We start from the raw sequence: 43,068 nt of genomic DNA, 5'->3' as shown, positions 1-43,068 counted from the left end.
AATATTTGATTCACTAAAGTACTGAGATATGCGATGCCTTTTTCATGCCTGTTGGTGACTCTAAAAATGTGTTTAGTCATGAGAATTTCTTTTGGGAAAAAGTTATGCGGAGCGCAAGCGAGGCAGGACTGCCACGAATGAGGATTGGAGAAAGATACAAAACGATTGTATCATTTAAAAAGGACGATTATGACAATTATCGGAAGAGTGACAAGGGATGCCGAGGTGCGCAACCTGTCAAACAACAAAAATGTAGTAAGTTTTTCAATAGCCGTGAACCACGACTACAAAGACAAAAACGGGACTAAAGTGACCCAAACGGAATTTTTTGACTGTGCCTATTGGTTTTCTACAGGTGTGGCGCAGTACCTGACCAAGGGCAGCCTTGTAGAACTTGCAGGGCGTGTGTCTGCCCGTGCGTGGATGGGCAACGATGGCGAGCCTAAAGCAGGGCTGAACTTCAACACCACCGACATTAAACTGCACGGGGGAGCGAAAAACGAAACGCAGCAGGCGCAACAAAAACCACAACAACAGGCGCAGCAGCAGCCCGTAAACCAAACAGCGAGCGCAGCCCCTGTGCAAAATGCTGAGCCACTGCAGCCTGCCAATGCAGCAGCAGCACCCGTGTACGAAGCCGAAGTACTCCCTAATGGCGAAGTGCCTAACGATGACCTGCCATTTTAATTACTAACCTTAAAATCTGAAATCATGGCACATAATATAAATTTCAACGAGCAGACAGGGCAGCCCGCCTTTATGAGTGTAAAACAACCCGCATGGCACGGGCTTGGGCAGATTGTAGAGAACTACCCGACAAGCCGTGAAGCCATAGCGGTTGCAGGCTTGGATTATGAAGTAACCAAAGCCCCGATTTTTGCAAGGGGCGCAGGGCTATTCGATACCTATCCTGTACCCGACCAATACGCCACGATGCGCACCGATACCAAAGCCGTTTTTGGCGTGGTGGGCAATGACTACCAAATTGTACAGAATGCCGATGCGTTCGCCTTTTTCGATGCCATTGTAGATGGTGGCGAGGGCATACTGTACGAAACCGCAGGCGCACTCGGCAATGGGGAACGCATTTTTATAACCGCCAAGCTGCCCGGCTATATTCGTGTGGGCAACGGCGATGACGTAACACAAAAGTATATTTTCCTGACCACCTCCCACGATGGCAGTGGGTCAATTACCGCAGCCTTTACGCCTGTGCGCATCGTCTGCCAAAACACGCTTAATGCAGCGTTGCGCAATGCGACCAATGTCGTACGCATACGCCACACCGCAGGGGCTAAAGAACGTTTGGAGCAGGCACATAAGGTGATGGGCGTTGCCGATAACCTGTCCCTACAATTGGAGGGCATTTTCAACGAGTGGGCTAATGTGCGTATTGAAGATAAACAGGTAAAGCAATTGATACAGTTGGCACTTTGCCCGAACAAAGAAACCTACAACCTTTTAAAGAAAGGGGCTACCGAAGAACTTTCAACGATGTACAAAAATGCCTGTGATGCGGCATTCGAGTACGCTATGGCTGACGATACCCAAAGCCTTGTAACAACCAAAGGCACTTTGTTTGGCGCATACAATGCCGTTACGGGCTACTACCAAAATGTACGCAGCTTTAAAACGGGCGAGGACAAACTGAAAAGCATCTGTTTGGGCGGCACAGCACAGGCACGGGGGCAAAAAGCCTTTGACCTGTGTGGAGATTTCTCTAAAAACGGGGCGGTTGCCCTGCAATTCAACTGATAGTTAACCGCTGCACCGCTTAGCGGTGCAGCATAAAATTTATTGTGATGAGCATATTAGCACAAACCACAGAACGCAAGGCGGTAACCACGCTTAAAAAAGTACTGCCCATTTTTGAAAGACTTGACCACGTGGCAATGACCGCAGCCGATGCCTTTGACACCGCAACCGCCCTGAACCTGATTAGGCGTGTGATAGAAAGCAACCCCGAACCCAAACGTAAACCAAAAAAATAAACGCCATGCCCGTTACAAATTTTTTCGCCCATATCGCAGCCATCCCGTTCGAGGGCTGCCTGAACATTACCGTCAAAAAAGACGGGGAGCAACTGACCACCTCCGTACTGCTGCAAAATGAGGGCTGTGGGGATGCCGCCAAAAACCATATACCGCCCCTTATTTTAAGGGGCAGCGCAAAGGAATTGTGTGAGGGCTTTTTTGATGCTGTCAGTACACCCGTTGCCGAAACCTCGAAACTGCTCGTGAATATGGAAGCCTACCTTAAAGGGCAGGAAGCTGCCAAGAAAAACGCAGCAATGGAAAAGAAGAAAACCGAAAAAACGGATAAAGCCGATAAATCGGACAAGCCCACCACGCCCGAGGAACTCAAAGAAATGAAATATATCGGCATTATGGCGGAAGTGGATAAACTCGAAGCAGCAGGCAAACACAGGGAAGCATGGCTAAAAGTGCCAAAAACTACTGAGTTCCCCGACAAAGCCGAGGAAATGCAAAAACGCAGATCAAGCCTGTCGGCTCAGTTCAGCCCCGACCTGTTTGGCGCAGAGCAGCCTGCCACAGCTATAACAAATGTTGAACCTAAAACGGAAGAAGATGCTACAGACCACACTACTGCGGAGGGTATTCCTGATGAAAGACAAGGGGAATGAGGTTGAACTGACCGACCCCGACCCGAAATGGAGCGTGGAAGCCGTGATGAATTTCTATGCGAACACGTACCCGACACTAACGACCGCCAAAACAGTCGGCCCTGAAATTACAAACGATACCGTACAGTACCGTTTTGAAACCACTATGGGGACTAAAGGATAATAAAACTAAAGTTATGGACTATGCAACAAATAATAGCGGGGCAGTTACGGCTGCCCCAAAACAAAAGGCAAAAGCTGCTGCACAAAAACACAGCCGAGTTCCTGACAGGCTTGCAGCGCAGGAAAGACACCGCAGAGGTGCTTGCCGACCGCCCGACTTCAGCCCCTGTGGGGCTGCTGCCTATGGTTTTCTGAAAACCCGTTTTTTGCCACACCACACAGGACAGGGAATTACAGACAGCAGAGAAAAAGAGCACTTTTACTATAGTTACGGGCTGCTGTGCAAACATTACAGTATCAACCCTGTAGATACCACAGGGTTTGCCTATCCCTACGGCAGGGAGGTTGCCCTACACGAAGCAGCACGGCTGCTCAACGAAAAGTATTCCCAACATATCGGTTTGGAACTGTTGGAGGATAACGGCAATTTTGTAGTTGAAGCAACAGAAACCTGTTATACGGGAAGAACCCTCTTTTATATTCCCGTGTTGCCCCTGCATTATATGATGCAGGACAAGAAGCACCGTAAAGGCGCACGGCTCTTGCTTTGCGTGTTCAGCTACCTGTTCCATACTGTAAATATTCCATATTACACCGAGGACAGTTTTTTGTATTGGCACTATGAAATGGTATCAGAATGGGTACAAAATGACCCCGATGATTGGGAACAAAAAGACTATTATGACTATGTAAGCCAGTTAAGGGCTGCACAGCATTACGGGGAAACCATGCTGCGCAGGATTTGGAACACTCTGCATTTTGACCATTTTGGGGAATGGCTCACAGCCTTTAAGCCCATTGATGATTTGGATAAGGAATGCCATCGCATTGCCCAAAAGTTTTACCAACTATGGCAGTACTACCCTGAAACTTCTATCTACGAACACGCAGATAAAAACTGCCTGCCCGACTATGAAAACGACGATTTTGATGATGATGAATGTATCACAATGGAAAAATATGTCGGTTTTGTGGCTTCCACCGATGGGTGGCTGTATGAAAATGTGCAACAATCCGTTAACGGCTTTTTTAGCGAAAGCCTTTCAAAGCAAGAACCTGTACTAAAACGCTTCTTTGATGGGCAGCCACAGGATAACGATACCCTTGATTTTGAATGCCGATTGTTCCCACTTCTGAATGAATTGTGTTACCTCCTAAACAACTACGACTATGACACCAAACGTCCCACTATACCAGCCTAAAGCCGCCCTTGTGGTTTTTACCGCAAGTGGTTTTACTGCCCCCTATATTGAATATTACGATATGGACGAAAGCGGATGCCCTATAAACCCGCACCCGTTAACGGTACGGGAAGCGCAAAGCCTTGCCAAAGCCCTTGACACCCGTGAGCAGGCGGGAAAGGCGTTCCTGCGCCCCGAGGGTGTACTGCCTGATAATGTGCTGCACCTTGACCCCTCCGCTAACGGCAGCGTGGTTTGGTACACCAAGCCCCAAAGGCAAACTCTGTACTTTGCCGAAAACCTGGGTTTGGATAACGGCACGGTTGCCCTGCCTGCGCTCGTTTGGAAAGCCACTAAAAAGGAACTGCAACTATTTGCGCTTAACGGCAAAACCAAACCCAAAGCCGAAACCCCATTATTCCACGCCCCGTTTTTTAACCTCTACCAAAAAGGTACGGTTTGTATGGGCAATGTCGATGTTGCCATAAAATCCGCTGCCACCTTGGAGGAATTTATTACGGCATGGCAGGGGTATTTTTTCGGGAGTTATTTTTCCCACCATATCAACGAACACAACCCCATTGGCGTAAACCTGTTTAACCTCTACAAAGAACTGATGGCTGACCCTGAAAAACCATTCCCTACCTATACCCTCAGAACCACACCGCTAACCCTTAATAACCTACTGTAATGGAAACTAAGATAAAAGCACATTTTACCGCACCTGAACTGTTGAACCCTACCAACCCCATAACCGTGTGCCTTATCGGGGCAGGCGGTACAGGCTCACAGGTGCTGACAGGCTTGGCACGGATGTCGCACAGCCTGCAACGATTGGGACACGCAGGCTTTCAGGTCAGCCTGTGGGATGATGATGTGATTACCGATGCCAATCGTGGCAGGCAATTATTTGCGGAATGTGAAGTCGGCTTATCCAAAGTAGCCGCCCTCATAACCCGTACCAACCGATTTTTTGGAACAGCTTGGAAAGCCGTTGAAAAACCCTTTACCGTTGATACCGCAACAGGCAGGAATGCGATTTATATTTCGTGTGTGGACACCGCAGCAGCACGTTTCGGCATAGCTGATGTTTTAAATGATTTGGATTTGAGTACGCACCGTTCCGATATTCCCCGCTACTGGATGGACTTCGGCAACAGTAGGGACACGGGACAGGTTATTCTGTCCACCATTGGCAATATCAAACAGCCTGTATCGGAAAAGTTCCTGCCTGTGGGCAGCCTGCCACAGGTTACAAGTGAATTTTCGGAACTGCTTAAAGCAGGCGACACCGAAGACCTGCCAAGCTGCTCACTTGCCGAAGCCCTTGAAAAGCAGGATTTGTTCATCAACTCCGTTTTGTCACAGATGGGATGCAGCCTGTTATGGCAGCTACTCAGGCAGGGGCTGACCCTTGAGAGGGGTTTCTTTCTGAATTTGGGGAATTTTCGCAGCCAACCGTTAGCGGTTGGCTGATTATATTGGATGGCGGCGCAAAAAGGCAATCCCTCCCTGTGGTCGGGAACGCCTTTTTGCGGTTTGGAAGCGGATGCGCCCACATGGCAACAGCATCGGGATAAACCCTGCTGCACTTGCCGTGCGGGCGCTTTGTTTTTCGGGAGGGTTGTCATAACCCTCCCTGGTTATCAAAACACTTTATACTCTAAAATAAATAATCATTGGCTTCCTTGTGGTAAACCCAGGGCTATCTTGGCTAATAGTTATGTTTCAGAACTTATTATATCACCAAATCTATCAATCTCTGGCGAAGTTGAAACCGTTTTAGCCCTTCCTTTAACCATTGTTTCGGAAACGAAGATAAACTGACCTTTTTTGTGTACAAAGTAGTTTGATTTTAGAAGTTTGAAATGTCCTTTGCGGAAATGTGGCATTTTTGAAAGTGGTGAACTCTCCTTCTCTTTAATCTTTTCAGATGTACTTAAAGTAAAGTTCTTTGCTGACAAATCTTCACTTCGTTCTAACAAATCCTTTGGAACTCCATCGACAACACAATCAGGAAAACAATTCATATAAGCAATTGTATTAATTGCAAGTCGGAACATTTTGGATTGAATTAGAGAAATTTCGTCTTCCTTCTTGTTAACATCGGAATAAAATTTATCCGACATCAGCCCACCATTGTCAGCCAATGAAAAATAGAGTTGTACGCTATTATCATCCTCTAAACTTAAAGAAAAAGCGTATCCTTCAGATTCATACGGCAAATGCAAGGCAAATTGGTATACTTGTCGGTTACTTTGAATTTTTGAATATATATGGAAGATATCTTTACTTGTTCCTTTTTCATTTAGAAATTTTTTAATATTCTCTAAGTCAGACAATGGCGTTGACTCAAGAAAACTCCGTAATTGCCGATCCAAAAAGAAAATGTGCAATAATTCCCCTCTTGAGTCCTGTCTCCACAACTCTAATCCTGAAACTATTAATTGTCTGGAGCCCTCATTATCAAATGACCTTAAAGGGGCATTTAATATATTGTTTCGAAGTATGGCGAATATTTGGTCATCAGTATATTCAGGAGTCAGCTTCTTCTGGATCCCATAGAAATTTTGCCAAAAATATTTTAACGGTTTGCTGTAATAGACTTTTCTAGCCATATCAGTTTCTTTTTAATTAATTTGTAGAGCAACTCAAAGTTTGAATTCTATAGGGAATGCAGTAGGCTATATGTAATTAGTTGTCCGGACAGATCTGAACCACTTTAAAAATCTCCATTTTTTTAATTAATGCTTTTAAAGGTAATTACTTTTAACCTTCACTCACATTGTGACCCACTTTAATTTGTTGATGTTCCCCACGTTAATTCTCATTATGTATTCATCTTCACCAATAAAGCTCCATGTTCTCTCGGAAAATCCACATCCTCCTTTGTCCCTCGCTTTAACTAAAACTTTACCAAGTGGATAAAACGTACGTATGTACTCACCCTTCTTATAGTATTGCTCTACAAGCTCAAGTTCTTCTTTTGTATCACAAATTAATAGGTAATCCTGGCCGTTCCCAAATCTTCTTGCACATTCCAATCGCCCGGTGAAACTCGCTATTTTATTCTTCCTTCCTATTCTTTCGCATGAGCGGAATAGTATGGGTCTTTCTGTTGGCATATAATTCTTAAGGACAATATCCCAGACATCAAAAAAAGCTTTTCTCTTTTCATCGGGTCCGGTACAAAGCCAATTGCTGATAAATCCTCGCGTAGCTTCAGTAATTTTTGCATCAATAGTAAGAATATCAATCAGGTTTTCAGCAATATCCTTTTTCTTGCTTTCCGATAATCTGTAGTTAAAACGGTCATTCATAAAAAAAGCAGTATTGCATCTCCGGCACTTACGCATTCGGTAGTTTGTTTGTCCGCGGGGCGATGCTGGTTAACGGCAATGAACATACAAAATATTTCTTTACGTCTTGTACGGAAAAACTGAAAAAATTTAATATAGGTAACTTTACCTGTTTTTTCAATAATAAAGGAATTTTAATACATTTACCATAACAACCACCAACATAAGCAATAATTATTGCAGCATTAATAAGGACTTATATGGAAAATAATGTCTTATTCGTAACGACATACTGGACCCTCAACCAGAACAGAAAACTTTATTCCACTATCGTCTACCTCAAGAAAGACGACTGGAATGATTGGTTTGAATTTTACACCCTCTACAACGCTAACCTGTACATCAACGGGCAGGAATTTTCACTCGGTTATGTGAAGATTGGACATAGGACAGAAAGTAAAACGGTACTGCCGGAAACATTCACGGAACTTGATGATTCCTATTTCTCACTGGGGCAGGATTTGTCATATTATGAAAAGTTAAATAGCATCGGCGAGACAACACGGGACGAAATTCTTGCCGGACTAAATGATATTTGCTTAAAGGTAGACCTGTACGAAGAGGTTAAGGATCTTGAAGTGACAAGAACCTCCCTGCTTAGGGACATTAGCCGTGTTTCTGTTGAAGGGCAATTCCGAAGGCTGGTGCAGGGAGATGCCACACTTACTTCATTTGAGTTTGAATATATTTATCCGAAAATTAAGGAAAAACCACAGGCCAGGATTCAATTCGATGTTCAGCCCAATTCGAATCCCCCTACAAATATCCACGTTGTTATTGGAAGGAATGGGGTTGGTAAAACCTTTCTGTTCAATAACATGATTTCGACGCTGCTCAATGCAAACCGCAGGAATTCAAGGTACGGGTACTTTAATTTTAATTCTCCTGATAATGAAAATTCGTTTGCAAATATAGTTTCGGTATCATTTAGTGCCTTCGATGAATTCCTGCCTGTAAAAGAAGACAAGGAAGGTCGAAAAATTAAATATACCTCAATCGGTTTACGAAAAATTGAGGATGACAAAGTCTACATCAAAAGTCCCAATGAGCTGAAAGATGAATTTGTGGCCGCAGTAGAGAAATGCAGAAAAGGAAGCAAGAACCAATTGTGGCTAAAGGCACTTGAAATTTTGGAGACCGACCCGATTTTTAAGGCAGCACAAGTGACAAAGATTGCAAAGATTGCGGAAAACAAAGCTTTTGTCAATGAATCGAAAACCGTATTCTCTAACCTAAGCTCCGGCCACAAGATTATACTTTTGTCCATTACTAACCTTGTGATCCACATTGAAGAAAAAAGCCTTGTCATCATCGATGAACCCGAGACCTATTTGCACCCGCCACTGCTTTCAGCCTTTGTCAGGGCACTTTCTAACCTGCTAACCAAACGGAACGCGGTGGCAATCATCGGTACACATTCGCCTGTAGTACTTCAGGAAGTACCCAGGTCCTGCGTAATCAAACTGGTGCGGCGTGGCAGCAATATCTTAACCAACAGGCTTACCATCGAATCTTTTGGCGAAAATGTCGGTATACTTACACGGGAGGTTTTTGGCCTGGAAATAACAGAAGCCGGCTTTCATGATATCCTGCAGGAACTATCAGAAGAGAAACTCAATTACAAGGATGCCCTTTTGGAGTTGAACAACCAACTCGGGCTAGAGGGCAGGGCAATATTGCGTAACCTTTTTAATTAGCAAGGATGAAATTTATCGTAAAACCGGAAATTACCGTCGAAGCTGTACTCACAGCCTGTATTTCCAATCTGTCCGATGTTGCCTTAAAAGACGAGTATACAGCCAAAGTCAGGATTCTAAAAAGCCACGAAAACATATTGGAAAGGAAAATTCGATCGCTCGAGTTGCATACAATACCTCAGAATGTTCAAATAAGCGCAATTGCAAACGAAACTGCCCTAAAAAAGCTATACACTGATAAACTGTCCAAAAAAGGCCAGCTCGCTAGAGAAATCTATGATGATATAATGATACTGGCGCCAAATGAAAAATGCCCGTACTGCAATCACCGGCCGGCAGATACTCTGGATCATTTTCTGCCTAAAGCTAATTTCCCAATCTATTCCATAACCCCAATAAACCTCTTGCCAGCGTGTACACAATGCAACAAAGGTAAGTTAGGTTCAATACCGACCAGGGCATCGGAACACACGTTGCACCCGTATTTTGATAATATTGAAGATATCCAATGGCTGGAATGCATAATCGTACAGGTGAAAAAGATAAAATTTGAATTCAGGGTAAAGCACCTGCCACGTACCGATGTAATGCTCCGTCGCAGAATGGAACACCATTTTGCATCCTATGGGCTTAATGAGCTATACAAGTCACAGGCCAGTTCGGAATACATGAACATCGAATCCCATTTGAAACGTATTTTTAACAACAAGGGAAAAGAAGAATTACGTGAATTTTTATTTGAGGCATATTTGTCAAGGGCTGAAGTAGACATCAATTCCTGGCAAACAGCCCTCTATAAAGCCCTGCATGATAACGAAGATTTTATCGAAGGAAAATTTCTTTAAAAATTGCGTTCAGTCGAAATGTCATTCAGTAGAGAAGACCCTGAACATATTTTTTTAACTATTCTCATATGACACTTACCCTAATATCGTTTAGCATAACATCCTGAATAAGAAATAAAATTCTGCTATATTTGGGTACTAACACTATTTTAAAGCGCATGGCAGCAGACGGTAAATTTTTGGAGAAACTCGTTAACATTGTTGAAGAGGTTTACAGGTCCAGCCCCGGCACCGAAATCCTGCGCAATTATAAGATTACCAATGTTGATGGGGCGAAAAGGGAATTTGACCTGATTATCACTTCGCAAATCAACGGCTATACCATTACCATAGCCATCGAATGCAAACAGTACAGCAAAAAGGTCAGCGTGGACAAGATTGAGGCTTTCTACGGCAAATGCCAGGGCATTCCCCAAATCGATAAAAAGATATTTGTAGCGGAAAACGGTTTTCAGCAGGGTGCTCTCGATACCGCAAAAAGATGTGGCATAGAATTGTACACATTTGCTGAAATCGGGCAGCGGCTTAGGGAAACCTTGCAGGTCAACAGGGTGAAACCTGTCTTTAAGCGATTTGAGATACTATCAGTAGGTTGCGAGTGCGACGGTGAACTGCCAGAGATTCCCCTGGAGGATGTAACCGTTTTCCATTCGGTTAACGGTAGGGACACTTATAATTATTATGAATTGCTAATAGAGACAGCGCGGCCTGAAGCGGCAATACTTAATTACACAGCACTGTTTAATCATTTTAAAGACCACCAGACAAGTCAGAAGGTAAATTTTAAAGCGCTGCTTACCGGAATCTATTTTATCTATAATGATACAAGGATATACGTGCGGCAGATTGAATGCAATGCTGTAATCGATATCGAGTTGTCCGACATGCATCTTATCGAAAATACATACATGGCGGTAAATCAGGACGAGCCTAAAGCAACCACACTTTCCTTTGACCTGGATAATAAAGTCACAGGCAGTATCGTCATGGATAAGGATGAGAAGCTGCATTTTTTTGATACTACAGGCAACGAAATTAATAAACTGGAGGTTATGCTGGAATACGATACAGCATCAGGGCAGTTTAAAAAGCCAGCTAGACCATAAATTAAGACCAAGGATATGTTTAAATTTTATTCAATAGATAAGGTAGGATTAGTAAATCAGTTAATCGGGACAACAGCAAGCCTGCGTCTGTCTGCGGCCTATACCTTTAACGACCCTTATGAGCTGAAATTTAACCTTGCCATTGATCCATTTGCCAAAGGACAGGAAAGCGAGTATTTTAAGGTTAATCCAAACCATTCTGCTGCAGATTTCAGCTATTGGCAGGAGCACGTTTCGCAAAACAGCCACTACGTGTGGTTTGCTGAGCAGCAGCAGCGCCAAGCGCTGGCCCAATCATTTTTACTGAGTTGCTTTAGCGAAAGCAATTACAATAACCTGATGTGGTCGCATTACACAAATAATTATCAGGGAATCTGTGTTGAATACCATCCCGATATTTTTGATAAGCTCAGGGAAAGCAAAGGGTTCTTAGGTTTCGGTAAAGTGCAGTACTCTGAACAGCCTCCGCTGGTGGACAGCCTTGAGGATCCGGGCAGCAAACTGATGAAAATGGTGTTCAACAAACAGTTGGAATGGCAGTATGAAAAGGAACACCGCCTTGTGTTCCAAAGCAGGGAAGAGCAGTATTTTATACCGGTAGCTCAAAAGTATATTAAGGCAGTTTATATCGGTTCCAGGGCAACAAAGGAAACAGTGGACGCTGTGCTTGAAAGTTGCAGGGATACAGGAATAAAAATATTTTATGCCATCACTATGGGTGATTCCTATAAGGTCGGATTCGAAGAGCACAAGGAGAAGACCATTTACATGCGCAGCTTCTTTTAAATAATTTTATTCCTCTAGCCGATGAACCAAAATATAAAATACGGCTATCACGAGCCTACGGGAAAAGTAGTGCATATCTTCGCTGCTCGGAACGGGCTCTCCTGCCAGTGCCGTTGCTTCGAATGCAATGAAAAGCTTGAGGCTGTCCAGGGAACAAAGAAAGAGTGGCATTTTCGTCACAACAGTACTTCAAGCTGTAAGGGTGGGCCAGAAACGGCGTTGCACCAACTTGCGAAACAGATAATTGTGGAGAATGCAGAAATTAAACTTCCGCAGACTATTTTGACCTACACGAATGCCTTTATGGAGCAAAGGCTCGGTCAATTCACACCTGATGTAACCGTCTCAAGCCGGCAGGGAAAGGTATATTTTGAAATTTGTGTAACCCATACAATAGATAATCCAAAGGAGCAATTTTACAGGAACTCTGAAATGAAAAGCATTGAGATTGATCTGAGGCAAACAGCCCGGGATATTACTCCTGAAAAGTTAAAACGACAGCTTTTGGACTCTGCTCAATACAAACGTTATATCTATTGGTATCCCGAAGACGAACAAAACGCAGTGTCACATAAGCTTGAAAGTGATAATAACCTGCTGAGATGGATCTGCCTTATAGCAGCAGCTGCCGGTTTTCGTTATTATTTTCTAAGGCGAAGAAATTGGTAGATGTAATTTACACACCGCTTAACGGTTATTGATGCCGCTCGTTTTCCATTGTGCAAAATCGGCATAGAGTTTTTGCAGGCCTTCTGCTTCTATAAATAAAATCATTTCCGCCTTGCATTTGGTTTTAAATCCTCTAAATCGCGTCAGTTCTGAAAGTGGGATTGCGGCGAGCTCGCCGACAGTCGATATACCGACATACTCAAAAAAGTTCAGCATTCTCCTGCTGAATGCAAACGTACATTCTGTAAGGGGCATGCTGAGCTTTGACGAAATATCTACCATACAAACCGTTACAAGTGAAATGATTTTCCGTGTAATGGCCCTGCTATCACCTAATATTGAATGTATTACATTCTTAAATGGAAAACAGGCACTTGAGTATCTTAAAACAGCCCAAACGCTGCCAGAAATGATCTTTACCGATATTAATATGTATCTGATGGACGGAAAAGAATTTATAAGCAGGCTTATCGAGGATGAACGGACTAAGAAGATACCTACGTATGCTTATACAACGCCCTTTATGTTCAGCCATTTAGAGCCTGATATAAAAAACCTTTTCTCCGGTCAGATTTTTAAAATGGTAAATTTCAGTGATTTTGAATTTAACCTCAGAAAAATAATAAAAAGGAATCATATATAATCGTAATTATCATAGGGCAGTAAAATCTCTTTTACAAGGACATATCAATTTTCAAAAAACTTTTAAGTTGTAAAATCTTAAAAGATTCTATGGGTAATTTTGTAAATGATTTTAAATTTTTAAAGATAACTTTGTGAAGCAAGTGGTACATCCCCAATGCCTCTTGCAAAAATACTGTATGCAATTCCCTGCTCTAAGCAGGGAATTGCATACAGTATTTTTCCTTTGAATCGTTATTTATTATTTAACGATGTAATTAACAAAGCCTTCATCAGTATTTCTTTAGGTATTTTTTTTGAGAAAGACTCTTCCTGAGAAATGTTAAGCATAATAATTGATCTTTTATTTCCACTTCGCATAAATGCATGCTAACGTAAAGTTTTACTTTTTTTAATCTAACAGGTAATAGAATTTAAAATGGAATATTCCAAAGTGTTTAAATTATAAAGGTTTAGGCAAAATACCGCAACAAATATGATCTCCTGCACCGTTAATTTTGGGCAAGTGTATAAGACTAATTACATTTCGAAGCAAAGGGAATTGTTCCTTTTGTTTCTTTTGGAAAGTTTTCAGAAGTTTGGTAAAAGCCCCTGCAATTGCAGGGGCTTAGTTTTTAACGCTCATTATTTTCTGAATTCTTATTAAAAGATTTCATGAACTGATAAAATTCTTTAAGACGCCACCAGGCAGGACAATCGTCCTGTTTTCCTTTATGGTTCTCAATGAGAACAAAGGCATGAGCGAGGAAGCGCTCTGCATCTGTGATTTTTGCATAAGGTTTCCAGTTGACTTCCTTTGGGGGCGGGTTACCCGTAAAATATCGCTTTATTTCTTCTACTGTCATAATCTCAAAAATGAAAGCCCTTCCGGGGAAGGGCTATAGAATAACATAATGGAATTGATGAAATTGAACGTGGCTCAAAATTAAAAAGTGAAAATATTCATGTCAAGAGTCTTAACATTTTTTTTAATACCGGGTTTCTAAGCACTATACTGAGTGGCTTCTATACCTATTTTAATTCTTCGGTAGCAAGTGATATTATAAAAATATTACTTTTGTAACCTATAACAATACATAAACTACTGCATCTTTACCGCCCTCTTAACAGAGGGCTTTTTTGCGCAGCATTATATTCATTAGTGATAAATCAAAAAAAATCGGCTAATGCATCTATAATTGGTAAGGCTTTTGTTATCACCAAAATAGTATATAACAAAAAGCGAAAAATTTTATAAATAAGCATAAAAGTCCAAATTTTAATTTTGCAATAGGCATAGTGAAAATCAGTTCCCCCCACTGATTTTTTTTAAAAAAATGATCCCTGTTATATGCAGGGATTTTTCTATTACATTTGTACCGCTACAATTGTGATTGGTTGGTATATTGTAGCTTGGTTATTTGGCCCTCATTGGTGGTTCTTTGAGGGCAATTTTTTGCAATAAAAAACCCTTCCGGAGAAGGGTTTGGAATAAAACAATAGGATTGATAATTTGAGCACCTGACAAAATTATAAACAGGTACTTTTTACGTCAAGAGTGTTAACATTGTTTTAACCCACTTGTATGATAGATAGTTGTCAGTAAGCGTAGAATTACCCCTCACTCTAAATTAACGAGATTTACAAAGGATATTCGATTTGTAAGTTTGTAGAAACTACTCTAAAGACTTTTCTTATATTTGCAGCATATTTTTTCATTTGAAATAAATAGTAAAATTGGTTAATGCCTCCTTGTTATTTCAGGGGGGCTTTTTTCTTTTTTACAGCACTTTCATAAAAAGTAAATAAATTTTTAGAATATAACTTACGCACTAAAGATAGTTTCGAGAAAGATGGTTAAAACGCAATACCCTCAAACTGTTCTCATTTTCTTTATTGTAGTTAAGTAAGCAGATTTTTTCTTTTATATTTGTAATGCTACAATCGTGATTGGCTGTCTAATTGTAGCGTTGATTAATATAGCCCTCATTGGTGGTTCTTTGAGGGCATTTTTATAAAGGCTATCAAATTGTAATATTGCTCCCGATGGCTTTGTTTAGACTTCAGATGCTGATTAATATATGAGTTTAAGCTTGGGTGAGATCTTCACAACATTGTAAAATGTACAAATGCAACAAATCCGAAAATATTTTGACCGTACGTTTAAGCTGACTGAACAAGATTGGCAGATTTTTTCTTCTAAACTTACAAAACAGGATTTTCCAAAAAATCATATTCTCTTAAAAGCAGGGCAAATCGAAAATAACCTTTCATTTATTGAAACAGGAATTGTACGTTTCTATATTCCTAAAGAAGAAAACGATCTTACATTTGCTTTTTCCTTTAGCAATAGCTTTGTAAGTGGATATAATTCATTTTTAATCAGAAAACCATCAGTATATTACATAGAAACTTTAGGCAAAACAACACTTTGGCAACTAAGTTATGAGGATTTACAAGAGATTTACGAAAAAACAGAAATCGGCAACCTCATTGGACGTAAGACGAGTGAAGAACTGTTTTTGAAAAAATCACAAAGAGAGCTCTCTCTACTCAATGAAACGGCAGAGCAGAGATACCTTAATTTGTTTATCGAACAACCTGAATTAATAAAAGAAATACCCCTGAAATATATTGCTTCTTATATTGGTATTACCCCACAGGCGCTGAGCAGAATACGCAAACGAATTTCTTAACTTGGGTTCATTGCTTTACCTGAAACAACAAACGAACTTTGCTGAAAAAAAAGATGAAACCTTTAATAGTTTTACTTATTTCATTTATTGCCTCATTATTATTGACAAAAATATTTCTTGGCACTTATGATTTGGCCTTATCAGGTAGAGTTGGAATGTCCGCAATGCTGGTGTTTTGCGCTATAGGGCATTTTGCTTTTACAAAGGGTATGTCTTTGATGATACCTGAATTTATTCCATTCAAAATAGAGGTTATTTACCTGACAGGACTTGCAGAAATTATTTTTGCTATTGGGCTTTTATTGCCCGGTTATAGGGTTTTTACCGCTTGGTTGCTTATAATTTTTCTGATATTAGTACTTCCCGCCAACATTTATGCTTCGATGAAACAAGTGGATTATCAAAAAGCAACATTTGATGGAAGTGGCTTAACTTATCTATGGTTTAGAATACCTCTACAAATACTTTTCATTGTTTGGACATATCTGTCGGCAATCTGGAAATAAAAAACCCTTCCGGAGAATGGCTTAATATAACAATTTGATGAAATGATAGATCATTAAAAACAGATAATTTTCATGTCGAGATGCTTAACAAAATTTTAAAGCACAATACTAAAGTGATTTATTAATTTGCCTGAAGTGTAAATCTCTTTACCTAAAACATAAAATCTTTGGTTTTTTCACTGTTATATTTGAAATATTTTATTTTAGATAATAAATATATTGGTTATTTAAACCTCGTCTTTAGGCGGGGTTTTGTTTTTACCTATAAAATCATACAACAGTTTAATTATAATACTGTAAGTAGTCTTTATTTTTGAGTATTACCTTTCCTAAAGCAGGTGCTACATCCCCATTGCCTGTTGCATAAATATCCCTAATGCGGGGTTTTTGTTTATCTTTGCACAGCTACAATCATGATTTGGTTGTTTAATTGTAGCGTTGAATACTATAGCCCTCATTGGTGGTGCTTTGAGGGCATTTTTATAATCTTCGCCTGGGAATTCTGTGAATGACCAAAATTGATTTAAAGGAGTTGTATTAAGAAACACTAACTTTTTTTACCACTGCAATTAAAGCATTCAATTCGTCCAGTTCTTCTTTTAAACGGGAAACCTCGCAAAAGGTAATTGCTCTCTGGTTTTTAGCAACAAAATGTTTGAACGCCTTTTGGTACTCACGGCGTTTTGAATCCTGTAACTGCGCCAGCAGTAAAAGTTTTTGGGTAAAATCCATAGCGCAAAATAATTGATAAACTGCGCTTTAAAGGCCTAACGTAGCTTATAGTTGATAAAAAACTATAGAGTAAAGTGGTAGGGCAAAGGTACTCAAATAAAATTTAGTCTGTTAACTTTTTCAGTAAACGGTAGACTAAAATCGGTAAAGTGATAGTGTGTTATATTCCTGACCAATAAAAAACCCTTCCGGAGAAGGGCTTAGAATAATGGTCTTATGATCTGTCTATTGCATGGCAAATTTATATGCACCTAATTTTGATGTCAAGTGTTTTAACATTTCTTTAATTTTACTGACAAGCAAATAATGTTAATTAGATATAGTATATATAATAATATCAAGTTGTTAGCTATGATAATTTAATAATTTCACTTTTTTGTGGTAATCAAGTTACTTAGTTTCTTTTTTTCTTAATTCGGCATAATGATACATCTTAGATAAAAAATCATTTAAACTTTCCGTCTTTAATTCAGACAACGAAAACTCAATAATCCCAAAATAGGCGGTAATTCTAAGAGACTTTTTAAATGATGTAAATAAAAAGAAAGCCGAAATTATGGTAATTAACATACTAAACCAAAAAACGCCTAGTAAAGCACTATTTGAGTTTGACTCAATTTCTGTATAAAAATAAAGCGTTACTAAGGCGAATATACAAGTAAGAACTTTATAGTAATCCATCTTCTTTTTGATTACCTCATGGGAAATTATATTTTTAAGTAAAATCTCTTTATTGCTTTCCTGGGTTATCTGGAAAATTCTATGCGTCGTAAGGGTTATAGAATTATCATTTGAAATCATGATAATTTTCTCATCTTCTGTTGATTCCATGCTGCCTCCCGAAATTAAAGACTTGTGAACACATCAATTATGTCGTTGTAGCTGCTGGAATTATCAAATGAGGCGAGAACTCTACCGGTATGGGTACGATCTTTTAATTCGATAGTTTCTTCAGAATGATTATATGTCAACGCATATTTATTCTGACCTACAAAAAACCAAATCATATTTGCCGGGGTGCCATTGTACTCCCTGACGGATATCTCGCCAGTGCTCCTCCATATAACGGCACCTAACAGGGCCAGAGAAACACCTTCAACATTTCCCGCATGATGGTTAGCTCTGCCCAAAACGCCATTTAAATACGTTTGTAAAGTTTCAATTGAATTGATTGATATTGCCATAATTTTATTTTTAGTGCGCTAAAAATAAATAAGATGATTGGGCGATTTGTACGTAAAAACACCTGTTTTTTTGAAATTATTTACCAACAAACACCGCAGCACCTAAGCAGACTACGCCGATGATAATTAGCAACCATCCGATATAAGTTAAAATGTTTTCAATAAATGGGGTAACTACAGCCCTCCTGTAATTCTTAAATTCCTGTATTCCTGACTGGTTTCTTCTGTAAAAACGATTTCTGCCAACGAGTAATCGCAATGTTATACCCGTGGCTGAGGCAAGGACTCCTATGATGATAAATGCGATGTTATTACGTCCCATGAATTTAAAATTTAAGGGAAGTTACCAGAAATTATTGTGAAAGGACATAGCACAAATGCGACAAAAATATGCAATTTTGTGCCATACGAATTGAAAATTACTAGTTACACTTTCTTAGTTGTAGTGTCAACAATTATCCCTCCTTCAGAAAGTATGAATGTTTGCTGTTCAAAAATCTTTTCCATTAAAAACCATACCCTGTCAACGTTTGAAAACATTTTTTTCTGATTGTTATTTTTAATTGTCAATGAGCCTGTATAAACGATACTTTTAATTTTGTGTGATTGACTTGGAAATGTAGCAATGCATTCTCATAATGATATTACTTGCTTACTGTTACGGAAGGTTCCTTATTTCCTGGATAATCTCTGAGAAAGTAAGTAAAACCGAAATCCTATGTAATTCTAATTTACAAAATGCTATATTAGCAAAAACAAAAAGTATGACATATAAAGAAAAGTTAGACGAGTTAGACAGGGTAATCAATCAAAAACTCACAATTTACAATGAAATACAAGAAGATCTTGAAAGTGAGAGTGTATTCAAGAAATATAATATTGTGGACTATGAAAATGCAATGGATGCACATACATTGGCTGTAAATAATCGTGGGAATGTATCTAAAGAAATGATAAGACTCGGATTATCATTAAACGACGACTACGTAGGATAATATGATTTGCAGATGGAATTGTGAACTTAGAAAAATAAATCCAGTAACAAGTTATGATTCTCTTTCTTAATTAATTGAGGCTTTTTTATTACATTAGTAAGAAACTAAAATTAATAGATATGGACGATTTCGATTTTGAACAATATGAAAGAGAAGCTGCCGAACGAGATGCAAGAATGAAAAAGAGAGAAGAAGACGCGGTTGCTGATATCACTAAATATTTTGACAGAATACACGATTATCTTTCTAACTATAACAATTTGCTAATAGGTGCATTTTTTGCACTTGCCCAATTTCAAGAAAATATCTCTCGATGGACTATATTATTTCCGGTAGCTAATCTATGGTTTTTAATAATCATAAATTATAGACAAATGAAGAATGCAAGATTTATGGCTAATATTACTACTACACCCATTGACGAAATTGATAAATATGGAAAATCAATTTCGAGGACTAACGCTCTATCTCTTTACGCAATAATCTCTACTTTTGGTGTAACTGTTGCATTTCTTTGTTATTTAGCCATTTACTAAACCGCCGGATAAAAGATTAACAGTCAAAGAAATTTGGTTTAATTAAAGTATACTTACCAAAAATAATTTAATGATTGATTAGCATGAACTACTTGAATATCCAGAACTAATCATTCTCGAAATATGTTTATTATACCTAATTGTAAAATCTCTCTATTTCATCTAAAGACAAATCTTCAAGTACTCCCATTGAGGAGTGCTTTACCAATGCCCAAACCGAGAATAATTCATTGCCTTTGTCGTCAAAATACTTTTTAACGTAAAGATCTTCAATCTGAAGAGAATTTTTCCCTAATCTGTGATGTAAAACCGAGCCTATTAAATTGTTTTTTTTTGCTTTTTCTAAGTAGCATTGTGCTTCTGTCATGGAATTAAAATTTAATTAAGTTGTCTGAGAAATTTTTAGATTTCTTATTCGTTAAATCGGATCAATTAAATTTAACATTTTGTAATAATTAATATTTACAAAATTTCTTTAAAACAACATTTTATTTCAGTTGTGTTAATAATAATTTTAAGTTCAGTATCTAGTGCTTATGAAGATAGACATAGTTTTAGTATCTCATTTAAAACATTTCAACGATTTTATTTTCTCCTGTATACACATTGAATGTAACCAACACTCATTTCTTTAATGTTTTCATCTAAATGTGCTTGTCTCTGTCTTTGATTAAAAATTTTATATTCATCTAAAACTTTTTCAGTCCACTTAGTCTCAAACTCTCTTTCAAACTTTGGTCTAATATCCTGAACCGTATTAGAAAAAAGCATTCTATCAAAATATTTTTCATCAAACAAGTTATTCAAATCATCCTCTGTAAAGAAATGTTTAAAGTAATTATGTACATTCTTATTTTGGGAGTTACTGTATGAATGTGATTTCGAGTGAACTCTGACATATATCAAAGAACCTTTTTGTGTCCTTGAAGTTATCTGAGAAATAATATATTTCGAATCCTCTATCGAAAAAAAATGTAAAAAGTCAGATGCAATTACTAACGAAAAGATTTCTTGAGGAATTTCTTTTTCTGGAATTGTTATATTTAACAAATGTAACTTTTCAAAAGCATCTCCAGTGTATGATTCTATTCTTTTTTTTAAGAAATTTAATTGAAACTCTTCATTGTCTATTGCAAATATCTCTTTTCCAGTCTTTGAAAACTCTACTAAAAAATTACTTTGTCCGCACCCTAATTCAAGTATAGGTCCGTCAATAAACTCTTCCTCAAAATTTCTAAGCAAATTTTGACTTTTGTGAATCATTACTTCGTTTGAAATTATCTCATTATAGAGTTTCCAATATATTTCTAAAGTTTTGTCCATTACTAGTGTTTAAATATCAAATATATTAAACAATTTATTTGTTATAACACGTAAAACCACCTATTTAATACAGAAACGCTTTAACACATACCAAAAAAAGATACTTTCGCATCTTTTATTCTTCTAGTTTGAAATTAAAATCCAATATTTTTTTAGGATGCACTTTAAGCCCTCTAGCTAGATCAAGTAATGTAGTGACAGCGGCATTACGTTTTCCATTTTCGATATCACTTAACGTAGCCTTAGTTAACTTTTCACTATTAGCGGCTACCTGATCCTGAGTAAGATTAAGCTGTTCACGTAATGTTCTTACATGAATGCCAAAACTAATTAATCTTTTATCTGGTACTTTGCTCACTAATATAGATTATTTATAACAAAAAGCGTAATTTTTTTTATAATAAACGTTACAAGAACTTATAACAATTTGATTTTTTTTAGTATTTTCGTAATTGCAATAGCTTCTTCTTTTGAAAGCTGTTTTATTATTATATTTTTGCGATACTTCAAAAAGTATGAAGCATTCGCTTGGAATCCCGAACGGAAAACTGGTAATTTTTTAGCAACGGGAAGATAAGTGCAAATGCTCACGCCATATATGGCGTGGGCTCACTTATTGTTGCTAGGTATACCAGTGCCTCCGTTCGATAAGTTGAGTTTAAACCCACGCCTCCTTTTTAGGAGTTTTTTCTTCACTCTCAGCTTGTATTCTTAGCGCACTTCTTTTTTTTATTTGGTTTCGCAAACGATAGAGTTTAACCTTAAATCCGTTTTGCGTATGGTTTAGTTTTTTCATAGTTAAGTAGGCCCGGCCAGTACTGGTATTCCCTTTTCGAGTTAGTTTAGGGGAAAGGCCGGGTTGCTTTTTTTTCTTATCGGTACACATAAAAATAACCCTCAGACGTCGGCAAACTAACCTGAGGGCTTTTAGACTAACAAACTCAAATTGTCTCATTAATCTTAACCAATGTTATGAAAATTTTTTCAGCAAACAAAGGGCTAAGGGTGCTTTTCTATTCTCTTATTTTAGCTTCCCTGCCAATCAGTGCCTTAGCCCGGGCACATGCTTCACCCACTGGTAAAGCATATTTTCAGCAAATCCTGTCAGGAACGATCTCTGATGCTACAGGCCCCTTACCGGGAGCTATTGTTCTGGTCAAAGGGACCACGCGATCGGTTGCCGCAGATTCTCAAGGTAAGTACACCATTGCCGCAGTTACCGGTGATGTGCTGTTGTTTTCCTTTACAGGATATAAGAATCTGGAGGTTATCGTAACTGCCCAAAGTGTAATTGATGTTTCCCTGGAGGAAGACTCTACCCAGCTTAAGGAACTTACTATAAACGCGGGATACTACAGCGTAAAGCAGAAAGAAGCTACAGGCAGTATCGCCAGGATTACTTCCAAAGATATCGAAACCCAGCCCGTGACCAATATGCTTGCTGCCATGCAGGGCCGGATGGCAGGGGTTTCCATTACACAGTCCACAGGGGTTCCCGGTGGTGGCTTCTCCATTAAGATACGGGGAACCAACAGCCTGCGCCAGGACGGGAATGATCCGTTGTACATCATCGATGGGATGCCGTTCAATGCCGCAGCCTATGGCGCATCGAATACGGGCCTGATACTGCCGGGGTCAGGAACAAATCCGCTCAATAGCCTGAACCCTTCCGATATCGAAAGCATTGAAGTTTTGAAAGATGCAGATGCGACAGCAATTTACGGCTCAAGGGGTGCGAACGGAGTTGTGCTTATTACGACCAAAAAAGGGAAAGGCGGCAAAACGGCGTTCAGTATCGAGAGCTATACCGGTTTTGGTACCATAACTAAAAAGTCCCGCCTTATGAAGACACCCCAGTATATCGCCATGCGCAAACAGGCTTTTTACAATGACGGGGTGACCGAATATCCCGCCTATGCCTATGACATCAACGGCACCTGGGACCAAAACAGGTATACCGACTGGCAAAAGGAGCTTATCGGCGGCCCCTCGGTGATAAACAGTTTGCAGTCTACCATAAGCGGAGGCAATGAGCAGACCCAGTTTCTGATTAGCAATACAATTTACGGGGAAACGACCGTATTTCCCGGAGACTTTGATTTCAGGAAAGTTGCAATGAACTTTAACCTCAACCATACCTCTAGGGACAAGCGTTTCCGGTTATCTTTTTCCGGAAATTATATAACGGATCGCAATAACCTGCCAGCGACAGATCTGACGAAAGCCGCCTTAACGCTGTCTCCCAACGCTCCGGAGCTCTATGATAGCAGCGGTGGGCTCAATTGGGAGAATTCGACGTGGAGTAATCCTGTGGCGGTACTCAACGAGCCGTATGAAAATAAGAACAATACCCTGATAGGCAACACTGCTTTGCAGTACCTGTTAGCGGATGGGCTGGAGCTTAAAACAGCTTTAGGATTCACGCAGAACCGTTTTAAGGAATCCAGGGCCACGCCCTCAACCATCTATGATCCTGCCTTTGGATTGGGCACCGAATATTCCTCACTGTCCTTAAGCAGTGTGGATGCTAGATCATGGAATTTTGAGCCGCAGCTCAACTACAAAAAACAACTGGGACAGAGTACAGTTCAGGCATTGGCCGGGATGACTTTTTTGGAACGAAAAAGCACGCAGGAGGGGCTGATCGCCCAGGGCTATTCAAGTAACAGCCTTATTTATAATCCTGCTATGGCCTCGATGGTCTTTGCCCTGCCCACAAATGATGTGGAATACCGCTACAATGCCGTATTCGCCCGCCTTAATTATGATTATGCAGGGCGTTATATCCTTAACCTTACAGGCCGCCGTGACGGGTCAAGCAGGTTTGGTCCAGGTAAGAAATTTGCCAACTTCGGCGCTGTGGGCGCAGCATGGATTTTTTCTAAGGAAAACTGGTTTGACAGACTGCCTGCTCTTAGCTTCGGTAAGCTAAGGGCCAGCTATGGCACTACGGGCAACGATCAGATCGGGGATTACCAATTTCTGAACCTCTATGGCTATTCGGGTAATAGTTACAACGGTATCCCCGGATTGCAGCCCGTGAGGCTATTCAATCCTGATTTTAGCTGGGAGACCAATAAAAAACTGGAAGCTGCCATCGAAATCGGACTTTTCCAGGACAGAGTATTCGTTAGCTCAGCATGGTACCGCAACAGGTCATCGGATCAGCTCGTAGGCATTCCCCTGCCTGGGACGACAGGTTTTTCCTCGATACAGTCGAACCTTGATGCTGTTGTCCAAAATAGCGGCTGGGAATTTGAACTCAGGCTACAGCCTGTACAAAAGAAACATTTTGGATGGAATGCAAACCTAAATGTATCCCTTCCCAAAACAAAACTGCTTTCCTTCCCGGGGCTTGAAAGCTCTACCTACAGAAATCAGTATATAATAGGTGAGCCATTAGACATTATACAAGCCTACAATTACGAAGGCGTTGACACAGAAACGGGGTTGTACCGGTTTACGGACTTTGACGGGGATGGCACCATTACCGCCAACGGTGACAGAAAGGCGGTGGTAAGGCGCAATCCAAAATATTTTGCCGGCTTGCAGAACAGTTTACGTTTTAAAAACTGGAACCTTGACTTTTTGCTGCAATTTGTAGATCAGATGGGTACAAAGAGCGCCCACATAGGCTATCTGCCGGGTTCTGTTTCAAATCTCCCTGTTCAAAACGGCTCGGTATGGACACAACCAGGCGATGTAGCATCGGTTCAAAAATATGCAACAGGTTTGGACAATGCAGCTACCACCGCATTTTACAGGTTTCTGGCGAGCAATGGCTCTTATACGGATGCTTCCTATCTCAGGTTAAAGAATGTTTCGCTGTCCTATATGCTGCCGGCATCCTTCTCTGAATCGGTTGCCAGCAAGGTATACGTGCAGGCCCAGAACCTCTTTACGATCACCTCCTATAAAAATGCGGATCCCGAAACACAATTCTCAGGTTACCTGCCTCCGTTGCGCATCGTATCATTTGGAATGAAACTAACTTTCTAAACCCTCTGTAAATGAAAAAATATTTAAGATATACTATTGTGAAAACTGTGTTGGCTTGTGGCATTTTTACTTGCGCCATAGCATGTGAGCCTTTTGTTGATGTTGATCCTCCACAATCGCAGCTCCCCGGAATTACGGTATTTGAAAACGCTGATACGGCGAAAGCTGCCCTTGCCAATTGTTATGCCACCCTGAACAGTACAGTGCTGCTCACAGGGAGTATACAGGGACTCTCAGTAACCCTCGGTAACTATGCCGATGAGCTCATCCCATCCGGTACAAATGCTGGTGAACAGGCACTTTATCAAAATGATCTTACTGCCGTAAACGCAGGTGTCGCGTCATTTTGGAATAACGCTTACAACCTGATCTATAGCCTGAACGCCATAACCGAAGGCGTTGAAATTTCTACGGGAATACTACCGGCAGAGAAGCAAAACCTAATCGGGCAGGCAATTCTTATACGATCGGTTGTGTATTTCTATCTGGTAAATCTTTTTGGGGATATACCTTATACAGCTACTACCGATTACACCATTAATGCAAAGTTATCCAAACGAACTGTTGCAGAAGTGTTGCAACAGCTCGAAAACGACTTCACCGCTGCATACCACTATTTGCCCGATGAATATAGTGTGACGGACAGGACAATACCCAACAAAAGCGTTGCGGCAGCATTCCTGGCAAGGCTGTACCTGTATATGGGCAAATGGGACGATGCCCGGTTACGGGCCGGCGAGATAATAGGTAACAGCGCTAACTACAACTTGGAATCCGATCTTGATAAGGTTTTCCTCAAAGAAAGTAGTTCAACGCTTTGGCAGCTCAGCCCTTTTAGTGAAGGGCAACCGACAGCCGATGCGCAGAGCTTTATATTCACCTCAGGACCACCACCTGCCAGGGCATTAGATCCTGAACTTGTACATGCTTTTGAAGAGGGTGATTTGCGCAGGAAGCACTGGATAGGTGAGGTTACAGATGGAGCATCAACATGGTATCATGCGTATAAGTACAAACAGGTTGTCCCTCAGGATGTATCTGCAGAGTATACCATCGCTTTGCGATTGGAAGAATTGTATCTGATACGTGCTGAAGCCCGTACCATGTTGGGTGACATCGCCGGAGCACAGCAGGATCTAAACATGATACGCCAAAGGGCTGGTTTGAATGATACAGAGGCAATGACAACCGAGGGTTTATTGTCAGCTATAGGTTATGAGAGTCGTTTTGAGTTTTTTACAGAGCAGGGACACAGGTGGTTTGATTTAAAGCGTACAGGTCTGGCTAATGGCGTGCTGGCAACAGTAAAGCCGGGGTGGAATGAAACAGATATCCTCTGGCCCCTACCACAAAACGAATTGCTGCTTAATCCATCCCTCTTACCTCAAAACCCAGGTTATTAATATGTCTTACAATACTAAACATATGATTTTGGCGGTTTGGCTATGCTTTGTGTTTTCTTTTGTCAGGGCACAGGATAAGCTGGATTTGACCGAAAATGACTATGACAAATGGCATTCCCTGGCATTTGAAACACCTTCCGCAGATGGGAAATGGGTAGTCTATTCCCTGAAGTATCGCGATAGAAGGGATACATTATTTCTGGCAGGCACTGAAAACGGCAAATTGCTGCAAATACCCGGGGGGCATTCTGCTAAATTTACCGGTGACAGCAAATGGTTTATGTATATCGTCAACGACACCCTTAAGGTTAAAGGGTTGAAACTACAAGCGGATTACACTATAGCAGGCATTGAAAATTATATCCTAAAGGGCAATAAAATGATAGGAAGTCATACGAAGACACTCACCATAAGTGCTATCGGTAGCCTCCCTGATAAGATAACAGTGCAGGATGTGAAAGAGTTTGCGGTAAACGATAAAGGAGATCGTATTGTTCTTATCCGGGAAACCGCAGACAAATCGACCGTTGAGCTACATGAACCAATGCCAGGTGCCAATGCTCAGGTTTTACTGGAGGATGCAGCCCTTAGCTTTGGGCATATTACCTGGAATAAGGGCGGGACCGCATTTTTAGTATCCGGGAATTCAAAAGAATCAAGTTCTTCGGAAACCAAGCTTTATTTTTACAGCCTGACCAATAAAACCGGCGTAAAAAAAATGCCGACAGCCCCGCTGCAAGATAAGGGTAGCATAGTCGCAGAGGGTATGGATATCTCCGATGATGGTACAAAAGTATTTTTTGATCTGGAGACCTTTGATTCACTGAAAGTGGATGTACCCGGGCTCACAGTATTTAAGGATAGTGACCAGACAATACCGCCGTTAAAGGCAAAAAAGAAGTTTTGGCATCTTTGGGATTTAGAAAGTGATACGGTGAGGGCCGTTGAAAATCTGGAGTATCCCACAGCAATGCCAAATGCGGATTATACGCATGCACTGGTTTATACCCACAGGGATTACTATCCTCTTCATGACTACGCCGGTTACTACATGGACCTGGCCATCCTTGATTTTAGCACAGGGGTTCGCAAGAAAATTGTTGACAGGCAGCTTTATGGTTATCAGCAGGTAGTCCTATCAGCCTATGGAAAAATCGTTGCCTATTTTAAAGACAGTCAATGGTGGTTATATACTATTAAAAATGGAAAACACAGAAGTATAAAAACTACATTAACAGAACCATTTTTAGATGCAGAAAATGATTATCCCAATCCCGTGCCCTATGGAATTGGCGGCTGGACTGGTAATGACCAATATGTACTGCTATATGATAAATACGATATATGGCTTATAAACACTGAAAGTGGTGCTAAAAAACGTATAACCGCGGGGCGGGAAAAGAACACGGTATATCGCCTGTATGGAGACCGTGTTTTTCCAACAATCCACTCAGGCTTTGGTTTTACATCCAAAGAATACGATTTGGAGAGGGGCTTTTTTATCATTGGCCTGAAAAATGAGGATTATGGATATCAGATAAGCAGGTATTCGAAAAAATCCGGCTGGAGAATCATTACCGAAGGTAATGGTTCAGTATCATCTTTAAAAAAAGCGGAAAAATCTAATGATATATTCTTTATCGAAAGCGCATTTGATTCACCGCCTAAACTAATGCATGTGAAGGGTTCGGGGTTAAAATATACAGTCCTGCAAAGCAACCCCCATCATTACAAATACAAATGGGGAAAGGCAAAACTTATATCCTATGATGCCTGTGGTAAGAACGGGCTAAAGGCAGCATTATTTTTTCCGGCAGGATACGATCCTGAGAAAAGTTATCCGATGATTGTCAACATCTACCAGGATAAATCAAAAGAGCTTCACAGGTATGTAGCCCCATCATTGAGAATCTATGATGGGTTTAATACGGCAAATTTTACTACTAATGGGTATTTTGTGCTGATGCCCGATATACATTTTATTATGGATCAACCAGGGAAATCGGCTCTTGAATGTGTCATCGCTGCGGCTAAAGCGGCTATTGAAAATGCAAATATAAACACCGGACGGATTGCGCTTATAGGCCATTCATTTGGAGGGTTTGAGACTTCATACATAATCAGCCAGACAGATTTTTTCCGCACGGGCGTATCCGGTGCAGGCATTTCTGACCTGATGAATTTTTATCTGGATATTGACCCGTATCAAAAATCGAATATGGAGCGCTTTGACAATGGGCAATACCGTAACAGCCAGCTTTTCAATACCGCGCGGTTTTCAGCGGAATCGCCCTTATATAATGTTAATTCTGTCAATACTCCCTTATTGCTATGGGCAGGGACCAATGACCGGCTGGTGCCTTTTTCCAATAGTATCAGGCTGCATAGTGCTTTATGGAGGTTAGGGAAAAAGAGCACGCTGCTCTTATATGACGCCGAAGGACATGTCATTGAGTCTAAAGATAATCAGTCGGATCTCTATCATAAGATTCTTGACTGGTTTGCCTATTACCTTAAAGATGGTGTAAAGCCCGCATGGATGGAATAAAATTAGGTGTCCCTTCAGGGACACCTAACATAACTAATCCCTCATGTTGTAACGAGTGGTAGTACAAGTGGTCCCTACTTTTTGAAAGGCATCATACCATAGTCCGTTGGTATGCTGAATTTGGCAAATAGGAGCAGTTTCGGTTTGACACAAAACCTGAGTGCTGCAGGGAGCCTGTCCCGGAAGGCTTGCATAGCCTATCACATCAGGCTTTGCAACGTCATTGTTCACATTTGCCGCAAATGCTCCGGCAACAGCAAGTACTACTGCCGCAAGTGGCAGTATCGGTTTAAAAAATTTAGTTTTCATAATTTAAATAATTTTATAGTCTTTATCTACTCTGTTACAGGTTTTCGATTTCCCCTGATACGGCCGTATATTTTAATGGTTCTCCGAACCAAGATTTAAAATGTCTTTACGAAGCCTGTAAGTCACGATGTGCTTGTCAGTAAGGGCAATAACAAGATCACCTTTTACAGCAAAAGATCTGGTTTTCTGGCCTTCGAAATTATAGAGGTAGAAGCTGTAGAGGTAATTGCCGGTAATGAAATTATAAACATCAATTATTACTGCCTCATTCAATATTTTCTCAGGATCGTTCTTACTTAGCCTTTTACTCTTAATGTAAAGAAGCTTGCCGTCTGTAGCGGCTCCTGCATTAATTGTCGTGGGCATTTCGGCCAGTAAGCTTTTATTTTTGCTTATATCTTTTGCAATTTTTATTCTTGCAGTCGTTACAGTATCAATTGTGCTCCTCAGGGCAATTAGTGCTGCATTACGGTCTGCCACGATATATTGGTTTCTATAATAATAGGGATATAGTATTCTTTTCTGTTCATCATTGTAGAGTAATATACCATCAGTGTCAAAAATGCCATCGATTTGCTTTTTTAAAAGACCGGGGTTTCTTAAAACGGTCGGTTTGCTGCCGAGCTGCACTATAGCTAATTCATCTTCGGTTTTTTCATTTATAGTTTTTATAGCAAATGTGTCATAGCCAATAGGCTCTAAAATTGAAAAATCAGGCATTTTAAAAGCAAGCTCTCGCGCAGTCCAGGTCCCAATATGCCCTCTGAAAATTACTGATGAGCCCCTGTCACTCAGGAAATAGTTAGAATCCCTGACCCTCAATTGGAGATAGAGGTATTTATTCTCGTGAAGCTCTTTTAATTGTAGCCGCAAAATCGTTTCGTTTTTTAGCAGCGTATCAATTTCCAAAGCGTGTAAAGAAGCTGTGCTGTTTCCTAAATAAATTCTGCCATTGGTTATCCCCGCCAGGTAGTAGGAGTTATATTTTAGAGGGCGGGAATTTATAAAAGCCAATGGATGGGGAGGGAAACGCCGCTGGAATGCATTGTTGCGCTGTACTAATTTTTCTGCGGAAAAGTATAACAGCATCATCACACTAATACTAAAAACGACAGTAAGGCTTATTGATACTGACAAGCGTTTGGCTGTAGCTGCCGCCTGAGTATAAAAAAACAGGCCTGAAACATTACCGCTATTGCCATTGTATTGTATCAACATTATAGCTGTCAAAGCCAGGATAACAAAGCCTATATTAAAAATAAAGTGTTCTGTCCATCCCATCTTTTCCAGGATTCCACCACAGGAACAAGGAACGTAGTAACTCCAGTTCAGTATGATTATGATATATACAGTAAACATTATCATAAGTGAAAAGGAGAGCAACAGCCCCAAAAGTTTTAACCTGGGGATAACTAAAAATATGGCTATCAGGATTTCGATGCCGGGAACTAAAATAGCCAGTATCTGTGCATAGGCAGCTATAATAGGCGACTGCCCTAATTGTATTTTAAATGTTTCAAAATCAATCAGCTTACTGACAGCTGCATAAACAAACAATAGAATATAAAGAAAACAGATGGTTTCAACTGCGATTTTCTTAAATGAAGGTGATAATGTCATATCCGTAGTAGTAAGGTTTTTGATAAGTTGGATTAGCAACGCCAAATTATCGTTAAAACCTTGATTTTTAGATAGCATAAACAGGCTAAAATTACTCAATAACAGTCATTAAGCAATAAATATCAAATTGTACTTATGTTTTGAATCAAAGTTACATACAATATCAGTTGGTGATTATTCTCTCATGACAAGTTGGTCATACCTGCCTGTAGGCTTTGAATTATAGGTAAAAAAGAATTTATGCAAATGCAACCTGTGGAAGGCAAACCGAGAGTAGCCTTTATATATCACGTTGCATACTGCAGCTTTTACCGAACGCATTATCGATCTGCAAATACGAATAGTCATCAATGTGAGTTTTAAGTTACTTTCGCTCCATGATTAATCATATGGCTAGTGTAGCACAAATACGTGCGATAAGTGGATGCATCTTTCGACACAATTAACCCTACAAATTGAGTATTTGTAACCCATAGTTGAAGAGCGGACCTACTAAACCTATCATGGCCTACCAAGGAGGTGTGATCAAAATTGCATCGCATTATGTCGGTCTGGTTACTCAGGACGGCGATATCCCAAGAAAAACCATCCGCAGCAATTAAGTGCAGAGATACAAAGGCAGATCGAATCTTTTGGTATTTGTTCTTTAAGGGCATACTGATCGGTGAAAAGTTACCGGAGTTTCTCCCTGAAAGTACATTATCGTATTGAGTTCACGGTGGCCGTCATAACAAACAGGTCGGATAGTTTTAGAGCGGGAGGCTAATGGAGCACACCTGTCCTTGGAGGATTTTATAACGCCTGTATCAATAAGTATTGAGGCATTGTAGCTTTTAATTAAAACAGGTAAAAACACCTGTTTTATTGTTAAAATTTATTATGATATTTGAGTATGAAATTCATTATTGTTAACGGGTCGAAATATGACAAGTAACTAGCTGAATACGATCATAATAAGGCTTGGTGTAATATTCGGGATTTGCAAAGCAAGAGGTATAGTTACTACGTAAATAAAAAGCAGGGATAACGAATTATATAAAAACCTCCAGTACTTTGAATCCCTGAATACGATGTGCATTTGGTCTTAGTATACACTACGGTTTTTAAAAGTCAGGTACTTTTTTTTGTCTTGTCAAGTCTATAACAAAGTTAAAATAATGAAATTATATTTTGTATGACAAAAATTTACTGTTGTGATAGTTTACAATTATCTGATATTAAATACAATTAGAAACAATAATACATTTTTTAATTAATTAACATAAATTCTGTGTTTCAGTATTTATTATGTAAAATTTTAATAACTTTAACTTTAATTATTTAAAAACCAATAATATGAAAAAAACCTTACTATCAATCATTTTTACCGCAGGAGTATCTTGTTTTGTTGCAGCCCAGTCGGGTAATGTGGGCGTTGGAACAAATACCCCTGAAGCTTCTGCTCAGCTTGATATTACCTCAACGGATAAGGGGCTTCTAATCCCCCGCCTGTCACAGGCGCAACGCGATGCCATTGCGGCTCCTGCGACGGGACTGCTTGTCTTTCAAACCGACAACACCGCTGGTTTTTATTATTACAATGGGACTGCCTGGGCAAAAGTAGCACCGGACGGAATAACAGGCTCGGGGAACGCCAACAGAATTACAAAATGGTCAGGTACCAGTGCTATTACCAATTCACTTCTGCAAGATAACGGAACCTCTGTTTCGGTGAATTATCCGGTTCAGGCTAGCTCACAGCTTTTCGTCTACCGTCAGCAACTTACTGCTAACGGTGATGGCCAGTCGAGCATATACGGCTACCGTGATCGAAATAGTCAAAATCAGGGTACTTCATACGGACAACCCACCTCAAATACAGCTGTAACGGGTATGTCTTTTTGGGGTGATGATTATTCTTTTGGTGTAGGAGGCTGGAATTACAATGACTTTGTGAGGACAGGGGGAGTAATAGGTTCTGAGATTTATGGTTCTTACTGGGGATCATTAGGCTATAAAGCAAGTAATTCAACTTTTTATGGTATTTATGCCACGACAGCATTATCTACCGGAACAGGATATCTTGACAACAACAGCCAGGCAGGTATAGGCCTTGGTGCCTACGGTGGCTTTATGGGAGGCTGGACGCGCGGCGAGGTTTTAGGCTTTACAAGCGCAGGAGACGTATATGCGTCCTACAATGTGGGTAATGAATACACCTCGGGTTACCAGGCTGATATTGTCAGCAGCGAAAGCGGCAGGGAGATCGCCTATAACACAACCTCCACAAAACTGAAAATATCGGATGATGGATATGCTGCCCTAACTAATGGGAGTGCAAAGGTCGCTTTCTCACAGGAACTTATTTCCATGATGGATAAAAATGAAAAGCCTGTTGTAAATGTTACGGCTATAGGCTTACCGGTATCGCTTTATATACAATCAGTAGACCGTTCCGGCTTTACCGTTGCGACTGTTGACGGATCTGCCGCTAACGTTGAGTTTTCATGGGTCGTATCTGCAAAACGTGTTGACGCTGCAAAAGTGGCGCTGCCTGAGATGTTAAAAGATGAGCGCTTTGACGAGAAGCTAAAAGCAACAATGTACAATGAAAATAACAAAGAGCGAAATGCCGATCCGCTTTGGTGGGATGGCAAGGGCTTGCGTACAGATCTTCCTCCTGCAACGGCAAGAAAAGAAGTAAAGCAAAACTAATACATGGCGGGGAAACTTATTTTTTCTGTCTTTTTCCTGTTATTTTTTTTTTCCGCAGTATGGTGCCAGGACAATGAAACTGAAAGAAGCCTGCTTAAAAAAGATATTTACTATCTGGCTTCAGACACCCTGGAAGGACGGGCACCCGGCACAAAAGGGAGTAAACTTGCCGCGGACTGGATCATCGGCAGACTGAAAAAGTCAGGTCTTAAGCCTTTTGTCAAATCAGGATACGGGGACCGTTTTTCGTATACCGAAAATGGGAAAAAAGTCAGAACCATGAATATTATAGCGTGTACCAATCCTGAAAAAGAATGCAGGCTTGTTCTCACCGCCCACTATGACCACCTGCCTATGGAAAGCTTGCATTCCAGGGAAGTTTTTAAAAATGTAATTCATAACGGAGCTGACGATAATGCCAGTGGCGTAGCCTTATCGCTTCTCTTGGCAGATTATTTTGTAAAAAGTGATGCATACCGGGAATATAACATTGTTTTTATTTTCTTCTCCGGACATGAATCAGGGCTTTATGGATCTGATTCTTTTGCAGACAGGCATTTTAGTAAGATAAAAAGCGCAAAGGCGTTGGTGAATTTTGACATGGTAGGAAGGATGAGTATAGCGGAGCCTCAATTGTTTATGAGGATTAATGAAGGAACAGGATGGAACATCGAGTTCCCCGGGCAAAATGAAAGTTTTAAAGTTCAGCTACAGTATAACGACTTTCAACTGGATCATACCATTTTCGCTCATAGGGAACTTAATGCTGCCACTTTATCCACCGGCATGCATGATGATTATCATAAGGGTACTGACGATGCAGAAAAGATAAATTTTGAAGGTATAGTGGCACTCTACAATTACCTGAAAATTTACCTAAGTAAAATTCTCGTTAAAAATTAAAACTTCTTTTTAAAAAGATAATATAATAATTGAACTGAATGAAAACAAAATTATATAAAACATTAATTATAACGCTGTTTATTATAACGGGTTATAAAAGCCATGCGCAGTTATATGTTTCAGGGGGAGGTTCAGATAATCTTTTTATATCCAATAGCGGTTTGTTGTATGTTAATGGCAATGTGACAAACAATGGAACCGTTAAGAACCAGGGTAGCATAGAGCTTACCGGAAACATTAGCAACGACGGTACGACAGCTTATGATGGCGGAACCCTTACTTTTAAAGGTTCGTCCCAGCAGAGCATAAGTGGTACAAGTTTGCTTAAGACCAATAATATGGTTATCAACAACAGTGCAGGTATACAACTAAACAATAGTATATCGGCAGATGGCATCGTTACATTTACAAACGGTATAGTAGGGGCATCTTCTGCTTCAAATTTTTTAGAGTTTACGCAAAATTCGTCTTACCTCACCCCCTCAGCTGTTTCCCATGTCAGTGGGTATGTTAAAAGGCTTGGTACGGGTAGCTTCCGGTTCCCTTTGGGAGACGGTATCAGGTTCCAGCCTGTAAAAATTGACTTAACAGCTAACAACAGCGGTGTTTTGGGTAGCTATAGCCCAACCGATGGAGGATCAGGCACATTTGTTAATACGGGTACAGAAACGATATATCTTTCGGAATATAATACCAACGAACACTGGGTACTGGAGCCTGTGACAACTGCAGAAGGTACAGTGACAGTTTTTTGGGACGACTATAAGAGCCTTTCTTTTACCGATCTTGACAGGGTAAAAATAGCGCATAAGGAAAGCACAGCATGGGCAAACGAAGGTGGTACAGGCACAGGCGACACCCTAAACGGTGAAGTGACATCCAATAGCCTGCAAACATTTGGTGTTTTTACTTTGGGACTAAAAGAAACCCTTTCTGTTAGTATTACCTCAGTGGATGTACTGTGTAATGGAGGGGCTAACGGTTCAGCGACGGCTAACGTTAGCGGTGGCACCGCACCACACACTTATTTGTGGTCTAATGGAGCCACCACTGCCACTACGACGGGACTTGCAGCCGGAACTTATACCGTTACCGTAACCGATGCTAATGGTGCTTCTGTTCAGGAACAGGTAATAATTACCCAGCCCGCTTCACCTCTTACTGCAACAGCCGGGGCACAAACCAATGTTTCCTGTAATAGCGGAGCCAATGGCGCAGCGACAGTAGCAGTTTCTGGAGGAACACCGGGTTACACGTATTCCTGGGCACCATCAGGAGGTACGGGGGCAACAGCAACAGGCCTTAGTGCAGGTGTTTATACCGTGACGGTAACCGATGCCAACGGCTGTATCGCTACGCAGTCCTTCACCATAACACAGCCAGCACTGCTTACTGCAACGGCAGGAGCACAAACTAATGTGTCCTGTAACAGCGGTTCTAATGGCTCAGCTACAGTGAACGTCACAGGAGGAACGCCAGGTTACACCTACTCCTGGGCACCATCGGGAGGTACGGCAGCAACAGCGACCGGACTTACAGCAGGTGTTTATATGGTTACGGTGACCGATGCCAACGGCTGTATCGCTACACAGTCCTTCACCATAACACAGCCTGCACCGCTTACTGCAACAGCAGGTGCACAAAATAATGTATCATGCAACGGCGGCTTTAATGGCTCGGCGACAGTGAATGTTACGGGGGGTACACCGGGCTATTCGTATTTATGGGCACCATCGGGTGGTACTGCGGCAACAGCAACCGGCCTTACCGCAGGTACCTATACGGTCACTGTGACCGATGCCAATGGTTGTATCGCTAACCAGTCATTTACAATTACCCAGCCCGCTTCACCTCTTACTGCAACAGCAGGGGCACAAACTAATGTTTCCTGTAATAGCGGAGCCAATGGCTCAGCGACAGTAGCGGTAACGGGCGGAACAGCGGGTTACACCTACTCCTGGGGGCCATCAGGAGGTACGGGTGCAACAGCAACAGGCCTTAGTGCAGGTGTTTATACCGTGACGGTAACCGATGCCAACGGCTGTATCGCTTTGCAATCCTTCACTATAACACAGCCAGCACCGCTTACTGTAACAGCGGGGGCACAAACTAATGTGTCCTGTAACAGCGGTTCTAATGGCTCAGCTACAGTGAGCGTCACAGGAGGAACGCCGGGTTACACGTATTCCTGGGCACCATCAGGAGGAACGGCAGCAACAGCAAACGGACTTAGCGCAGGCACCTACACGGTGACGGTAACCGATGCCAACGGCTGTATCGCTACACAATCTTTCACCATAACACAGCCGGCATTGCTTAATGCAACGGCAGGGTCACAGAGCAATGTCTCCTGTAATGGCGGGACAAATGGTTCAGCTACAGTGAACGTTACCGGGGGTACGCCGGGTTACACCTATTCATGGGTACCATCAGGAGGTACGGCAGCTACAGCAACTGGTCTATCCGCAGGCACCTATACTGTTACGGTAACCGATGCTAATGGCTGTACCGCTACAAAATCTTTTACCATAACACAGCCAACGCTGCTTAATGCAACGGCAGGTGCACAAACCAACGTATCCTGTAATAGCGGAGCCAATGGTTCAGCGACAGTATCAGTTTCTGGAGGAACGCCGGGGTACACGTATTCCTGGGCACCATCAGGGGGTACGGCAGCTACAGCAACTGGTCTATCCGCAGGCACCTACACGGTGACGGTAACCGATGCTAATGGTTGTATCGCTACAAGATCTTTCAACATAACACAGCCAACGCTGCTTAATGCAACGGCAGGCACACAAACCAACGTATCCTGTAATGGCGGAGCCAATGGTTCAGCGACCGTAGCAGTTTCTGGAGGAACGCCGGGTTACACGTATTCCTGGGCACCATCTGGAGGTACGGCAGCAACAGCCACCGGCCTTAGTGCAGGCACCTATACCGTGACGGTAACCGATGCCAACGGCTGTATGGCTACAAAATCTTTCACCGTAACACAGCCAACGCTGCTTAATGCAACGGCAGGCACACAAACCAACGTATCCTGTAATGGCGGAGCCAATGGTTCAGCGACCGTAGCAGTTTCTGGAGGGACGCCGGGTTACACCTACTCCTGGGCACCATCAGGAGGAACGGCAGCAACAGCAAACGGACTTAGCGCAGGCACCTACACGGTGACGGTAACCGATGCCAACGGCTGTATAGATACACAATCCTTCACCATCTCACAGCCTGCACTGCTTAATGCAACGGCAGGGTCACAGACCAATGTTTCCTGTAATGGCGGAGCCAATGGTTCAGCGACAGTAGCAGTTTCTGGAGGGACGCCCGGTTACACGTACACCTGGGCGCCATCAGGAGGTACTGCGGCAACAGCAACCGGGCTTAGCGCGGGTACCTATACCGTAACGGTAACCGATGCCAATGGTTGTACTGACAACCAATCGTTTATAATTACCCAGCCAGCCTCGGCCCTTACTGCAACTTCAGGGGCACAAACCAATGTTTCCTGTAATGGCGGAGCCAATGGCTCAGCGGCAGTGAACGTTAGCGGGGGTACGCCGGGCTATACGTATGCATGGTCCCCTTCAGGGGGCACGGCAGCAACGGCAACTGGCCTTAGTGCAGGTACGTATACCGTGACGGTAACCGACGCCAATGGTTGTGTCACTACACAATCCTTTACCATAACACAGCCTGCACCGCTTACTGCAACAGTTGCCCAGGATTTTCCTGCCACCTGCGCGGAAAACAGTGACGGTGGTGCCACAATTACTGTTACCGGAGGGGTACTGCCGTATGCTTATGTTTGGGATAATGGTGAAACTACTGCTTCAGCGGAGACTCTTTCTGTTGGAAACCACACAGTAATGGTAACAGATGCTAATAGCTGCACCTTAACTGCTACTGTTGCCGTTGGATTTGAAGATACACAAGCCCCGGAGCCTGCAGTCGCTGCATTACCTGATATTATTGCACAATGCCTGGTAACCCAATCAGATGTTCCGGTTCCCGCAGCCACTGATAATTGCCTTGGTAGTATATTGGTAACAACAGATACTGTATTCCCTATTACAGCACAGGGTACTACTGTCATTACATGGGCATTTGAAGACGTGAATGGCAATACCACAACACAGACTCAAAATGTTGTTATTACCGATACTATAGCACCAGTGCCAGCTGTATCGAATCTTCCAGCCATAACAATGCAGTGCCAGGTGCTTGAAAGCGATATTCCGGTACCTATAGCGACAGATAACTGTGCGGGTACACTTTTGGCTTCAACTACAGACCCACTGCTTTACACAGCTGAGGGTGACTATGTCATTACCTGGAGGTATGATGATGGCAACGGCAACATTACCACACAAACACAAATCATAACGGTAACCGGGTCTGCTATTGATGCTGTAACCTTTGCCGGGCAAAATTTTGTTTATAACACCGCAGCACAAGCCATAAGTGTGGAAAACCTTCCAACAGGGGCTACGGTAGATTACACTATCAGCCCTGACACGGGATTAGGCAATGCTGCTATTAATGCAGGTACCTATACCGTAACGGCTTTGGTAAATCCTGCACCGGACGCGCCAAACTGTAGCCCGGTAGTACTCACGGCTACCCTGACTATAGAGAAGGCAGAACAGCTTATATCCTTTGATCCGTTACCTGTAAAAAATCTTGAGACCGACCCTGATTTCCAGCTCACAGCTGCCGCATCTTCCGGTCTTGAGGTAAATTATACCTATACCTTTACCTCACCAGCAACGCCGGCGACGGTAACCTCACAAGGATGGGTAGATATGCTTACCTCGGGTGTCATAGCGATAACAGCTTACCAGGATGGTGACAGCAATTACCTGCCGGCAACACCGGTAACCCAACAGCTGGTCATCAATAGTAGTGATGCAAGCATCCATAACATAACAATCGGCGATGTAGCCTATGATAATCCCGGGCAGGAGATCTATCACCTGATGGTTTGTGAGGAAGCGGCAGAATCGGTAACCGTAAATCTGCTTACAGAAGCCAATGCAAGTGTAGTTCCGGGCCATACCTTTGTGATCCAGACACCTGAACCCGGGATATATACTCAGGCTATAACCGTTACTTCCCAGGACGGGAACCTGACTCAGACCTTTACTGTAACAGTAGAGAAAATGTTCCCGTTCTATGACATTGTTGAGCAGAAGTTTGACAATTTGTTATTAGCTAACAACAATCCTTCGACTAATGGAGGCTATAGCTTTGCAGCTTATGAGTGGTACAAGAATGGAATGTTAGTAGGTCGCGAGCAGTACTTCTCTGAGGGGCCGACTAACGGGGACATGCTGGATCCCAACGCGGAATATTACCTTAAGCTAACTACTGTGGAGGGCGAAGAGCTTCAGACCTGTATCGGCCAGATAACGCTAGAGCACAGTTTTAGTATATCGGTATTGCCAAATCCGGTTGTAACAGGCAGCAAAATAACCATAACCGCTGACTTTCCGACAAAAGAACTCAATGATATGCGAATTGATATTCATGACCTAAACGGAAGGCTGATACATTCCGGGCTGACCAGCCAAAGGGTTACAGAGGTGCAACTCGCCTCAGGGATTGAGGAAGGTGTATATATTGTGAGCTGTACAACCAGCAAACACAGGAAGTCATTCAAGATAATCGTTCGTAAATAATCCCATTATAAGACATCCATGAAAAAATATAATAGTATTATAAAAAGTATTTCTACCATAGCCCTAGCCGGGCTATGGCTGACATACCCAACGGCTAACGCACAGGAAAAAAAGTATTCATCGGAGTTATCTTTTACAGTAGGTGGGGTAGCTTCGTATCTTGATTATGATCTGCAAGGTGCAAAGGTGATCCAGGGTGCAGGCTTTAACCTTAGCCTTGACTACACATACTTTTTATCGGATTACTTTGGCATCGCAACAGGTGCTGAATTTCAAAGGTCGAATTCCAAAATCAAAGGTTCCGGTATTAATGGCGCCTATCAAGCTACTGATTTTGAGCAGGAGGCTTTTGAATTCCGGTACGCACTTCACAGGGTTGAAGAAAAGCAAACGGTAAACTTTTTGAATATTCCGCTGATGCTGGTATTCCGAAGCAAGGAGCATGGTTTATATGCCCGGGTTGGAGCCAAAGTAGGATTGCCTTTGACTTATAAATCCAGGGCGGTCTATAATCTTTCAACCTCAGGTTATTATCCCCAATATAACTCTGAATTGTTTGATCCTGCCTTCATGGGCTTTGGAGCGTTTGAAAACATCAGCGTCGAAAATAAAGATTCCAGGTTAAAGCCATCCTACATCGCCGCGTTTGAACTAGGAATGATGCACCATTTTGGAAAAGGTACACTTTATTCCGGTCTTTACGTGGATTACGGCCTGAATAACATTGCAGGCAAAAAGTCTGCCCCGGTGGAATATACACTCAATGGAAATGGTGCAGGATTTAGCTATAACAGTCTGATGAATTCCGTACAGGCTGGTGAAATCAGGACGGTATCCTTTGGAGTAAAGTTGAGGTATTCGTTCCTGAACATTTGATTATATGAGCTTTAACCGATTAGGACGCGGTCAGTGGGCAATAAGCTACTGACATGCAACAGTACCTAAAGAGGAAAGCAAACAAAAAGCCGGGTAACCGGCTTTTTTATTTCCATTTAAGGTATTCAGTTTTGTTGTAAGGTTATTGATAAATGATTTTTTAGAGTGATTTCGAATTGTCACTGCATTATTGTGATTAATTGGTTCTATATCATCCACCTGTGCAAACCTACTTATACAGACCTGACATAAAAACGTGAGCCTGAACCTTACAAGATATTAAACTAATATCTTAATATGTAAATAGTATTGAAATTCCATAATGCTTTTTTCCTGCGTGACAATAAGTAAACGGATTGATTTTTGAGATTTCAGATCAATATTAGCCAATCGCCTTTATGCAGTCCCTTCTATTGCAGCATTTTATAACTTGCTCTAATGGGTAGTTTTTTTTACAAAATCTATTTTTCTATTAAGATAGTTTCGCAAATCGAATTTAAAGCGTAAAGGATTGAATAAGGTTTTAAAGAAATTAAAATAATCTATAAAAACTTCTTTATTGTAATCCCTGTAATCTTTAATAATTTAGATACGCTCCAAATATAATCTATAGTCTTTCATTTATAACTAAATTTTTCTTCTTCAACATTATTTTTTATAACAATGTCATAGCCTTGAAAAGGCAGTAAATATATTGTCGAAATAACAAATTGGTTAAAAGTTTACTCTCATGGCACCCTGAGCAGCGTTCCTGTAGAGACGATTATAATATCATTTTGCAAGTAACTACTCTGTAGGTATTTATCCTGACGTCAGTTAATAAATAACGATAACATCCACTTTTTCTAGTTCTAGGCTTTCATATTGTTACATGAAGCATACTAGAATAAACAGAGCCAGGTTTAATCCTGTTTGACAATTCATTATTAGCTTTAACTTACAATTGCCGAATCATTCTTTTTAACACTTTTAATATGTCATCTTTGGTATTCGGGGGCATATATCAAACAACTGTCCTTTATTTTTAAGGCAGCGTCCATTTCATATGAGTAGTTTTTTATTGCTTGGGCTTACAGTCCTCTGCGGCTTAAAAAGTGGAAAAAACAAAAAGACAGTATTTTCATGATATTTCTTAATTCTTTGTTTTTTGTGTTTCGCTGGCTACTGAATTACAATGTGAATTTAATTCGATACCAGATGCATAACACGATCACAGGCACAGATTACTATAACTTGAAAGGAATAGTCTGATATGATAGCATTATATCAGAAGATACTTTACGTTTCTGTTTCCAACTATTAAACGGCATTTGATATACATAAACCAACTAACGTGATTAAGTTTTTAGTTGGTATTTACATATTGTAAATTACATTTTTATAAAATTTTAAGATGCTGCTTAGTTACGATTTTTGTTAGTAGATATTTATTTTTTAAATATTCTTCTTACGTTTATTTATTTATGCTTTACACATATTTATCGGAAAGTAGAAGTAGAGTAGTGACTCCTTTTTATATACTAGCTTTGCTCAATTATTGGTTTTTCAATTGATAGTATTTAATATTTAAATGAAGAAAATTATGAAAACAATTACTTACCGATCTACAGTTATTGGTCATGATAGCGGTGGGTTTCCTTCTGACAGACTTAGAAGGCCAGTATGGAGTCTCTTGTTGCTGTTTGTTGTTAATAGCATGATTGCGCAGGTAAGTCCTCCAGTGCCAAGTTATACAGTGCCTGGATCTTTCCTGCTTAATACAGCAATTTCACCGATTACTCCCTCTGTAGCAGGAGATCCTGCAGGGTATTTACTGCCGCTAACATCCTCAAATGCATCGGTAAGTACCTTTGCGGGTACTGGAAGTTCGGGTACAGCAGACGGTAGCGGTACGTTGGCCAGTTTTAATGGAATAAATAAAATAGTATTTGATAGTGCTAACAATGCCTATGTTGCCGATAGTAATAATAATAAGATCCGTAAGATCACCCCA

Annotated in this window: 39 protein-coding genes and 1 pseudogene; 26 read left to right on the top strand and 14 right to left on the bottom strand. The window is 41.1% G+C overall.

Translation table 11 applies throughout. From position 1 onward, the window contains the following. Positions 1-189: 189 nt before the first annotated feature. From DEU42_RS08885 to DEU42_RS08850, 8 genes are read left to right on the top strand one after another with little or no spacing between them, the layout of a single operon-like run. A complete protein-coding gene (locus tag DEU42_RS08885) occupies positions 190-687 on the top strand; it encodes a single-stranded DNA-binding protein (protein ID WP_114757935.1) in 498 nt (165 codons plus the stop codon). Positions 688-711: 24 nt separating this feature from the next. Beyond that, positions 712-1,755 (top strand): DUF932 domain-containing protein, encoded by a 1,044-nt coding sequence (locus DEU42_RS08880; RefSeq protein ID WP_114757934.1) that lies wholly within the window; start codon positions 712-714, stop codon positions 1,753-1,755. Between the two features lie 47 nt (positions 1,756-1,802). Beyond that, the gene (locus DEU42_RS08875; RefSeq protein ID WP_114757933.1) at positions 1,803-1,991 is read left to right on the top strand and encodes a hypothetical protein; all 189 of its coding nucleotides are present in this window, start codon (positions 1,803-1,805) and stop codon (positions 1,989-1,991) included. Positions 1,992-1,996: 5 nt separating this feature from the next. After that, complete coding sequence (locus DEU42_RS08870; RefSeq protein ID WP_199509076.1) at positions 1,997-2,644, top strand: prtrc system protein e; 648 nt, start codon at positions 1,997-1,999, stop codon at positions 2,642-2,644. Continuing rightward, a complete protein-coding gene (locus DEU42_RS08865; RefSeq protein ID WP_114757932.1) occupies positions 2,589-2,807 on the top strand; it encodes a PRTRC system protein C in 219 nt (72 codons plus the stop codon). Before DEU42_RS08870 ends, DEU42_RS08865 begins: the two co-directional genes overlap by 56 nt. A gap of 13 nt (positions 2,808-2,820) precedes the next feature. Then, positions 2,821-4,008 (top strand): hypothetical protein, encoded by a 1,188-nt coding sequence (locus tag DEU42_RS08860; RefSeq protein WP_158537868.1) that lies wholly within the window; start codon positions 2,821-2,823, stop codon positions 4,006-4,008. Then, complete coding sequence (locus DEU42_RS08855) at positions 3,977-4,678, top strand: PRTRC system protein B (protein ID WP_114757930.1); 702 nt, start codon at positions 3,977-3,979, stop codon at positions 4,676-4,678. The genes DEU42_RS08860 and DEU42_RS08855 overlap by 32 nt, the downstream gene beginning before the upstream one ends. Then, positions 4,678-5,463 (top strand): PRTRC system ThiF family protein, encoded by a 786-nt coding sequence (locus DEU42_RS08850; RefSeq protein WP_114757929.1) that lies wholly within the window; start codon positions 4,678-4,680, stop codon positions 5,461-5,463. The genes DEU42_RS08855 and DEU42_RS08850 overlap by 1 nt, the downstream gene beginning before the upstream one ends. Positions 5,464-5,708: 245 nt before the next feature. Here the strand turns inward: DEU42_RS08850 and DEU42_RS08845 are convergent, their stop codons facing one another. Together DEU42_RS08845 and DEU42_RS08840 are read right to left on the bottom strand one after the other, a co-directional pair. Further along, entirely contained in the window at positions 5,709-6,605 is an 897-nt protein-coding gene (locus DEU42_RS08845; protein WP_114757928.1) for a hypothetical protein, read from the bottom strand. 162 nt (positions 6,606-6,767) lie between these two features. Next, positions 6,768-7,307, bottom strand: coding sequence for a hypothetical protein (locus tag DEU42_RS08840; RefSeq protein ID WP_199509075.1), 540 nt, complete (start codon positions 7,305-7,307; stop codon positions 6,768-6,770). A gap of 410 nt (positions 7,308-7,717) precedes the next feature. On the opposite strand from DEU42_RS08840, the gene DEU42_RS08835 reads away from it, so the two are divergent. The 5 genes from DEU42_RS08835 to DEU42_RS08815 all read left to right on the top strand — a co-directional run bounded on the left by DEU42_RS08835 (position 7,718) and on the right by DEU42_RS08815 (position 12,449). Further along, positions 7,718-9,043 carry an AAA family ATPase gene (locus DEU42_RS08835; RefSeq protein WP_199509074.1) on the top strand — a complete coding sequence of 442 codons (1,326 nt, stop codon included), beginning with the start codon at positions 7,718-7,720 and terminating at the stop codon, positions 9,041-9,043. Between the two features lie 5 nt (positions 9,044-9,048). Continuing rightward, positions 9,049-9,888: an HNH endonuclease gene (locus DEU42_RS08830; protein ID WP_114757926.1), complete on the top strand. Its 840-nt coding sequence runs from the start codon at positions 9,049-9,051 to the stop codon at positions 9,886-9,888. A 158-nt stretch (positions 9,889-10,046) separates the two neighbouring features. Next, positions 10,047-10,994, top strand: coding sequence for a restriction endonuclease (locus tag DEU42_RS08825; protein ID WP_114757925.1), 948 nt, complete (start codon positions 10,047-10,049; stop codon positions 10,992-10,994). Positions 10,995-11,009: 15 nt separating this feature from the next. After that, positions 11,010-11,780, top strand: coding sequence for a DUF2971 domain-containing protein (locus DEU42_RS08820; protein ID WP_114757924.1), 771 nt, complete (start codon positions 11,010-11,012; stop codon positions 11,778-11,780). 21 nt (positions 11,781-11,801) lie between these two features. Next, positions 11,802-12,449 carry a competence protein CoiA family protein gene (locus DEU42_RS08815; RefSeq protein ID WP_114757923.1) on the top strand — a complete coding sequence of 216 codons (648 nt, stop codon included), beginning with the start codon at positions 11,802-11,804 and terminating at the stop codon, positions 12,447-12,449. A gap of 18 nt (positions 12,450-12,467) precedes the next feature. Here DEU42_RS08815 and DEU42_RS08810 read toward each other — a convergent pair whose 3' ends face one another. Next, complete coding sequence (locus DEU42_RS08810) at positions 12,468-12,665, bottom strand: hypothetical protein (protein ID WP_147278094.1); 198 nt, start codon at positions 12,663-12,665, stop codon at positions 12,468-12,470. A 37-nt stretch (positions 12,666-12,702) separates the two neighbouring features. Here DEU42_RS08810 and DEU42_RS08805 point away from each other — a divergent pair, with 37 nt between their 5' ends. Continuing rightward, on the top strand, positions 12,703-13,092 hold the full coding sequence (locus DEU42_RS08805; RefSeq protein WP_114757921.1) for a two-component system response regulator: 390 nt from the start codon (positions 12,703-12,705) through the stop codon (positions 13,090-13,092). A 613-nt stretch (positions 13,093-13,705) separates the two neighbouring features. Here DEU42_RS08805 and DEU42_RS08800 read toward each other — a convergent pair. Further along, positions 13,706-13,936: a DUF6965 family protein gene (locus tag DEU42_RS08800; protein ID WP_114757920.1), complete on the bottom strand. Its 231-nt coding sequence runs from the start codon at positions 13,934-13,936 to the stop codon at positions 13,706-13,708. Positions 13,937-15,199: 1,263 nt separating this feature from the next. On the opposite strand from DEU42_RS08800, the gene DEU42_RS08795 reads away from it, so the two are divergent. Beyond that, positions 15,200-15,766, top strand: coding sequence for a Crp/Fnr family transcriptional regulator (locus DEU42_RS08795; RefSeq protein ID WP_114757919.1), 567 nt, complete (start codon positions 15,200-15,202; stop codon positions 15,764-15,766). A gap of 53 nt (positions 15,767-15,819) precedes the next feature. Continuing rightward, complete coding sequence (locus tag DEU42_RS08790; protein ID WP_114757918.1) at positions 15,820-16,272, top strand: hypothetical protein; 453 nt, start codon at positions 15,820-15,822, stop codon at positions 16,270-16,272. A gap of 537 nt (positions 16,273-16,809) precedes the next feature. Here the strand turns inward: DEU42_RS08790 and DEU42_RS08780 are convergent. The 4 genes from DEU42_RS08780 to DEU42_RS08765 all read right to left on the bottom strand — a co-directional run bounded on the left by DEU42_RS08780 (position 16,810) and on the right by DEU42_RS08765 (position 18,510). Continuing rightward, positions 16,810-17,004: a hypothetical protein gene (locus DEU42_RS08780; protein WP_114757916.1), complete on the bottom strand. Its 195-nt coding sequence runs from the start codon at positions 17,002-17,004 to the stop codon at positions 16,810-16,812. Between the two features lie 390 nt (positions 17,005-17,394). Further along, positions 17,395-17,835, bottom strand: a complete 441-nt coding sequence (locus tag DEU42_RS08775) for a hypothetical protein (RefSeq protein WP_114757915.1) — start codon at positions 17,833-17,835, stop codon at positions 17,395-17,397. 14 nt (positions 17,836-17,849) lie between these two features. Continuing rightward, on the bottom strand, positions 17,850-18,188 hold the full coding sequence (locus DEU42_RS08770; protein ID WP_114757914.1) for a hypothetical protein: 339 nt from the start codon (positions 18,186-18,188) through the stop codon (positions 17,850-17,852). Positions 18,189-18,264: 76 nt separating this feature from the next. Further along, complete coding sequence (locus DEU42_RS08765) at positions 18,265-18,510, bottom strand: hypothetical protein (protein WP_114757913.1); 246 nt, start codon at positions 18,508-18,510, stop codon at positions 18,265-18,267. Positions 18,511-18,952: 442 nt separating this feature from the next. Here DEU42_RS08765 and DEU42_RS17360 point away from each other — a divergent pair, with 442 nt between their 5' ends. Together DEU42_RS17360 and DEU42_RS08755 are read left to right on the top strand one after the other, a co-directional pair. Further along, on the top strand, positions 18,953-19,183 hold the full coding sequence (locus DEU42_RS17360; RefSeq protein ID WP_147278093.1) for a hypothetical protein: 231 nt from the start codon (positions 18,953-18,955) through the stop codon (positions 19,181-19,183). Between the two features lie 119 nt (positions 19,184-19,302). Further along, on the top strand, positions 19,303-19,719 hold the full coding sequence (locus tag DEU42_RS08755; RefSeq protein WP_114757911.1) for a hypothetical protein: 417 nt from the start codon (positions 19,303-19,305) through the stop codon (positions 19,717-19,719). Between the two features lie 136 nt (positions 19,720-19,855). On the opposite strand, the gene DEU42_RS08750 is transcribed toward DEU42_RS08755, so the two are convergent. The 4 genes from DEU42_RS08750 to DEU42_RS17620 all read right to left on the bottom strand — a co-directional run bounded on the left by DEU42_RS08750 (position 19,856) and on the right by DEU42_RS17620 (position 21,838). Next, positions 19,856-20,086: a hypothetical protein gene (locus tag DEU42_RS08750; protein ID WP_114757910.1), complete on the bottom strand. Its 231-nt coding sequence runs from the start codon at positions 20,084-20,086 to the stop codon at positions 19,856-19,858. Between the two features lie 218 nt (positions 20,087-20,304). Next, a complete protein-coding gene (locus tag DEU42_RS08745) occupies positions 20,305-21,042 on the bottom strand; it encodes a methyltransferase (RefSeq protein ID WP_114757909.1) in 738 nt (245 codons plus the stop codon). Positions 21,043-21,157: 115 nt separating this feature from the next. Beyond that, entirely contained in the window at positions 21,158-21,400 is a 243-nt protein-coding gene (locus tag DEU42_RS08740) for a helix-turn-helix domain-containing protein (RefSeq protein ID WP_114757908.1), read from the bottom strand. A 300-nt stretch (positions 21,401-21,700) separates the two neighbouring features. Next, positions 21,701-21,838, bottom strand: a complete 138-nt coding sequence (locus tag DEU42_RS17620; protein WP_233506648.1) for a hypothetical protein — start codon at positions 21,836-21,838, stop codon at positions 21,701-21,703. Positions 21,839-22,014: 176 nt separating this feature from the next. Between DEU42_RS17620 and DEU42_RS08730 the strand changes: the two genes are divergently transcribed. Genes DEU42_RS08730 through DEU42_RS08720 form a run of 3 tightly spaced genes read left to right on the top strand, consistent with a single transcriptional unit; the run spans position 22,015 to position 28,992 of the window. Then, positions 22,015-25,041 (top strand): SusC/RagA family TonB-linked outer membrane protein, encoded by a 3,027-nt coding sequence (locus tag DEU42_RS08730; RefSeq protein ID WP_114757906.1) that lies wholly within the window; start codon positions 22,015-22,017, stop codon positions 25,039-25,041. 11 nt (positions 25,042-25,052) lie between these two features. Further along, complete coding sequence (locus tag DEU42_RS08725) at positions 25,053-26,444, top strand: RagB/SusD family nutrient uptake outer membrane protein (protein WP_114757905.1); 1,392 nt, start codon at positions 25,053-25,055, stop codon at positions 26,442-26,444. 1 nt (position 26,445) lies between these two features. Then, positions 26,446-28,992 carry an alpha/beta hydrolase family protein gene (locus DEU42_RS08720; protein WP_158537867.1) on the top strand — a complete coding sequence of 849 codons (2,547 nt, stop codon included), beginning with the start codon at positions 26,446-26,448 and terminating at the stop codon, positions 28,990-28,992. Positions 28,993-29,025: 33 nt separating this feature from the next. On the opposite strand, the gene DEU42_RS08715 is transcribed toward DEU42_RS08720, so the two are convergent. Both DEU42_RS08715 and DEU42_RS08710 read right to left on the bottom strand, forming a co-directional pair. Beyond that, a complete protein-coding gene (locus DEU42_RS08715) occupies positions 29,026-29,301 on the bottom strand; it encodes a DUF6520 family protein (RefSeq protein ID WP_114757903.1) in 276 nt (91 codons plus the stop codon). A gap of 72 nt (positions 29,302-29,373) precedes the next feature. Next, positions 29,374-30,999, bottom strand: coding sequence for a MauE/DoxX family redox-associated membrane protein (locus tag DEU42_RS08710; RefSeq protein WP_233506647.1), 1,626 nt, complete (start codon positions 30,997-30,999; stop codon positions 29,374-29,376). A 1,257-nt stretch (positions 31,000-32,256) separates the two neighbouring features. Here DEU42_RS08710 and DEU42_RS08705 point away from each other — a divergent pair. From DEU42_RS08705 to DEU42_RS17455, 5 genes and pseudogenes are all read left to right on the top strand, one after another. Beyond that, the gene (locus tag DEU42_RS08705; protein ID WP_114757902.1) at positions 32,257-33,615 is read left to right on the top strand and encodes a hypothetical protein; all 1,359 of its coding nucleotides are present in this window, start codon (positions 32,257-32,259) and stop codon (positions 33,613-33,615) included. Between the two features lie 3 nt (positions 33,616-33,618). After that, positions 33,619-34,518 (top strand): M28 family peptidase, encoded by a 900-nt coding sequence (locus DEU42_RS08700; protein ID WP_114757901.1) that lies wholly within the window; start codon positions 33,619-33,621, stop codon positions 34,516-34,518. A gap of 38 nt (positions 34,519-34,556) precedes the next feature. Next, positions 34,557-40,199, top strand: coding sequence for a T9SS type A sorting domain-containing protein (locus DEU42_RS08695; protein ID WP_114757900.1), 5,643 nt, complete (start codon positions 34,557-34,559; stop codon positions 40,197-40,199). Positions 40,200-40,217: 18 nt separating this feature from the next. Beyond that, a complete protein-coding gene (locus tag DEU42_RS08690; RefSeq protein ID WP_114757899.1) occupies positions 40,218-41,075 on the top strand; it encodes an outer membrane beta-barrel protein in 858 nt (285 codons plus the stop codon). Between the two features lie 1,582 nt (positions 41,076-42,657). Then, positions 42,658-43,068, top strand: a pseudogene (locus tag DEU42_RS17455) (hypothetical protein); the annotation flags it as partial.

Origin of the sequence: Flavobacterium sp. AG291 (genome assembly GCF_003350375.1) — a bacterium.
GTDB classification, from domain to species: domain Bacteria; phylum Bacteroidota; class Bacteroidia; order Flavobacteriales; family Flavobacteriaceae; genus Flavobacterium; species Flavobacterium suzhouense.
The sequence above is the reverse complement of the archived record's forward strand: the minus strand, read 5'-3'. Positions and strand labels throughout refer to the sequence as shown.

What these genes read in the sequence shown, in the direction of transcription:
- DEU42_RS08885 (WP_114757935.1), top strand. Translation starts at nt 190, where the DNA reads ATGACAATTATCGGAAGAGTGACAAGGGATGCCGAGGTGCGCAACCTG.
- DEU42_RS08880 (WP_114757934.1), top strand. Translation starts at nt 712, where the DNA reads ATGGCACATAATATAAATTTCAACGAGCAGACAGGGCAGCCCGCCTTT.
- DEU42_RS08875 (WP_114757933.1), top strand. Translation starts at nt 1,803, where the DNA reads ATGAGCATATTAGCACAAACCACAGAACGCAAGGCGGTAACCACGCTT.
- DEU42_RS08870 (WP_199509076.1), top strand. Translation starts at nt 1,997, where the DNA reads ATGCCCGTTACAAATTTTTTCGCCCATATCGCAGCCATCCCGTTCGAG.
- DEU42_RS08865 (WP_114757932.1), top strand. Translation starts at nt 2,589, where the DNA reads ATGCTACAGACCACACTACTGCGGAGGGTATTCCTGATGAAAGACAAG.
- DEU42_RS08860 (WP_158537868.1), top strand. Translation starts at nt 2,821, where the DNA reads ATGGACTATGCAACAAATAATAGCGGGGCAGTTACGGCTGCCCCAAAA.
- DEU42_RS08855 (WP_114757930.1), top strand. Translation starts at nt 3,977, where the DNA reads ATGACACCAAACGTCCCACTATACCAGCCTAAAGCCGCCCTTGTGGTT.
- DEU42_RS08850 (WP_114757929.1), top strand. Translation starts at nt 4,678, where the DNA reads ATGGAAACTAAGATAAAAGCACATTTTACCGCACCTGAACTGTTGAAC.
- DEU42_RS08845 (WP_114757928.1), bottom strand. Translation starts at nt 6,605, where the DNA reads ATGGCTAGAAAAGTCTATTACAGCAAACCGTTAAAATATTTTTGGCAA.
- DEU42_RS08840 (WP_199509075.1), bottom strand. Translation starts at nt 7,307, where the DNA reads ATGAATGACCGTTTTAACTACAGATTATCGGAAAGCAAGAAAAAGGAT.
- DEU42_RS08830 (WP_114757926.1), top strand. Translation starts at nt 9,049, where the DNA reads ATGAAATTTATCGTAAAACCGGAAATTACCGTCGAAGCTGTACTCACA.
- DEU42_RS08825 (WP_114757925.1), top strand. Translation starts at nt 10,047, where the DNA reads ATGGCAGCAGACGGTAAATTTTTGGAGAAACTCGTTAACATTGTTGAA.
- DEU42_RS08820 (WP_114757924.1), top strand. Translation starts at nt 11,010, where the DNA reads ATGTTTAAATTTTATTCAATAGATAAGGTAGGATTAGTAAATCAGTTA.
- DEU42_RS08815 (WP_114757923.1), top strand. Translation starts at nt 11,802, where the DNA reads ATGAACCAAAATATAAAATACGGCTATCACGAGCCTACGGGAAAAGTA.
- DEU42_RS08810 (WP_147278094.1), bottom strand. Translation starts at nt 12,665, where the DNA reads ATGCTGAACTTTTTTGAGTATGTCGGTATATCGACTGTCGGCGAGCTC.
- DEU42_RS08805 (WP_114757921.1), top strand. Translation starts at nt 12,703, where the DNA reads ATGCTGAGCTTTGACGAAATATCTACCATACAAACCGTTACAAGTGAA.
- DEU42_RS08800 (WP_114757920.1), bottom strand. Translation starts at nt 13,936, where the DNA reads ATGACAGTAGAAGAAATAAAGCGATATTTTACGGGTAACCCGCCCCCA.
- DEU42_RS08795 (WP_114757919.1), top strand. Translation starts at nt 15,200, where the DNA reads ATGCAACAAATCCGAAAATATTTTGACCGTACGTTTAAGCTGACTGAA.
- DEU42_RS08790 (WP_114757918.1), top strand. Translation starts at nt 15,820, where the DNA reads ATGAAACCTTTAATAGTTTTACTTATTTCATTTATTGCCTCATTATTA.
- DEU42_RS08780 (WP_114757916.1), bottom strand. Translation starts at nt 17,004, where the DNA reads ATGGATTTTACCCAAAAACTTTTACTGCTGGCGCAGTTACAGGATTCA.
- DEU42_RS08775 (WP_114757915.1), bottom strand. Translation starts at nt 17,835, where the DNA reads ATGGAATCAACAGAAGATGAGAAAATTATCATGATTTCAAATGATAAT.
- DEU42_RS08770 (WP_114757914.1), bottom strand. Translation starts at nt 18,188, where the DNA reads ATGGCAATATCAATCAATTCAATTGAAACTTTACAAACGTATTTAAAT.
- DEU42_RS08765 (WP_114757913.1), bottom strand. Translation starts at nt 18,510, where the DNA reads ATGGGACGTAATAACATCGCATTTATCATCATAGGAGTCCTTGCCTCA.
- DEU42_RS17360 (WP_147278093.1), top strand. Translation starts at nt 18,953, where the DNA reads ATGACATATAAAGAAAAGTTAGACGAGTTAGACAGGGTAATCAATCAA.
- DEU42_RS08755 (WP_114757911.1), top strand. Translation starts at nt 19,303, where the DNA reads ATGGACGATTTCGATTTTGAACAATATGAAAGAGAAGCTGCCGAACGA.
- DEU42_RS08750 (WP_114757910.1), bottom strand. Translation starts at nt 20,086, where the DNA reads ATGACAGAAGCACAATGCTACTTAGAAAAAGCAAAAAAAAACAATTTA.
- DEU42_RS08745 (WP_114757909.1), bottom strand. Translation starts at nt 21,042, where the DNA reads ATGGACAAAACTTTAGAAATATATTGGAAACTCTATAATGAGATAATT.
- DEU42_RS17620 (WP_233506648.1), bottom strand. Translation starts at nt 21,838, where the DNA reads ATGAAAAAACTAAACCATACGCAAAACGGATTTAAGGTTAAACTCTAT.
- DEU42_RS08730 (WP_114757906.1), top strand. Translation starts at nt 22,015, where the DNA reads ATGAAAATTTTTTCAGCAAACAAAGGGCTAAGGGTGCTTTTCTATTCT.
- DEU42_RS08725 (WP_114757905.1), top strand. Translation starts at nt 25,053, where the DNA reads ATGAAAAAATATTTAAGATATACTATTGTGAAAACTGTGTTGGCTTGT.
- DEU42_RS08720 (WP_158537867.1), top strand. Translation starts at nt 26,446, where the DNA reads ATGTCTTACAATACTAAACATATGATTTTGGCGGTTTGGCTATGCTTT.
- DEU42_RS08715 (WP_114757903.1), bottom strand. Translation starts at nt 29,301, where the DNA reads ATGAAAACTAAATTTTTTAAACCGATACTGCCACTTGCGGCAGTAGTA.
- DEU42_RS08710 (WP_233506647.1), bottom strand. Translation starts at nt 30,999, where the DNA reads ATGCTATCTAAAAATCAAGGTTTTAACGATAATTTGGCGTTGCTAATC.
- DEU42_RS08705 (WP_114757902.1), top strand. Translation starts at nt 32,257, where the DNA reads ATGAAAAAAACCTTACTATCAATCATTTTTACCGCAGGAGTATCTTGT.
- DEU42_RS08700 (WP_114757901.1), top strand. Translation starts at nt 33,619, where the DNA reads ATGGCGGGGAAACTTATTTTTTCTGTCTTTTTCCTGTTATTTTTTTTT.
- DEU42_RS08695 (WP_114757900.1), top strand. Translation starts at nt 34,557, where the DNA reads ATGAAAACAAAATTATATAAAACATTAATTATAACGCTGTTTATTATA.
- DEU42_RS08690 (WP_114757899.1), top strand. Translation starts at nt 40,218, where the DNA reads ATGAAAAAATATAATAGTATTATAAAAAGTATTTCTACCATAGCCCTA.